At 53.3% G+C, this 57671-nt stretch carries 48 protein-coding genes and 1 pseudogene (1 of these 49 running past the window's edge); 34 read left to right on the top strand and 15 right to left on the bottom strand.

The genetic code is table 11. The features are described 5' to 3' along the window. Together PHE17_RS14265 and PHE17_RS14260 are read left to right on the top strand one after the other, a co-directional pair. On the top strand, positions 1–1110 hold the 3' portion of the coding sequence (locus tag PHE17_RS14265; protein ID WP_301016559.1) for a TIGR03862 family flavoprotein. Its footprint begins 120 nt before the window's first position; only the last 1110 of its 1230 coding nucleotides appear in the window; its start codon lies off the left edge, out of view; its stop codon occupies positions 1108–1110. Positions 1111–1266: 156 nt separating this feature from the next. Continuing rightward, the gene (locus PHE17_RS14260; RefSeq protein ID WP_301016558.1) at positions 1267–1635 is read left to right on the top strand and encodes a hypothetical protein; all 369 of its coding nucleotides are present in this window, start codon (positions 1267–1269) and stop codon (positions 1633–1635) included. 39 nt (positions 1636–1674) lie between these two features. Here PHE17_RS14260 and PHE17_RS14255 read toward each other — a convergent pair whose 3' ends face one another. Together PHE17_RS14255 and PHE17_RS14250 are read right to left on the bottom strand one after the other, a co-directional pair. Next, positions 1675–4002: a hypothetical protein gene (locus PHE17_RS14255; protein ID WP_301016557.1), complete on the bottom strand. Its 2328-nt coding sequence runs from the start codon at positions 4000–4002 to the stop codon at positions 1675–1677. Positions 4003–4044: 42 nt separating this feature from the next. Continuing rightward, positions 4045–6402, bottom strand: a complete 2358-nt coding sequence (locus tag PHE17_RS14250; protein ID WP_301016556.1) for a DNA internalization-related competence protein ComEC/Rec2 — start codon at positions 6400–6402, stop codon at positions 4045–4047. A gap of 53 nt (positions 6403–6455) precedes the next feature. On the opposite strand from PHE17_RS14250, the gene PHE17_RS14245 reads away from it, so the two are divergent. Genes PHE17_RS14245 through PHE17_RS14235 form a run of 3 tightly spaced genes read left to right on the top strand, consistent with a single transcriptional unit; the run spans position 6456 to position 8842 of the window. Next, positions 6456–6983, top strand: a complete 528-nt coding sequence (locus tag PHE17_RS14245; protein WP_301016555.1) for a DUF2062 domain-containing protein — start codon at positions 6456–6458, stop codon at positions 6981–6983. Positions 6984–6997: 14 nt separating this feature from the next. After that, positions 6998–7234, top strand: coding sequence for a hypothetical protein (locus tag PHE17_RS14240; RefSeq protein WP_301016554.1), 237 nt, complete (start codon positions 6998–7000; stop codon positions 7232–7234). Between the two features lie 45 nt (positions 7235–7279). Continuing rightward, positions 7280–8842, top strand: a complete 1563-nt coding sequence (locus tag PHE17_RS14235; protein ID WP_301016553.1) for a hypothetical protein — start codon at positions 7280–7282, stop codon at positions 8840–8842. 37 nt (positions 8843–8879) lie between these two features. Here the strand turns inward: PHE17_RS14235 and PHE17_RS14230 are convergent, their stop codons facing one another. The 4 genes from PHE17_RS14230 to PHE17_RS14215 all read right to left on the bottom strand — a co-directional run bounded on the left by PHE17_RS14230 (position 8880) and on the right by PHE17_RS14215 (position 15059). Beyond that, positions 8880–9134 carry a UPF0175 family protein gene (locus PHE17_RS14230; protein WP_301016552.1) on the bottom strand — a complete coding sequence of 85 codons (255 nt, stop codon included), beginning with the start codon at positions 9132–9134 and terminating at the stop codon, positions 8880–8882. 83 nt (positions 9135–9217) lie between these two features. Beyond that, a complete protein-coding gene (locus tag PHE17_RS14225; protein ID WP_301016551.1) occupies positions 9218–12574 on the bottom strand; it encodes a transglutaminase family protein in 3357 nt (1118 codons plus the stop codon). After that, the gene (locus PHE17_RS14220; RefSeq protein WP_301016550.1) at positions 12571–13533 is read right to left on the bottom strand and encodes an alpha-E domain-containing protein; all 963 of its coding nucleotides are present in this window, start codon (positions 13531–13533) and stop codon (positions 12571–12573) included. The genes PHE17_RS14225 and PHE17_RS14220 overlap by 4 nt, the downstream gene beginning before the upstream one ends. After that, entirely contained in the window at positions 13533–15059 is a 1527-nt protein-coding gene (locus tag PHE17_RS14215; protein ID WP_301016549.1) for a circularly permuted type 2 ATP-grasp protein, read from the bottom strand. Before PHE17_RS14215 ends, PHE17_RS14220 begins: the two co-directional genes overlap by 1 nt. Before the next feature lie 266 nt (positions 15060–15325). Here PHE17_RS14215 and PHE17_RS14210 point away from each other — a divergent pair. Continuing rightward, positions 15326–16507: pseudogene (locus PHE17_RS14210) on the top strand (leucine-rich repeat domain-containing protein); the annotation flags it as partial. Between the two features lie 141 nt (positions 16508–16648). After that, the gene (locus tag PHE17_RS14205; RefSeq protein ID WP_301016602.1) at positions 16649–18565 is read left to right on the top strand and encodes a COR domain-containing protein; all 1917 of its coding nucleotides are present in this window, start codon (positions 16649–16651) and stop codon (positions 18563–18565) included. Between the two features lie 45 nt (positions 18566–18610). Here the strand turns inward: PHE17_RS14205 and PHE17_RS14200 are convergent, their stop codons facing one another. Next, positions 18611–19123 carry a peptidylprolyl isomerase gene (locus PHE17_RS14200; RefSeq protein ID WP_363320122.1) on the bottom strand — a complete coding sequence of 171 codons (513 nt, stop codon included), beginning with the start codon at positions 19121–19123 and terminating at the stop codon, positions 18611–18613. Between the two features lie 221 nt (positions 19124–19344). Next, positions 19345–19950, bottom strand: a complete 606-nt coding sequence (locus tag PHE17_RS14195; RefSeq protein ID WP_301016547.1) for a helix-hairpin-helix domain-containing protein — start codon at positions 19948–19950, stop codon at positions 19345–19347. Positions 19951–20067: 117 nt separating this feature from the next. Here PHE17_RS14195 and PHE17_RS14190 point away from each other — a divergent pair, with 117 nt between their 5' ends. The 20 genes from PHE17_RS14190 (at position 20068) to PHE17_RS14095 (ending at position 42407) form a co-directional block, all read left to right on the top strand. After that, positions 20068–20730 carry a TrkA family potassium uptake protein gene (locus tag PHE17_RS14190; RefSeq protein WP_301016546.1) on the top strand — a complete coding sequence of 221 codons (663 nt, stop codon included), beginning with the start codon at positions 20068–20070 and terminating at the stop codon, positions 20728–20730. Between the two features lie 15 nt (positions 20731–20745). Further along, the gene (locus PHE17_RS14185) at positions 20746–22092 is read left to right on the top strand and encodes a potassium transporter TrkG (protein ID WP_301016545.1); all 1347 of its coding nucleotides are present in this window, start codon (positions 20746–20748) and stop codon (positions 22090–22092) included. A gap of 386 nt (positions 22093–22478) precedes the next feature. Then, positions 22479–22625 (top strand): lmo0937 family membrane protein, encoded by a 147-nt coding sequence (locus tag PHE17_RS14180; RefSeq protein WP_301016544.1) that lies wholly within the window; start codon positions 22479–22481, stop codon positions 22623–22625. 25 nt (positions 22626–22650) lie between these two features. After that, positions 22651–22827 carry a PLDc N-terminal domain-containing protein gene (locus PHE17_RS14175; protein ID WP_301016543.1) on the top strand — a complete coding sequence of 59 codons (177 nt, stop codon included), beginning with the start codon at positions 22651–22653 and terminating at the stop codon, positions 22825–22827. Between the two features lie 32 nt (positions 22828–22859). Further along, on the top strand, positions 22860–23177 hold the full coding sequence (locus tag PHE17_RS14170; protein WP_301016542.1) for a hypothetical protein: 318 nt from the start codon (positions 22860–22862) through the stop codon (positions 23175–23177). A gap of 3 nt (positions 23178–23180) precedes the next feature. After that, positions 23181–23462 carry a hypothetical protein gene (locus PHE17_RS14165; protein WP_301016541.1) on the top strand — a complete coding sequence of 94 codons (282 nt, stop codon included), beginning with the start codon at positions 23181–23183 and terminating at the stop codon, positions 23460–23462. Next, on the top strand, positions 23429–23647 hold the full coding sequence (locus PHE17_RS14160) for a hypothetical protein (RefSeq protein ID WP_301016540.1): 219 nt from the start codon (positions 23429–23431) through the stop codon (positions 23645–23647). Before PHE17_RS14165 ends, PHE17_RS14160 begins: the two co-directional genes overlap by 34 nt. Before the next feature lie 50 nt (positions 23648–23697). Then, entirely contained in the window at positions 23698–32262 is an 8565-nt protein-coding gene (locus tag PHE17_RS14155; RefSeq protein WP_301016539.1) for a glucoamylase family protein, read from the top strand. 199 nt (positions 32263–32461) lie between these two features. Then, entirely contained in the window at positions 32462–32752 is a 291-nt protein-coding gene (locus PHE17_RS14150) for a hypothetical protein (protein ID WP_301016538.1), read from the top strand. A 74-nt stretch (positions 32753–32826) separates the two neighbouring features. After that, a complete protein-coding gene (locus PHE17_RS14145) occupies positions 32827–33072 on the top strand; it encodes a CsbD family protein (protein WP_301016537.1) in 246 nt (81 codons plus the stop codon). A gap of 52 nt (positions 33073–33124) precedes the next feature. Further along, the gene (locus PHE17_RS14140) at positions 33125–33646 is read left to right on the top strand and encodes a hypothetical protein (RefSeq protein ID WP_301016536.1); all 522 of its coding nucleotides are present in this window, start codon (positions 33125–33127) and stop codon (positions 33644–33646) included. Between the two features lie 36 nt (positions 33647–33682). Further along, positions 33683–33919, top strand: a complete 237-nt coding sequence (locus PHE17_RS14135) for a hypothetical protein (protein WP_301016535.1) — start codon at positions 33683–33685, stop codon at positions 33917–33919. Between the two features lie 313 nt (positions 33920–34232). Then, on the top strand, positions 34233–34445 hold the full coding sequence (locus PHE17_RS14130; protein WP_301016534.1) for a glycine zipper 2TM domain-containing protein: 213 nt from the start codon (positions 34233–34235) through the stop codon (positions 34443–34445). 64 nt (positions 34446–34509) lie between these two features. After that, positions 34510–35358 (top strand): transglutaminase family protein, encoded by an 849-nt coding sequence (locus PHE17_RS14125; RefSeq protein ID WP_301016533.1) that lies wholly within the window; start codon positions 34510–34512, stop codon positions 35356–35358. After that, positions 35355–36152, top strand: coding sequence for a transglutaminase family protein (locus PHE17_RS14120; RefSeq protein WP_301016532.1), 798 nt, complete (start codon positions 35355–35357; stop codon positions 36150–36152). The genes PHE17_RS14125 and PHE17_RS14120 overlap by 4 nt, the downstream gene beginning before the upstream one ends. Further along, positions 36143–37369: an efflux RND transporter periplasmic adaptor subunit gene (locus tag PHE17_RS14115; RefSeq protein WP_301016531.1), complete on the top strand. Its 1227-nt coding sequence runs from the start codon at positions 36143–36145 to the stop codon at positions 37367–37369. Before PHE17_RS14120 ends, PHE17_RS14115 begins: the two co-directional genes overlap by 10 nt. Further along, positions 37366–38595, top strand: a complete 1230-nt coding sequence (locus PHE17_RS14110; protein ID WP_301016530.1) for an ABC transporter permease — start codon at positions 37366–37368, stop codon at positions 38593–38595. Before PHE17_RS14115 ends, PHE17_RS14110 begins: the two co-directional genes overlap by 4 nt. Continuing rightward, positions 38588–39307: an ABC transporter ATP-binding protein gene (locus PHE17_RS14105; protein ID WP_301016529.1), complete on the top strand. Its 720-nt coding sequence runs from the start codon at positions 38588–38590 to the stop codon at positions 39305–39307. Before PHE17_RS14110 ends, PHE17_RS14105 begins: the two co-directional genes overlap by 8 nt. After that, positions 39304–41850 (top strand): cation-translocating P-type ATPase, encoded by a 2547-nt coding sequence (locus tag PHE17_RS14100; protein WP_301016528.1) that lies wholly within the window; start codon positions 39304–39306, stop codon positions 41848–41850. Before PHE17_RS14105 ends, PHE17_RS14100 begins: the two co-directional genes overlap by 4 nt. Before the next feature lie 41 nt (positions 41851–41891). Continuing rightward, entirely contained in the window at positions 41892–42407 is a 516-nt protein-coding gene (locus PHE17_RS14095) for a lipocalin family protein (protein ID WP_301016527.1), read from the top strand. Between the two features lie 47 nt (positions 42408–42454). On the opposite strand, the gene PHE17_RS14090 is transcribed toward PHE17_RS14095, so the two are convergent. Genes PHE17_RS14090 through PHE17_RS14065 form a run of 6 tightly spaced genes read right to left on the bottom strand, consistent with a single transcriptional unit; the run spans position 42455 to position 45562 of the window. Next, positions 42455–42742, bottom strand: coding sequence for an encapsulin-associated ferritin-like protein (locus PHE17_RS14090; protein ID WP_301016526.1), 288 nt, complete (start codon positions 42740–42742; stop codon positions 42455–42457). A gap of 14 nt (positions 42743–42756) precedes the next feature. After that, entirely contained in the window at positions 42757–43248 is a 492-nt protein-coding gene (locus PHE17_RS14085) for a hypothetical protein (protein WP_301016525.1), read from the bottom strand. A gap of 26 nt (positions 43249–43274) precedes the next feature. After that, on the bottom strand, positions 43275–43592 hold the full coding sequence (locus PHE17_RS14080) for a chaperone modulator CbpM (protein WP_301016524.1): 318 nt from the start codon (positions 43590–43592) through the stop codon (positions 43275–43277). 3 nt (positions 43593–43595) lie between these two features. Continuing rightward, complete coding sequence (locus tag PHE17_RS14075; RefSeq protein WP_363320120.1) at positions 43596–44492, bottom strand: DnaJ C-terminal domain-containing protein; 897 nt, start codon at positions 44490–44492, stop codon at positions 43596–43598. A gap of 18 nt (positions 44493–44510) precedes the next feature. Beyond that, on the bottom strand, positions 44511–44951 hold the full coding sequence (locus PHE17_RS14070; RefSeq protein WP_301016523.1) for a host attachment protein: 441 nt from the start codon (positions 44949–44951) through the stop codon (positions 44511–44513). Positions 44952–44992: 41 nt separating this feature from the next. Beyond that, the gene (locus PHE17_RS14065; RefSeq protein WP_301016522.1) at positions 44993–45562 is read right to left on the bottom strand and encodes a hypothetical protein; all 570 of its coding nucleotides are present in this window, start codon (positions 45560–45562) and stop codon (positions 44993–44995) included. 181 nt (positions 45563–45743) lie between these two features. Between PHE17_RS14065 and PHE17_RS14060 the strand changes: the two genes are divergently transcribed. Continuing rightward, positions 45744–45992, top strand: a complete 249-nt coding sequence (locus PHE17_RS14060) for a general stress protein (protein WP_301016521.1) — start codon at positions 45744–45746, stop codon at positions 45990–45992. A gap of 4 nt (positions 45993–45996) precedes the next feature. Here the strand turns inward: PHE17_RS14060 and PHE17_RS14055 are convergent, their stop codons facing one another. Then, entirely contained in the window at positions 45997–48147 is a 2151-nt protein-coding gene (locus tag PHE17_RS14055) for a patatin-like phospholipase family protein (protein ID WP_301016520.1), read from the bottom strand. 569 nt (positions 48148–48716) lie between these two features. Here PHE17_RS14055 and tal point away from each other — a divergent pair. The 6 genes from tal (at position 48717) to PHE17_RS14025 (ending at position 57525) form a co-directional block, all read left to right on the top strand. Then, on the top strand, positions 48717–49808 hold the full coding sequence (gene tal, locus PHE17_RS14050; RefSeq protein WP_301016519.1) for a transaldolase: 1092 nt from the start codon (positions 48717–48719) through the stop codon (positions 49806–49808). A gap of 14 nt (positions 49809–49822) precedes the next feature. Next, positions 49823–52198 (top strand): phosphoketolase family protein, encoded by a 2376-nt coding sequence (locus PHE17_RS14045; RefSeq protein WP_301016518.1) that lies wholly within the window; start codon positions 49823–49825, stop codon positions 52196–52198. Positions 52199–52365: 167 nt separating this feature from the next. Then, the gene (locus PHE17_RS14040) at positions 52366–53556 is read left to right on the top strand and encodes a DUF4118 domain-containing protein (protein WP_301016517.1); all 1191 of its coding nucleotides are present in this window, start codon (positions 52366–52368) and stop codon (positions 53554–53556) included. After that, on the top strand, positions 53540–54232 hold the full coding sequence (locus PHE17_RS14035) for a response regulator (RefSeq protein ID WP_301016516.1): 693 nt from the start codon (positions 53540–53542) through the stop codon (positions 54230–54232). The genes PHE17_RS14040 and PHE17_RS14035 overlap by 17 nt, the downstream gene beginning before the upstream one ends. Positions 54233–54246: 14 nt before the next feature. Continuing rightward, entirely contained in the window at positions 54247–56121 is a 1875-nt protein-coding gene (locus PHE17_RS14030) for a KUP/HAK/KT family potassium transporter (RefSeq protein WP_301016515.1), read from the top strand. Between the two features lie 447 nt (positions 56122–56568). Then, the gene (locus PHE17_RS14025) at positions 56569–57525 is read left to right on the top strand and encodes a GTPase (protein ID WP_301016514.1); all 957 of its coding nucleotides are present in this window, start codon (positions 56569–56571) and stop codon (positions 57523–57525) included. Positions 57526–57671 lie beyond the last annotated feature (146 nt).

Below are 57671 nucleotides of genomic sequence, written 5' to 3'. Positions count from 1 at the left end.
CGTAAGTTCCTGCTGGCGGGTATCGGCGGGCTAAACATCACCCACGCCGAACCATTTCCCGACTTTTGCCGCCGCTACGCCGAACGCCAAGCACAGTTACAACCTTTGTTGGAAACCTTCGGCGCGGATGAATTACGCCAATGGTGCGCTGCATTGGGGGTCGAAACTTTCGTCGGCACATCCGGGCGCGTATTCCCCACCGAAATGAAAGCCGCACCGCTGTTACGCGCATGGCTAGTACGCCTGAAACGCGGCGGTTTGCGCATCCACCCCCGCCACCGCTGGCAAGGTTGGGATGCACAGGGGAAACTGCTGTTCCAAACATCGCAGGGGGAAAGCGCTGTTCCCTACGCCGCGCTGATCCTCGCGCTGGGCGGTGGTAGCTGGAAAAAACTCGGCAGTGACGGCGCGTGGGTTCCCTTACTGGAAGCACGAAATATCCGCATCGCGCCCTTACAGCCTGCCAATTGCGGTTTCCTGTGTGAGTGGAGCCAACATTTACGCAGCCGCTTTGCTGGGTCGCCACTGAAATCGGTGGCATTGCGTTTCACCGACCTGCACGGACAAACCGAAAGCCGCCGGGGGGAACTGATCCTGACCGAACGCGGGGTGGAAGGCAGCTTGGTTTACGCCTTTTCCGCCCGCCTGCGCGATACGCTCAATGCGCAGCAATCCGCCACCTTTCACCTCGACTTGTTGCCCAACCACACGCCGGAAGCCATTACGCAAGCCTTACAAACACGCCCCAAACACAAAACCTTGGGAGCATTCCTCAAGAACCGTTTCAAACTGGATGGGGCAAAAACGGCACTGCTGTTTGAAACGCTGGACGAAACCCAACGCCACGATCCGGTATTACTGGCAAACACCCTGAAAGCCATCCCGGTCACGCTCACGGCTACCACCCCCATCGACGAAGCCATCAGCACCGCAGGCGGCGTGCCGTTTGAAACACTGGATGAAAACCTGATGTTACGGGATTTTCCGGGGGTATTTTGTGCGGGTGAAATGCTGGATTGGGAAGCGCCCACAGGCGGCTACCTGCTGACAGGGTGTTTTGCCAGCGGGCGGCAGGCAGGGCAAGGTGCGGTACGCTGGTTGGAAAACTAAGGTTTAGGCACGACATCCCAGATATGCCTTATGTCATCACCCTGCTTTATGGATGCGGCAAATCCGCTACAATAAGCCCGTCATCACGCGGGGAATCCCGTGACCGACACACACTTTAATGCATTCCATGCCGTTCCTATTGCGAGGGAAAATTCAATGCTGTTACGGAACATTCTGAACTTATTGGCAGCCTGCCTGCTCATGGTGTTGGCGGGTTGCGGCCCTGAATACACCTACACCCCGCCGACCTCGGCAATGGGGCAAAGCTGCGTCATGCAATGCCAGCGCACCCAGACCGACTGCTCCAATACCGAGCGGGCAAAGGCCGACATCAAACAGTCCAGATGCGAGAAAGACGCCGAACACGAACACTATTTCTGCCTGCTGTACGCAAAAACCGACGCTGACCGCGCCAAATGCGAGAAGCCCGGTTGTTATGAGTATGCAGATACCGCCCATTGCGATACTGACTTCCGCGCCTGTTTCCAGCAATGCGGTGGTATCATCGGCATTCTTAAGCAGTAACAGTCCATCACCGTCGGCACGCCAAGTGCCGACATCTCTCTACAGGATAGCCAACAAGCGCAGTCCTAGAACAAACGCGAACGCTGCGATCAGCCCCGTTACCGCACCCTTGATGAAAATGCTCTGCGCCCCCGCTGCGTACTTGACCACGCTCTTATCGAGCTTATCAACCTGACGGTCGCGCTGGGTAATGATGAAATCACGTTGGCGCAAGGCTTCATCGCGCTGCTGCAACTGCTGGACATGCTCTTTCAAGATATTGTCGAGGTGCTGGACATGCAGGGTTAGCTCTTGGATGCGCTCGTCGCGGCGACGGATGTGCGCTTCCTTGGCAACGATGGTTTGGTCGCGGTCATGCACAGAGACATCGCGTTTATTGATTTGCGCGTCACGTTCTTCAAGCTGTTTGTCGCGGCTGCGCAGTTGCAGGTCGCGGTCACTTAAACTGGTATCGCGTTGCTGCACCGTCGCGTCGCGGGTTTTGATCTGCTGGTCGCGTTCCTGTAAGGCTTCTTCCTTTTTCTGGATATGCAGGTCACGCTGCTCAAGCTGGGCATCGCGTTCGGCAACGCTGGCATCGCGTTCCGCCACGGTTTCATCGCGCACACCCAACTGCTCATCCCGATCCTGCACGGTTTGGTCGCGCAATTGCAATTGTACGTCGCGCTCGGCAACGCTTTGGTCACGCAGGTGGACTTCCAGTTGCAAGTCACGCACTTGGCTGTCGCGGGAAGCAATTTCTTGGTCGCGCTGTTGCAGGCTTTTGTCGCGTTCGTGGATTTGCCCCGTAAGCCCTTCAACATGGGTATCGCGCAAGTGCAAGCTATGGTCACGTTCTTGCAAGCTGGCATCGCGGGCGGTGATTTGCAGGTCACGGTCGCGGATGGTTTCGTCACGCCCTTCAATGACAGCGTTGCGCTCAGTGATCAGCGAATCGCGGTCATGGATAGTTTCGTCGCGTTCCTGCATCTGCGTGTTAAGCTGGGAAATGTGGCTGTCACGCTCTTTGAGGCTATGGTCACGTTCGCCGACGGTCACATCGCGGCTTTGAATCTGGGAATCACGCAATTGCAACTGCTTGTCGCGTTCGCGCAATTGCAGGTCTTGCCCACTGATGCGGGTGTCGCGTTCGCGCAGGGAAACGTCACGCTCCTTGATGCGGCGGTCACGCTCAGAAAGCTGGGCATCGCGCTCTTCGATACTGCGGTCACGGCTACCAAGGCGGGTGTCACGGTCACGCAGGTCTTCGTCAGCCTTATTGATACGTTCATCACGCAAAGCCAACTGGCGGTCGCGCTCCGTCATTTGGCCATCCCGTTCCTGCACGTGGTTTTCTAACTCACGGATAGTTTGCAGGAAATCCAAACCCTGTTGGTCACGGCTGCGGATCGCTTCTTCACGGGCGCGTAATTCCGCATCCCGGTCGGCAATGGTTTGGTCACGGTCGCCCAGTTGGCGGTCGCGTTCGCTCAGGGTCTGGTCACGTTTTTCAAGCTGCTGCTGCTGGATACCGACGCGCTGGTCACGCTCCTGCAACAGGTTTTCCTTTTCTGCCAGTAAACGTTCGCGCATCTGGATTTGACGGTCACGGTCGTCAAGCTGCGTATCGCGGTTTTGTAACTGCTTGCTGGCAAGGTCAATGTGTTCGTCACGGGCGGCAAGTTGGCGGTCACGGTCGCTGATTTGGGAATCACGTTCGCTTAACTGCTTGTCACGCTCTTTGAGCATCCGCTCTTGTTCGAGGGTTTGGCGGGTGCGTTCCTGCAATAAGGCTTCGCGTTCCAGCAACTGTTGGTCTTTTTTGCTAATGCTGTCGTCGCGGCTTTGCAGCAGCTTATCCTTACTCTGGATAGCTTGGTCAATGCGCAACATAGAACGGTCTTTGTCTTCAAGGCTGCGGTCACGGGTCTGGATTTGCAGTTCTTTTTCCTGCAAGAGCTTTTCGTAATTGACCAGATTTTGTTCGAGAATTTTAAGGCGGGCTTCGCGTTCTGCCAAGGCTGCATCACGCTGATGGATGCTTTTATCCTTATTGCTCAGGTGCTCGTCACGGATGCGCAAGACAGCATCTTTTTCTGCCGTTGCCTGACTGATTTGCAACAAGATTTGTTCTTTTTCTGTGAGCAAACGCGCCAGTTCCGCCATGCGCCTGTCGCGCTCGTCAATGCGGGCGTCACGTACACGGATATGACCGTCTTTTTCCAGTAACAGGCCGGAAACATCCTGTAAGCGCCGGTCACGTTCCTGCAAACGCCGGTCAAGCTCGTCCAACCCAGCCTTCAACGCTTGTTTATCATTGAAAGTCAGATAAACGTTTGAATCCAGCTTCTTAAAAATTTCGATATCCTTTTCTTCCAAGTTCATCATGGCTCCTACTGGCCAGCTACTTCGGGCTTACCGATATTTGAATTAATGGGGCTGACTGGATTCTGGCACAAATAATCCCGTTCCGCTACGTAACCTTCGCATGTAATCTTGCCAAACGTGCTTTTGTTCCCGCCGCCATTCACGAATACGCAGATTATCGGTAAACGCAGGAAAATCAAGGCACAATTCACCGCCATCGACTGTATCAAGCAATTTAATATCACGCGCTGTGTAACGTTCCACCACCGACGGATTGGGGTGATGGAAACGGTTGCGGTAGCCGCTGGTGATAATCGCCAACTGGGGCGCGACTGCATTGATGAAGTCCGGGCTGGAGGATGTTTTGCTGCCATGATGCGGAACTTGCAGCACCTCAGACGCCAAACCGCCCGCTTCCACCAGCCACTCCTCCGCCGGACGCTCAATATCCGCCGTGAACAACATGCTGTGGTGGGCATTCGCTACCCGCAGCACGCAAGCACGGTTATTATCACTGGCTTCGTGTAAACCTTCCGCCGGACTCAGGATGGTAAACGTCACACCATCCCACTCCCAATGCTGCCCGCGTCCGCACAAATTTTCCGCTACACCCGGCAAGGTTTGCAGGTGACTAACCCACAGGTCATCGGCGGGCATTTCCGCCCATAAGGCTTGCGCCCCGCCGCTGTGGTCGTTATCAGCGTGGGAGACAATCAGCCGGTCAAGGTGCGAAATCCCCTGCCCACGCAGCCACGGCAGCAACACTAATTCGCCCGTATCAAACGTTTCCGAACTTTTCGGCCCGGTATCAAACACCAAGGTATGCTGCGCGGTCTGCACCACGCTTGCCAAACCTTGCCCAACATCCAGCACATCCACCCGGAACGCACCCGCTTCCGGCCTATCCGGGCTGTACAGCAACATCGGCAATAGCAGCAAGACACCCAACCAACGCCCCGGCAAACCACGCGGCAGACATAACAGCACAAACCCCAATAGCGCCAGCGCTAGCCACGGCAACGGAACCAATGGCAGATAAACGGCAGACAGCGGCAAATCAGCCAACCAAGCCAATGCCTGCCCCAACCAATCCAACAACCACGCCGCCGCTGACCATACCAAGGCCGCACCCGTTGACCACCAGCCGCACAACAGCATCCCCAGCAACACCAAAGGCGTGACTACAAACGTTACCACGGGAATTGCTAGCATATTCGCCAGCGGGGAACTCAAAGACACCATGCCAAAAAAGCCTGCGGCCAGCGGAATTGTCCCCAACGACATCAACAACTGCACCCACACCACCGCCGCTTTCCCCGCCTTACGTTGCCGCCCGCCCAACAGCACCAGCAACATCACCGACAGGAATGACAACCAAAACCCCACCGACAATGACGCCAGCGGGTCTAACAGCAATACCAGCAGCAAGGCCAAACACAGCGTCACGCTGAACGGGATTTGCCGCCGCCATACCAGCCCCAACACCATCACCAGCAACATCGCCAACGTCCGTTGGGTCGGGATGTTGAAACCCGCCAGCAAGGAATACCCCGTTGCCAAGCCGCCACCCAACAACCCCGCTGCCACCCGCAACGGCAACCGCAAATACAGGTTGGGGAATAAGCGCCACACCAGCCAGACTGGCAGCAATCCTAGCCCTGCCATCATGGTGATGTGCAAACCGGAAATCGCCAGCAAGTGGATCGTGCCGGTTTTGCGGAATATTTCCCATTGGTCTTGCGTCACCGCTGCCGTATCCGCAACCGCCAACCCTTGCACCACACCCAACATCGACGCATCCGGCAAGGCCGTGGCAATCGCATCACGCACTTGCTGGCGCACATTATCCACCGACCACCAAGGCGCTTCCGCCAGCCGTTGGTTATCGGCAGACTTGCGCACATAGCCCGTACCGCCAATACGTTGCGCGAACAACCATTGCTCGTAATCGAAGCCATTAGGATTAGAAAAACCGTTGGGGCGCTTGCCCCGCACGAGCAATTGCCAGCGTTCACCCGCCCGCATTTCCGGCGCATCATCCTCATACCAGCCCAAGCGCAAACGCCCCGTGTAGGCGGAGGAATCAGCGTCCAGCAAGAAATGCAAACCATCTTCCCGACGTTCTGGCAGGTCGGCAATGACGCCTTCCAGCAAAATATCCTCACCTTCCTGCGCTTGTGGCAACCACGAGGAATGGACATTGCTTGCCACCGACAGCGCGTACAAACTACCCGCCAGCACCCCCGTCAACGCCAATACAGGCCATTTCCGCCAGCCCCGCCGGACAATAACCACCCATGCGCTTGCCAGCACAATAACTGCGCAAACTGCTAATAAAAACAGCACATTGGGTTCGGGCAGGCGCGGCAAAACCAACAGCAGCAACGTGCCGAGAAAAAAACTCACTGAAAAGGTGCGCATAAGGGAGAAACCATGGATAATGCGGTGCTTCTTATTCTGTTGTGTTGTGCTTCATGCCGAGAAAATTTTTTCGCAAGTTGTCGCCGTCCCCTGAAACAATCAAGCAACACAAGCATTTGCAGTTCTTGGGCAATACCTTACACCTTGCTTGCTTATGGCAACTGAACCGCAGGACTATCCCATCCGCCGTTGCCATTGGGCTATTCGTCATGTGGCTGCCCGTACCCTTCCACGTTTTATTGGTTGCCTTATTGGTGGTGCTGTTCCGCACCAACCTGCCCATTGCCTTGGTCACAGTGTTTATCAACAATCCGTTGACGATGGGGCCGATGTATTACGCGGACTACAAACTCGGTGTACTGCTGCTGCAATCCCCCGCCAAACACTTCAAATTTGAAGCCAGCTTGCATTGGCTTACCCACGGCTTTTTGCCACTTTGGAAACCATTAATGACCGGGGCGTTTAGCTTAGCGTTTGTTTCTGCCATTATTGGTTTCTACGGCCTGCATCTGGTATGGCGGTTATACATCCTGCAACACCTAAAAGAACGGCGCAAGCGGGACAAGACGAACGTCAGTTAAATAAGGAGCAACCCATGATCACACTCAAAAACAAAGACACCGGCGCAACCATCGGCACATTGACCGACGCGCAACTGCAATTCCTCATCGACCAACTCGAAGAAGAAAGCCGCGAAGACACCGATTACTGGCTCAACCGCGCCCAGATCGAAATCTTCAAGGAACAAGGCGCTGACCCAGCGCTTGTTGCTATGTTGGAACAAGCTTTGGGCGATTCCGACGATATGGAAGTGATGTGGGAACAGGGTTAAATGGTATAAAATCCGCCTTATGTACCCCTTGGGCGGATTATCCCGATGACCACTCCCGAACAGCCTGACACCAGCAAACCTGCCCGTAGCTGGGTCTGGCACTCCACCGATGAATCCATCGCGGCGGGGCAAATTTCATTGCTCTCCGTGCTGGAAACATTCTGCGCCCTCGGCTTATACGGCTGGCTCGCTTTCCACTTCGAGCACCAATGGTGGCTGCTCATCAGCGCGGTTGCCGCACCGATTATGTTATTACACTCATCTGAATCCAGAGAATTGAGCATAAATTGGCTGACCAATTATTTACAATCTTTTTGTAGAAGATGGGAGGATACATCCACACTGGAAAAAACAATAACCTCATTAACAGTATTATTAATGTCATTATTGTTCTCTTTCTTTTTATCTCAAACCATATTGCCAAAAGATAATGACATTCAACTATTCTTAATATCAATCTTTTCTGGAATGCTTGTTTTTTCTGGAATATTCATACTTACCACTACAATATTTGGCCTTGGAGAAATAACCAATCGAATCATTGGATTATACACAATGATTGGCTCAGTTATTGCAAATATACAAGCAAGTGATCTTATTGGGGGTATCGGGACAATTATCGGCATATTTATATCAGGATTTATTGTTGCGTTTGCATTATCAAGTGCTTTTGTTACAAATTATGTAATTATGGGCGACATTAACAAACCCATAGACTTAAAAATCAGCAGACCAACATACTTAATAACCGGCATACAAATAGGCATTGGTATTTTCTTCAGAGCCTTGTTAATTAGACTATTGGCAGTACTTCAATGCATTACAGCAGGATTAAAACAACTCCCTTATAATTGGATAAAACTTATCTCAACAATAGATGCATTTCACATGCCCGAATTAATACCTGGCTCGATGGAAATAAATCCGAGCCTATCAGTGCTTGGCATGACAAATGAAATCAACAAGGAAAACACGGGAATAAGATGGTTTAACATGGCATTTATCCCTATATTTTATTTACCTGCGTTTATTTGGCGGTGGAGTTTGAAGGCGACGTTGTGGCTGTGGTTTCCGCTGGCGTTGCTGTTGCGCCCTCCGTTTGAAGGCAAGAGTTTGGAGGAGGTACGGGATATTGCCGCTATTCGGGTTGTGGCAAGCAAGTGGCTGGGTTTTATGGCACTGTTGGGTATTTTATTGTTGGCAGCCAGTTATATTCCCGGCGTGCAGGCGTGGGTCGATACTCTAGGCGACAGCATCAGCAAGCCGTTTACGAAGCTGGCAGAACTTCACCTTCCCCCGCCGGGTTTGCGCCAATGGGCATTATGGCTTTGCTGCGGATTGGCTGGTTTGGAATGGCTATCGCTGGTGTTATTGCAGGCTCGACATAAAAAGCTGCTGGAAGAAGAAGACAGCATTTACGGCAGTGCTATTCCTGAAACACGTCTACAAACATTTCTACAGCGTGCCCGCAAAGTGCAGTGGTTGCATACCGCACTAGTCGTGAGTTTTATTCTGCTTGGTTATTCGTATGTTTTATATCTGGCAAATGAATGGTATCCGACAGAATTGGCTCGGTTTATTCCGGCGTGGCTGATTAGCTGGTTATAAGAAAATAGCTAGTGGAAAGGCATTAATGACGACACATTTAGTAGAGGTCATGCAATTCCTCGCGCACCTCATCTGCCGTTAGTTGAAACGGGGAAACTTTCGCCAACGACAGCGCTGTAATGAAGTCAGCGCGGCTGATCCCGGCAATTTCTGCCGCTTTTTCCTGCGAGACACGCCGCAACTCATACCACTTAATAGCTGCTGCAAGGCGCATTTCCTGCACAAACCCTGCCGGGTCAAGGTGTAAAACGGGTAATACGGAGTCGGGTATTTGAATAGTGATCGCAGTCATAGAGCGCGTTCTCTAGTAATGTAGGTATATCTGACTATAGGCGCAAGCAGGGCAGGCATCAAGCCCACCCCGCTTCGGATTTCTTACCCCCGCCGTAAATCCAGCGTATACGGATAATCCGCATTCACGGTTTCCACTGGCGGACTCATTGGCTGAGGCTTCGCGCCATGTTCATAGAATGCGCGGGTGGCTTCCGACAGGAACTTCGGTTCCAGCACGCCCGGCGTGTGTTCCTCACGGAAGCGCGAGAAGCGCCGCCCTTCGGCTTCATACGCATTCACTGGGAACACTTCGGAGTTGCGCCCGCCCGGATGCGACACATGGTAAGTGCAACCACCGACCGAACGCCCGTTCCACGTATCAATGATGTCGAACACCAACGGCGCATGAATCCCAATGGTCGGATGCAACGCGGAAGGCGGTTGCCAAGCGCGGAAACGCACCCCAGCGACATACTCGCCCTGCACGCCGGTTGCTTTCATCGGCACACGCCGCCCATTGCACACCACCACGTAGCGCGAATCGGTCAGGCCGTTGATTTTCACCTGTACCCGTTCGAGTGAGGAATCCACAAACCGTGCCGTACCTTGGCTGCTCAGCTCTTCGCCCAACACGTTCCACGGTTCTAGCGCGGCACGCAATTCCAGCCCGATGCCGCAATATTGCACCCGCCCATACACCGGGAAACGGAACTCGTGGAACGGCGCGAGCCATTCCAACTGGAACGGATACCCGGCTGCCTGCAAGTCGGCGCACACATCCTTCATGTCTTCCCACACGTAATGCGGCAACATGAAACGGTCGTGCAAGGCCGTGCCCCAACGCACCAGCCGATGCGCATACGGCGTATTCCAGAAACGCGCCATCAAGGTACGGATCAGCAGCATCTGCACCAACGACATCCGCGCATGAGGCGGCATTTCAAAGCCACGGAATTCCAGCAAACCTTGGCGACCACTGAAAGAATCCGGCGAATACAGCTTGTCGATACAGAATTCAGCACGGTGCGTATTGCCGGTCACGTCGATCAGCAAGTTGCGTAACAGACGGTCAACCAACCATGGCTGATTGTTGTGGCCTTGCGGCATTTGTTGGAAGGCGATTTCCAGTTCGTACAGGCTTTCATCGCGTGCCTCATCCACCCGTGGCGCTTGGCTGGTCGGGCCAATGAACATCCCGGAGAACAGGTAGGACAAGCCCGGATGATGCTGCCAGAACGTCAACAAACTGCGCAATACATCCGGCTGGCGCAAAAACGGGCTATCGCTTGGCGTAGCCGCACCCAGCGTGACGTGATTACCGCCACCTGTGCCGGTATGCCGCCCATCCAGCATGAACTTTTCCGCACCTAAGCGTGAAAGCCGTGCCTCTTCGTACAACATTTCCGTGTTCTTGACCAACTCATCCCACGTTTTCGCCGGATGAATATTCACCTCGATAACACCCGGATCAGGCGTGACCTTGAACGATTTCAAACGCGGATCAGACGGCGGCTCGTAGCCTTCCAGCATGATTGGCATTTTCAATTCGGCAGCGGTCTTTTCCAGCATTGTCACCAAATCGAGGTAATGCTCAAGGTAATTTAGCGGCGGCAGGAACACATACAAACGCCCTTCACGCGCCTCAATACACATCGCGGTGCGCGGCACTTCACGCCATTCTGGGGTGTTCGGTTTCGCATCCGCGTGCTGGAGCTGCGGTTCAGGTGGCGCAATCAGTTCGCGGTAACGCCATTCAACTTCGCCGTGGAAATCCGGCAGCGGTGGACGGTCTTCAAACGGGCACGGTTGCGATTCGATTTCGCGCTCGTCTTCCGCCGTCCACTGCAAACCATCCAGCGGCAAACGGAAGCCCAGCGGTGAATTGCCGGGGATCAAATACATTTCTTCGCGGCGGAATGACCATTTCACACTCGCCCAGCTTTGCGCGGCATCATCCCAACGCAGCGGTAACACGTAGCCGGTCGGCGTATCCAAACCGCGTTGCAGCGCCAGCACCAAATCGTTGCGGTGCTTACTATCACGCAGGTTCAGGGTCAACCAATCGACGTTGGCAGGTTGGCTGGCTTCTTTCCACAAGTAATACAAACGGTCTTCGTAACCGGCGACCAGATAGTTGTCATCCAGCCCCAAATGACCGCACAGGGTGGCAGCAAAGCGCTTGGCGTCTTCGTGACCGTAACCGTAATCTTTTTGGTCATCGGCAATCAGGCTTTGGTCTTTCCACACCGGCAAGCCATCAGGACGCCAGAAACAACCCAATGCCCAGCGTGGGAACGGTTCGCCCGGATACCACTTGCCCTGCCCGAATTGCAGCGCACTGCCCGGCGCAAACACTTTCTGCATCCGCCGCAACAAGACGCCAGCACGTTCGCGCTTGTGTTTACCCAAGGCGGCAGTGTTCCATTCCGCCCCATCCATGTCGTCGATGGAAACGAAGGTTGGTTCGCCGCCCATCGTCAGGCGCACGTCGCCGCTTACCAGATCGGCTTCGACTTGATTACCCAAGGCCAGCACATCCGCCCATTGCTCGTCGGAATACGGCTTGGTGACACGCGGGTCTTCGAGGATGCGGCGCACGGTATTGCTGTAATCAAACTCCACTTCGCACTTGTCGGTGAAACCGTCAATTGGTGCGGCACTGCCCGGTGATGGCGTACATGCCAACGGGATATGCCCTTCGCCTGCAAACAGACCAGACGTTGGGTCAAGCCCTACCCAGCCAGCGCCCGGCAGGTAAACTTCTGTCCAAGCGTGCAAGTCGGTGAAATCAGCTTCGGGGCCACTGGGGCCATCCAGCGCTTTCTGGTCAGCGGTCAATTGCACCAAATAACCCGACACGAAACGCGCTGCCAAGCCTAAATGCCGCAGGATTTGCACCAGCAACCACGCGGTATCGCGGCAAGAACCGCGCTTGATTGTCAGCGTTTCCTCACAGGTCTGGACACCCGGTTCCATGCGGATGTTGTAGCCGATGTCTTGCTGCAAGCGGCTATTGATGGCAACGAGGAACAGCACAGTATTCGGCTGCTTGAGGTCAACGCCTTTCAACCATTCTTTCAGCAATTCGCCGTCTTCGGTGACTTCCAGATACGGGATCAGCTCTTTTTGCAACGCCTTGTCGTACTTGAACGGGTACTTCATGGCGTAATCTTCCACGAAGAAATCGAACGGGTCGATTGTCACCATATCGGCGACCACATCGACTTCCACGCTGAATTCCGTGGTTTTTTCGGGGAACACCAAGCGTGCCAGCCAGTTGCCGAACGGGTCTTGCTGCCAGTTGATGTAATGCTTTTCCGGCTTGATCTTGAGGGAATAGGCCAAAATCGGGGTACGCGAATGTGCCGCAGGGCGCAGGCGCACCACATGCGGCGACAGACTTACCGGACGGTCAAATTTGTAGCCAGTAAAATGGTTTAAAGCGACGTGAATACTCATGAAAGCCCTTGTGTTTGTTGTTGTCCGCTGCGATCCGGGTAGAACCACGTGGTAGCGATGGCAGTGTGCAATTCGCCCAATTCGCCCTGCAAATGATCCATCAGGGTATGTACCCGCTCCGCCGGGAGCGCACTGAGGTCTTGCGTGGACAAATGCTCATGCACCCGTTGCGCCACCTCGATGGGGAGTTGCGGTTCGGGTAAGTAACGCATCCGCCGCGCCATTGCCCCCAGTGAATAACCGACCGAGCCGGGGAACACCTCATCCGTCAGCAGGAACAGCATGACCCGTTGGCCTTCGACCCGCGAATGGACGTGCTGCAAATACATTTGCCGCGCACTCAAGGCTTGCAGCAGGTTTGTCCACAAAATGCCGTCGTACTTACGCAGCATTTCGCTACGCTCTTCCGACAGCAGCAAGGAAGTCATTTCGAGGATACGGCTGCTCATGTCAGCGCGTTCCAAATGCTTACCGATTTGCATGAAATCGAAGCTGTGGTCGCGGCTCATGTGGCTATCCAACGCACCCCGGATACATTGGCAATGCTTCATGACTTCGCGTAGGAAAAGTTGGCGTTTGTGGCGGTCAGCAATCCCCGGCAGGCTTTCGTTCATCAGCAAATAGATTTGGTTGGCCTGTTCCCAAATTTCTTCGGGCAATACGTCCAAGGAAGTGCGCACGTTTTCACGGGCATTCGCCAAGGAAGTCGCCAGCGACGATGGGTTTTTAGGGTCGGCGATCAGGAACTGCATGATGTTCGCTTCTGTCGCCCAATCGTAATGCTGGCGGAACAGCGATTCAGCATTGAACAGGCGGACGAGGGTAAACCAGTTGATTTCCATGCGCCCCGGCAAATCCATCAGCAGCGCGGTATGCACGTTGATCAGGCGGGCAGTTTTTTCGGCACGCTCTAAGTAACGCGCCATCCAGTAAACACGTTCAGCAACACGGGATAACATCAGGCTTCCTCCCCTTCTTCCGACATTTCTGGGGCAGCATCACCCACAATCCACGTGTCTTTGCTGCCACCTCCTTGTGATGAATTCACCACCAATGAACCCTCCACCAACGCAACGCGGGTGAGGCCACCGGGGGTGACGAAAATATCCTTGCCACTGAGGATGAACGGGCGCAAATCCACATGGCGCGGGGCAATCTTGATGGTATTGCGCGGGTCGCTGGCGCGGCGGCGGTCGTTCACATCCACCTGTGTTTCGCAAGAAGTCGGCGTCACCGACAAGCTCAAGGTCGGCTGGGCAATGTAGTTATTGGGGTTTTCGAGGATCAAGGCGCGGAATTCCTCGACCTTTTCAGGCGTGGAATGCGGCCCGACCAACATGCCGTAACCGCCGGACTCATTGGCGGGTTTCACCACCAATTCTGCCAAGTGCTCCAACACGTAAGCGCGGTCTTCTTCACGGCGGCACACGTAGGTCGGCACATTCGGCAGGGTCGGCTCTTCGCCGAGGTAGTAACGGATCATGTCCGGCACGTAGGCGTAGATTACCTTGTCATCCGCCACGCCACATCCCGGTGCATTGGCGATGGCAACCTTGCCCTCTTTCCATGCACGCATAATGCCGGGAACACCGAGCATCGAGTCTTCGCGGAACACTTCCGGGTCAATGAAATCGTCATCAATGCGGCGGTAGATCACATCCACGCGCTCCAAGCCCTTGATGGTTTTCATGTAAACGTAACCGTCTTTGCACACTGTCAGGTCTGCACCTTCGAGCAGCACCAGCCCCGCTTGTTGGGCAAGGAAAGCGTGTTCAAAGTAAGCGGAGTTATAAACGCCGGGGGTCATCAACGCGATGGTTGGGTCTTCCAGATCGGGGCGTAGGGACGCCAGCATTTCGTACAAATGCGCCGGATAATCACTGACTGGGCGGATAGGCAGGGTATTAAAAATTTCCGGCAACACGCGCTTGGTGATGTTGCGGTTTTCCAGCATGTACGCCACACCAGAGGGCACGCGCAGGTTATCTTCCAGCACATAGAGCACGCCATCGCTGTGACGCACCAAATCGGAGCCGCAAATATTCGCCCAAACGCCGTGCGGCGGGGTCATGCCAATGCACGCTTCACGATAACCTTTTGATTGCATAACCACATCGGCAGGCATGACGCCATCCTTGAGGATTTGCCCACCGTTGTAAATGTCCTGTATGAACATATTCAGGGCGCGGATGCGTTGCTTCAGCCCCATTTCGGTGCAATCCCACTCTTTGGCGGGGATGATGCGTGGGATAATGTCGAACGGCCAGGCACGGTCAATGTTGCCTGCGTCGCTATAAACGGTGAAAGTTATACCCATTTCACGGATAACCGCTTCGGATTCCTGCACACACTGGCGGAAACGGTCGGGGGTCAGGTGGCGTAGGTACTCGACCAGCTTGTAGCTGGCCTCACGCGGCTGATGCACCGCAGCAATCAGTTCGTCGTAAAACGAACCCGGATCGTATTGATTCCATTCTTGTTTCATATCACTTGTTCCGAGCGAAAGTCGATGTTGTAAACAGCGGCCTTAAAAAAGCCTGCAAACCTTATTGTTGTTATCCATCTAGCAAGATTCATGCCCAGCAATGGGGAACGCTGATGCCCCACAACGGGCAGGGGAAATTATCGCATAGCTTTTCCCGCACCGCCGCAAAAATCCGAAGAAATTCCTGCCAAAGCACGCTGGACACGATTTGAACGCCCGCGCCGTTTCCGGTTACTATCACCCATCGCCCCTGACACCCGATTGCCATGCCCATGACCCCAGAAGACATCGCCCAAGAACGCATCGCCGAATGCCGCCGCACCCGCTCAACCTCACTCGACTTGAGCAAGCTCGGCCTGACGGAAATCCCGACAGAAGTGTTTGAACTGACGTGGCTAGAAAAGCTGGATGTGTCGGGGGATCGAAAAAACTACGAATGGGGAAGTATTGAAAAAATTCCACTAACTATCATGAGGTTAACGAATTTAATCGAATTCACTTGCACCCTAAATCACATTAATGACCTTTCTCCTCTCAGCGAATTAGCACAGTTGCAATCACTTTTCTGTGGCGGCAATCAAATCAGCGACCTATCGCCTCTCAGCAGATTACACCAGCTACAATCGCTTAATTGTGGAGGAAATCAAACCAATGACCTTTCTCCTCTCAGTAGATTGCCACAGTTGCATTCTCTTGACTGCGGAGGTAATCAAATTAGCGACCTATCGTCTATCAGTATGCTGCACCAGTTGCAATCATTATCTTGCGGAAATAACCAGATCGACGACATCTCACCTATCAGCGAGTTACATCACCTGCAATCGCTTGATTGCGGAGACAACCAGATCAACGATTTATCGCCTCTAAGCAGATTATATCAGTTGCAATCGCTTGATTGCGGAGATAATCAAATCAACGACCTATCGCCCCTCAGCAGATTACATCAGTTACAATTACTTTACTGTGGGGACAACCAGATCAACGATTTATCACCTCTCAGCAGATTACATCAGTTGCGGATATTTAGCTGCAACGATAATCACATCAGCAGTCTCTTACCTATCGGTGAATTACCGCAATTGCTATCATTTAACTGCAACCACAATCAGATCGGCGACCTCTCACCTCTCAGCAGATTACACCAGTTACAATCGCTTTCCTGTAGCTCTAATCAAATCAGCGACCTATCGCCACTCAGTGAGTTACACCAATTGCAATTACTTTACTGTGGAAATAACCGAGTCAGTAACCTCTCACCCCTCGGCGGATTACATAAATTGCAATCGCTTACATGCTGGAATAACCAGATAAGTAGTCTATCGCCCCTCAGCGAATTGCATCAATTACAATCGCTTTACTGCGGTGGCAACCAAATCCAAGACCTTTCACCCATCAGTGGATTATCCCAATTACAATCACTTACATGCTGGAATAACCAGATAAGCAACCTCTCTCCGATATACGATTGCGTGATATCAAGGCTTAACCAATTTCAAGCGTACAACAATCCAGTTTGTGGTATTCCTACGGGTATCTTAGGAAACGAATATGATGATTGTCTCGAAAGCCTCAGAAACTATTGGTTAGACTTGGCGAAAGGCTCAGCAAGACAGCAACAACTCAAGGTTCAGCTTGTCGGTAATGGTAGGGTTGGCAAAACTACGCTGGCGTATGCACTAGAACACAAACGCATTCCTAGCGAACCGTTCAAATCCACCCACGGAATTGTCATCAAGGAAATCCAGCAAGCACTGGATGACGAAGATGAGCCTGTTACTTTGCAGCTTTGGGATTTTGGCGGGCAAGAAATTTATCATGCCACTCACCGCTTATTCTTATCCAACGATTGTTTGTATCTGTTGTTGTGGGCGGAAGAAACCGAGGAACACCCGGATGAAACCCGCCACCCTGTCAGTTATTGGCTGGAGTCTATTCACGATCTGGGTAAAACCAGCCCTGTGATTTTGGTTAAAAATCAGATTGACCGCTCTGACCGTCTGCCGGAACGGCCTGCCGAGTTGAACGAGGCGTTACCCGGTGTTGATCAAATCCGTTACGCCGTCAAAGTATCCGCCATGCAATATCGGGGCATGAATGGTTTGCGCGGCGCAATTCAGGACGTGTTGGCAGAACTCAAGTACCGCGTTTGTGTGGAATTACCGTCTTCATGGCTACAGGTACAACATGCATTGATACAACTGCATGAGCAAAAAACCCTGCCCTTTGCCCACTTCAAACAGCTTTGCATCAAAGCTGGCGTGGGTCACGCCGAATGGTTCGCAGGCTATCTGCACAGTACTGGCGCATTGTTCTACCACAAAGACGCCTTTCAGGATCAGATCATCCTCGACCAAAACTGGGCAATTAATGCCGTTTACCGGGTGTTTGACCCCAACAAACCGCACCGCCGCCGTATCGAACGCATGGGCGGGCGTTTCAGCGGGGAAGACACCAGTCTGTTCTGGACGGATGAAGAAACCAAAGAGCACGAGGTGTATGTCGGTTTCATGCGCAACTGTGGTATCTGCTACGAAGCCAAGCAGCAGCAAAACCAACGGGACAACAAACCGTTTGCCGAGCGTGAATTCATCATCCCTGCCCTGCTGCCGCTAACCTGCAAATCCAAAACCGCATGGGACAGCAACCCGCACCCAGATGACTGGCAATTGGACATTGAATACCCCTTCCTGCACCGCAGCATCATTGAGCGCATCATCCTGCGCATCGGTGAAACTTACGAAGGCGAACCGTGGCGCACTGGCATTTTCTGCCACACCGACGAAGGCCAACTGCTGCTGGAATGCGAATACACCAACAAGCAGCAATCGACCCAAGGACGTTTGCACTTCCAATTACGCGGCAACCAGCTTGAGCGTTTGGTGTATGCGCTGCGTAAACTGGTCAGCGAAACCAGCCCACACCGCCGTTATGAGGAATACCTCAGCAAAGGCACAGCAGAACGGGTTCGCCTTGAGGAATTCAAGGAAGAAAAGGACTCGGCTTCCCGATTGGATAACACCAAACCAAGCGATAAACCCATCAAGTTGTTTATCTCCTATTCCCACGCCGACGAAGCCCACAAAATCCGGCTGGAAAAACACCTAAAAGCCATCAACCGCACCTTGCCACTGACTGCATGGAGCGACCGCTTCCTGTTTTCCGGCGAATTGGTGGACGAACAAATCTTCCAGCAATTGGATACCGCCGATATTGTCCTGCTGCTGGTCAGCCCGGACTTCATCAATTCCGATTACTGTTTCACCAAGGAAATGGTTCGGGCATTACTGCGCTACAAGGACGCAGGCAATGTGGTGATCCCAGTGATCATCCGCCACACCGCAAGCTGGCGAAATCACGACATCGGGCAAATCACTGCCCTGCCCAAAGACGGCAAACCGCTAGCGAAATGGGATGACGAAGATGAATTCTGGGGCAGTGTGGAAGAAGGAATTCGGGAGCAGGTCGAGAAGCTGATGAAGAAGGCAAGATGGGAGAATTTTGGCTAACGCCCGACCCACACTGTAGGCCGGACGCTTGCAAAGGCTTGCGTCTTATTTAACGACAGAAACCTTAGTCATGATGATCGGCTCAGCCGGAACATCGCCGTGTGGGCCGAAGTTGCCAGTTTTCACTTTCACAATCGCGTCAACCACGTCCATGCCTTCGGTGACTTTACCGAATACCGCATAGCCCCAGCCTTGTGGCGTTTTGGAGCGGAAGTTCAGGAAGTCATTGTTGTTGACGTTGATGAAAAACTGGGAAGACGCGGAATGCGGGTCGCTAGTACGTGCCATTGCCAGTGTGCCACGGTCGTTTTTCAGGCCGTTATCCGCTTCGTTTTGGACTGACGCACGCTTGTTCGCCTTTTCCTGCATGGTTGCTGTCATGCCGCCGCCCTGAACCATGAAGCCCGGAATCACGCGGTGGAAAATCGTGCCGTCATAGAAGCCATCGTTAACGTAGGCCAGAATGTTTTCCACGGTTTTAGGTGCTGCCGCTGCATCCAGCTCAACAGTGATATTGCCTTTGGTGGTTTCGATCAGGACTTTAGGGTTTGCGGACATGTTACCTCCAGTAGTTGCTTGCGTGTCTGCCTTGTCGTTGGCATAAGAGCTGCCACAGCCGACCATTGCAAACGTAAGTGCCAAAATAAAAGCGAAAAGACGTTTCATCGTAGTGTTTACCCCGATTTTCTGCTGTTTGTGTGTGAAAGCCGCGAATCATAGCGCAACTGGCGAAACTGCACCAGAAACCAGCGGCATCAATTCAAACAGCAGGGGTAGGCTTACTCGGCGTCAATCGCTTTGGCTTGCTTGGCAGCTTTTTTCGCCGCTTTCTCGGCTTTTTCAGCTTGCTTAGCTTCTTTGCGGGCAGCTTTTTCAGCAGCTTTGGTTTCTTTCTCGACCTGTTTCTCAGCCTTTTTCAGGGCTTTCTTCATGGCCTTTTTGTCTTTCTTCTTGGCTTTCTTGGCAGCCTTTTTCTGTTTCTTGCTCAGTTTGCCGGATGCAGGCTCAGCCTCAGGCGCATCGTCTTCAACGAAGATGATTTCTTCGATGATCAGGGTTTCAGACATCGCCTCCACGTCGTCTTCGTCTGCTTCGGTAACGGGGACTGCTTCAACTTCGGCAGGGGCTTCGGCGGCGGGTGCTGTTTCAACAGCAGGTTCAGCAACTTCAGCGGCGGGTGCTGCTTCGGACGCGGCAGCAGGTGGCAACAATTCTTGGGCGCTGGCGATGATTAAGGGCGCGGTATTTTCACCGATACCGGGGATTGCTGCCAATTCTGCGGCACTCATCGCGGCGAGTTGCTCAAGGGTGGTGATGCCGTGTTCGGCTAAACGGTTGGCGGTAGCTTGACCGACGTACTTTACATTGGAAATGGCTTGTTCCATTCTTGGTTCTCCTGTTGGTTTTTATTTACATTCAGTTGTATGTAACACAATCGTAACATTAAACAGCCCGCAATATTGTGACAGAATTGCTTATATATCAGACAAAGGAGCGTAGGGGTGGCACACCAGCATAAAAGTTTCGCCATTATTGGCCTTGGCACATTCGGCAGCGCGGTGGCAGCGGAATTGGTGCGTTTCGGCAACCACGTCCTCGGTATTGACCTTGACGAGAAGCGCGTCAGCCGTTTAGCTAATAGCTTGTCGGAAGCCGTGATTGCCGACGGGCGCGATGAATTAGCACTGCGCGAAGCCGGTATCGGGCACTACGACGTGGTGGTGATTGCGATGGGCGAAGACCTTGAAGCGAGCATCCTATGCACCATGAACGCACGCATGTTGGGGGCAAAATCGGTGTGGGTAAAAGCCAGTAGCCGTACCCACCATCGCATCCTGAGCAAGTTGGGTGCTGACCGCATCGTGCACCCCGAAGAGGAAATTGGGCAACACATCGCGCAGATGCTGCACAACCCGCTGGTGCGAGATTACGTCAGCCTCGGTAACGGTTTCCACATCGTCAATATGACCGTGCCGCCACATTTGGATGGCGAAACGGTGGCATCCCTCAAGCTGGAAGCCAAGTACGAATTGCGCTGCTTGGGGCTGATGCGCGGCAGCGAATTCATTGCCTGCGAAAGCGGCACGGCGCAATTGCACCCGGATGACAAGCTGTTGTTGCTGGGGCGGCGCACGTCCTTACGCAAATTCAGTGACAGCGTTTAACCAGCGGAGTATCCCATGTTTGCTTGGCTCCGTTCGCTTGCGTTCCAACGCACGGTCAGTTTGCCGCCCCCTGCACTGCTGGCTTTGTCTTATGCCATCCTGATTGCTGTCGGGATGTTACTGCTGAAATTGCCGGTTTCCACCCACAACGGCATTGCATGGGGCGATGCGCTGTTTACTGCCGTTTCTGCGGTGACTGTTACCGGGCTGGCTGTGGTGGATACGGGCAGTTATTTCACTGGCACGGGGCAGGCTTTCATCTTGCTGATGATCCAGTTGGGCGGCTTGGGGATCATGGTATTCGCGGTATTGGTGCTGTCGGCAATGGGCTTGCGGATAGGCATGTCGCATCACGTTTTCCTGCGCGAAGATTTGAACCAAACCTCGGTGAGTGAATTGGTGCGCCTGCTGCAAGTGATTTTGCGGGTGGTGGTGGTGTGCGAATTGGGCGGTACTGCGTTGCTGGCGTTTGTGACCGTGCCGGAATTCGGTTGGCAACAGGGCTTGTGGCAGGCGTTGTTCCACAGCATTTCCGCGTTTAACAATGCCGGGTTCGGGCTGTTCCCGGACAGTGCGGTACGTTGGGCAAGCAATCCGCTGGTGAATTTTACTATCCCGATGCTGGTGATCGTTGGGGGCTTGGGGTATAGCGTGATTGCGGATATTTTCCAGTTGCGCCAGTGGCGGCTGTTTTCGCTGCATACCAAGCTGATGCTGGTCGGGACTGGCGTTTTGTTGGTGTGGTCGACGGTCATTTTCGCCGCACTGGAATGGGATAACGCGAAAACCTTGGGCGCGATGGGCAGCGCCTTCGATAAATGGCAGGCAAGCTGGTTCCAAGCCGTGATTGCGCGGACTGCCGGGTTTAACAGCATTGATTTGGCGGGGATGCACGACAGCACGGTGCTGAGCTTCGTGTCGTGGATGCTGGTCGGTGGTGGCAGCACCTCAACAGCGGGCGGAATCAAGGTCACGACCTTTATCGTGCTGCTGCTGGCGACCGTGGCGTTTTTCCGGCGGCAAAAGCAACTGCATGTGTTTGGGCGCAGCATCGGCATGGATCAAGTGCTGAAAGTCACCGCGATTACGGTGCTGACCCTTCTGACGCTGATGACGGGAATGTTTTTCCTGACGATTTCTAACGATGGCAAGTTCCTTGACCTGCTGTTTGAAGCAACTTCGGCCTTGTGTACCGTGGGGGTGTCGCGGGGGCTGACTGCGCAATTCGATGGGTTGGGGCGCACGGTGTTGATGCTGCTGATGTTCATCGGGCGGGTCGGGCCATTAACCCTAGGGTTTTTCTTGGCAACACAGGCAGCACCACGGCTACGGTATCCCGCTGGTCAGGTATATTTGGGGTAAACAAAGCCTTGTAAGCACCTGTAATATGGCTATTCCCTAAAAAAACCGGATTTTTTAGGACTTAATGCGCGGTTCTTATCCTATTTATTGCAGGGCTTTCGCGACGATTTACCTTGCTATAAAAGTAAATGTAGCGCCTAATGGAAATAGACCTTCCTTAGGCGTGGCTAAAAAGCCAATATTTCAATTGATACATAAACCCTATCAAGCACAAGGAAGTGATAAAATGCCGTTTCTTTCTACGAAAAATGTCATCTTTTACTGTCTGAAACACTGATTCCATAAAGCTTCAGATTGTCGAGCGTTGGCGCGTAAATAGTTCCACATTAAACGACATTGCGTCTTAATTTAACCTTTGCCAAATACATGGCAAAAGGAGATGTTGTATGCTCGAACTAATCGCCATCGTCCTCATTGTCCTTTGGTTACTGGGGTTTGTTACCTCATATACTATGGGTGGACTCATTCATATCCTCTTGGTCATTGCGATCATCGTTATTTTGTTACGTGTTATTCAAGGCCGAAGCTTGTAAAACATAACAACCAAGGAGTTGTATCATGGGTATTGAAGTTGGCGGCCTCTTAGGTCTTGTCATCCTCGTTCTTGATGTCTGGGGTATTATCAAAGTTATCCAAAGCGGCGCGGGGACAGGTACGAAAGTCCTGTGGGTCGTACTCATTCTAATTTTACCTGTTATTGGCCTGTTACTATGGATGTTAGCTGGTCCCAAATAACTGAATAATAATATTTAACAAGGAGAGCAATCATGCCACACACCAAAATTGCAGAAGCCGAAACGGCGACGGAATCGGGGTTCCGGGAAGAATTTGACACCCTGCGCACCCAAGTAAACGACCTGTTACAGTCCCTCAAAAGCAAAGCCGAAGCCACTTCCGACAACCTCGAAAGCACTGTCGGACGCTATCAAGACCAAGCCGGACAAAAACTTCATGACGTATATGAAGCAGGTAGCGCTGGCCTTAATGACGTAAGTGATCATATCCGTAAAAACCCAGTTGCCAGCATCTTAATTGCTTTTGGCGTGGGTTACGGCCTGTTTAAGGTTCTAGGCCAAGGCAAGTAAGCCGTGAAAGCGCTGACTGAAGTGATTATTGGCCTGTTCGATCTGGCAGAAGCCGAAGGGCGTATGCTGCAAAGCAAAGTGTTGCAAACAGCAAGCCTCATTTTAATACTGATGGTCGCAACACTCCTTGTCATGGTGGCAGCCGGATTCTTTCTGACCGCCCTTTATCAAACCTTATGCCTTTATTTGCCAGAAGTTGACGCTTTGTTAATAGTGGGGATGATTTGCCTGCTATTAGCAGGAGTAATGATATGGCGACTGAGATATACAAACCGCAAACCATAGCAGAAGCCAAACAGCAATTGCGCAAGGCATCTGCCAACACTGAATATTTCGGATTTATTAAAAAACACCCGTTCGAATCAGTTGGGGCTTCCCTGCTGGTCGGCAGCATCTTGGGGAAATTTAATAAAGGCCAGCTATCGCCAAGCTTGTTGGGGGTAGCGATACAGTTATTGAAGCATGTTTAAAAGATAATCATGAAAACCGCATTTGATCCAACCCCAGCAAGGGATACCCCATGAAAGCAAACCGCAAAACCCTGTTAGGCAATATCCGCAAATGGGGGGCGCAATCCTTCCGGGTCAATGCTTATCGGGATCAGGTCAAAGAAACGCAACCGTTACGGGCGGAACTGTTCAGTGCCGAACAGATGGAGCGGCATGGGCGGACATTGGCGGAATCCCACCACCTGACCCAAGTATCAGCGCTAGATCAACTGCTGGACAGGTTGTCAGATAACGAAGACGTACTGATGGAATGTTCCCGCATGTTGACCGCCTCTGTCAGTACCAACCGGCAACTTACCCCCGCAGGCGAATGGCTGCTGGATAATTTCTACCTGATTGACGAACAAATCCGCACTGCCAGACGCCACTTCCCCAAAGGTTACAGCCGCGAACTGCCACGCTTATTGGGCGGAGGTTCTGCCGGATTGCCGCGTGTTTATGACATTGCGCTGGAAAACATTGCCCACGGTGACGGGCGAGTAGACCCGGAAAACCTCAGCCGTTTCGTGGGCGCTTACCAAAGCATTACGCCACTCAAGCTGGGCGAATTATGGGCAATCCCCATCATGTTGCGCTTGGCGCTGATCGAAAACCTGCGCCGCATTGCCGCCCGCATTACCGCCGACAAAATTGACCAAGACCTCGCCGACGCTTGGGCAAACCGCATGGTTGAAACCGCCGAAAAAGACCCGAAAAGCCTGATTCTGGTGATTGCTGACATGGCACGTTCCAACCCGCCCATGACCACCCCGTTTGTGGCGGAACTGGTGCGCCGTTTGCAGTGGCAAAGCGCGGTATTGGCCTTGCCGCTGACGTGGATCGAACAATTGCTTGCCGAATCGCACGTGACCATTGAGCAATTGGTGCAGGTGGAAAGCCAGCAACAGGCGGCTGATCAAGTGTCCATTGGCAACAGCATTGGTAGCCTGCGTTTTCTTGGCTCAATGGATTGGCAGGAATTCGTCGAAACCATGAGCGTGGTCGAACAGACCCTGCGCAAGGACTTGGATGGCGCTTATGCCGAAATGGATTTTGCCACCCGTGACCGCTACCGGCATGTGGTGGAAAAAGTTGCCAAACATACCCGCCAGTCTGAAGCCGAAGTGGCAAGGCTGGCGGTGCAACTGGCGCATACCAGCGCGGCGGACAAAGGCAGCGATGACCGCACCGCGCATGTTGGCTTTTACCTGATTGACCGGGGCTTGCCGCAACTCGAACGCACCGTTGGGGCGCAATTACCGCTGGGCGAAAAGCTGCAAAGGGTTATATGCCGCGCCCCCTTGTTCACCTTTTTGGGCGCAATCGCGTTGTTGACGGTAATTTTCACCGGCAGCTTGTTGCTGAAAGCCCATACTGGCGGGATGCAGGACGGGAACCTTGCGTTGCTGGGCATCCTGTTGGCACTGGGGACGAGCTATTTGTCAGTGGCACTGGTGAATTGGCTGGCAACCTTGCTGACCATGCCACACCCCTTGCCGCGCATGGACTTTTCCGAGGGCATCCCGGTGCAATCACGCACCTTGGTGGTCGTGCCGACCATGCTAAGCAGCGCCCACAGCATTGAGGGCATGATTGAGGCGCTGGAAGTCCGTTTCCTCGCCAACCGCGACGCACATTTACATTTCGGCCTGCTGACTGACTTTCTGGATGCACCGACCGAAACGCTCAGTGAGGATGACGCGCTGCTACGGCAGGCACAAGCAGGCATCGAACACCTGAATGAAAAATATCCGGGCGCGGAACGTGACACCTTCTTCCTGTTCCACCGCCCCCGCCGCTGGAATCCGGTAGCGCAACTGTGGATGGGTTACGAACGCAAGCGCGGCAAGCTGGCAGATTTGAATGCGCTGTTACGCGGTGGTTCGCAGGCGGCGTTTGCGCTGATTGTGGGCAATACCACGATGCTATCCGGGGTAAAATACATCATCACCTTGGACACGGATACCCAGTTACCGCGTGATTCCGCCCGCCAATTTGTTGGGACGATGGCGCACCCGCTGAACCGTGCGGTCTACGATGCAGCCAAACAGCGCGTGGACGAAGGTTACGGCATCTTACAGCCGCGCGTCAGTGTGAGCCTGTCAGGTTCCGCGCTCTCACGCTACGCCCGTTTGTATGGCGGGGAATCGGGCATTGACCCTTACACCCGCGCCGTTTCCGACGTTTACCAAGATGTGTTCCATGAAGGCTCGTTCATTGGCAAAGGTATTTACGACGTGGATGCCTTCGAGCATTCACTCGGCGGTCGCCTGCCCGAAAACCACATTCTCAGCCATGACTTGTTGGAAGGCTGTTATGCGCGGGCGGGGCTGCTCAGCGATGTGCAGTTATATGAGGAATACCCGCTGCGTTACAGCGCCGATGTCAACCGTCGGCATCGTTGGATTCGCGGTGACTGGCAACTGCTGCAATGGCTGTTACCCACGGTTCCGGGCTTGGATGGCAACCGCCATAAAAACCCGCTATCGGGGCTGTCACGCTGGAAAATTTTCGACAATCTGCGGCGTAGCCTCACCGCTGCGGCCTTAACGGCGCTGTTGTTGCTGGGCTGGACGGCATTGCCAGCCGCAGGATTTTGGACGGGTGCGGTCATTGCGGTCTTGCTGATCCCCTCCTTGAGTGCTTCACTGCTGAGTTTGGTGCGTAAACCTGCGGAATTGCTGTTACGCCAACACCTTGCGGCTGAAATACGCGCGGCAGAAGGGCATTTTACCCAAGCTTTACTGGCACTGGTTTGCCTGCCTTACGAAGCCTATTTCAGCTTGGATGCGGTAATCCGTACCTTGTGGCGGATGCGCTTTGCCCCCCAGCGGCTGTTGGAATGGAACCCCTCAAGTGAGGTTAACCGCCGCAGCCACAACCTGCCCACCGCTTACCGCACGATGTGGGTTGCCCCGGTGCTGGCAATGCTGGCTGGGAGTTATTTGGCGCTGGCGCGGCCTGATGTATTGGTGGCGGCAGCGCCTATCCTGCTGTTGTGGTGGCTTTCACCCGCGATTTCTTGGTGGATCAGTGAACCGCTGACCCGCCGTGAAGCACACCTGACGGCAGAGCAAACCGTATTCTTAAGGAAAACTGCCCGCCGCACGTGGGCGTATTTCGAGACCTTGGTGGTGGCGGATGACCATTGGTTGCCGCCGGATAATTACCAAGTGTATCGGGATGTCGGGGTGGCGCACCGTACTTCGCCGACCAATATCGGCATGGCCTTGCTGGCGAATTTGGCAGCTTACGACTTTGGTTACATTTCGGTAGGCACGCTGATTGGACGTACTGCCAATACGCTGGGCACGATGGCGGTTTTGGAGCGTTATCAAGGGCATTTTTACAACTGGTACGATACCCAAACCTTGCAGCCATTGCTGCCCCGCTACGTGTCAACGGTGGATAGCGGCAACCTTGGTGGGCATTTGCTGACCTTGCGTCCGGGCTTGCTGGCTTTGCCTGACCAGCCGATTTTGGCGGTACGTTGGGCGGAAGGGTTGCTGGATACGCTGGGGGTGTTGGTGGAAAGCACGCTGGGCATTGTTCCACCGCACTTGATCCCTTTGCAAAAAGCGCTGGAAGCTGCCGCTACTGACCGCCCGACAACATTGGCGGCAGCAAAACGTTGCCTTGAGCTGGGGGAATCGCTTGCGGGGCAAGCTCCTACAGGGGATTGGGGGCTTGCTTTGGCGCAACAGTGTCGGGCGCATTTGGATGAATTGTTGTTCCTTGCACCGAATCTCCCCGATACATCGGGAATTCCGACCTTGCGGGAACTGTTGCTGATGCCTGAAACCAGCCAACGGGCGCAGGAACGCATTGATGCTATCGGGAAAGTGGCGCAACAGGCCAGCGAACTTTCCTGTATGCAATATGACTTCCTGTTCGACAAGCCACGGCGCTTGCTAGCAATCGGTTATAACGTGACGGAACGCCACCGCGATGCGAGTTACTACGACTTGCTGGCTTCGGAAGCGCGGCTGTGCAGTTTCGTGACGATTGCACAGGAACAAGTGCCGCAAGAAAGCTGGTTTGCCTTAGGGCGCTTGCTGATCACCACCGACGGCGAACCGACGCTGCTGTCGTGGAGCGGCTCGATGTTTGAATACCTGATGCCGCTGCTGGTGATGCCAACCTATGAAAACACCCTGATCGACCAGACCTACCAAGCCGTGGTGCAACGCCAGATCGAGTACGGCAAGCAACGCGGCGTACCGTGGGGCATTTCCGAATCCGGCTATAACACCGTCGATGTACACCTCAACTACCAATACCGCGCCTTTGGCGTACCCGGTTTGGGGCTAAAACGCGGGCTAGCGGAAGACTTGGTAATTGCCCCCTATGCCTCAGCACTGGCGCTGATGGTCGCGCCGGAAGCGGCCTGCCAAAACCTGCAACGCCTTGCCGCTGATGGGGTGGTGGGCAAATTTGGTTTCTATGAAGCGGTCGATTACACCCCTTCCCGCCAACGGCGCGGGGAAGCGCGGGTGGTGATCCAATCTTTCATGGCGCACCATCAGGGCATGAGCCTGCTTTCACTCGCTTACCTGCTGCTCGACCGCCCGATGCAACAACGCTTTGCTGCCAACCCGCTGTTCCAAGCCACACTCTTGCTGCTTCAGGAACGCATCCCCAAAGCCACCGCGTTCTATACGCAAGCGGCGGAAGTCGCCGATGTACTGCTGGCTTCCAGCGAGTTACAAATTCCAGTGCGGGTGCTCAACAACCCGAATAGCGCGATCCCGGAAGTGCAGTTGCTGTCGAACGGGCGTTACAACGTGATGGTGACAAACGCGGGCAGCGGTTACAGCCGTTGCAAGGATTTTGCCGTCACGCGCTGGCAGGAAGACAGCACTTGCGACCATTGGGGCACGTTCTGCTACATCCGCGACGTGGCAAGCGGGGAATTCTGGTCTACCGCGCACCAACCCACGCTCCAACCTTCTACGCATTACGAAGCGATCTTCTCGGAAGGCCGTGCGGAATTCCGCCGCAGCGACCACGGTTTCGACACCCATATCGACATCGTGGTATCGCCGGAAGATGACATCGAATTGCGCCGGGTACGCATCACCAACCGCGCCCGCACCCACCGCACCATCGAAGTCACCAGTTACACCGAAGTGGTGTTGGCTTCGGCAGCGTCGGATGCGCTCCATCCGGCCTTCAGCAACCTGTTTGTGCAAACTGAAATCATTGACCAGCGGCAAGCGATCTTGTGTACGCGCCGCCCGCGTGCCATCCATGAGCAAACCCCGTGGATGTTCCATTTGATGGCGGTGCATGAAGGCGAATCCAGCGCGGTGTCGTATGAAACAGACCGGGCGCAATTCATCGGGCGCGGCAATACCCTTGCCTCCCCGCAAGCGATGCGCGGTTCCGGCGAGCTTTCCGGCAGCGAAGGCGCGGTGCTTGACCCCATCGTGGCTATCCGCCATCGGATTACGCTGGCTCCAGAAGCCTCCGTCACGCTCGACATGGTATTCGGGATTGCCGAAACCCGCGCTGCCAGCTTGGAATTGGTGGAAAAATACCACGACCGGCGGCTGGCTGACCGCGTATTCGATCTGGCGTGGACACATAGCCAAGTGGTGTTACGCCAGCTCAATGCCAGCGAAGCGGAAGCGCAACTCTATGGGCGGCTTGCCAATTCGGTTATCTATTCCCATGCGGCACTGCGGGCAGATGCCAACACACTGATCAGCAACCATCGCGGGCAATCGGGGCTGTGGGCGCACGCCATTTCCGGCGATTTACCGATTGTGCTGTTGCAAATCAAGGACGTGGACAATATCGAACTGGTGCGCCAATTGGTCAAAGCCCACGCTTACTGGCGCTTGAAAGGGCTGGTGGTCGACTTAGTAATCTGGAACGAAGACCGTGAAGGCTACCGCCAAGTGCTGCAAGAACAAATCATGGGGCTGATTGCATGGGGCGTGGAAGCGCATGTCATTGACCGTCCCGGTGGCATTTTTGTACGCCATGCCGACCAAATCTCCAGCGAAGACCGAATTTTGATCCAATCGGTGGCACGCGCCATCATCAGCGACAGCCGTGGCACGCTGGCAGACCAAATCAACCGGCGCAGCATCATGGACGCACGGGTTCCGTACTTCAAACCAGTGCGGAATCTTCCAGCAGAAGTGCCTAGTGTTAGCAGCTTGCTACCACGTCCCGATTTGATCCTGTTCAATGGCTTGGGCGGATTCACCGCTGATGGGCGCGAGTACGTGATTACCCCGCCCGTGGGGCATAAAACCCCTGCGCCGTGGGCGAATGTACTGGCAAATTCACACTTCGGCACGGTCATTTCCGAAAGCGGGCAAGCTTACACATGGCGTGAAAACGCCCACGAATTCCGTCTGACCCCTTGGCACAACGACCCGGTGAGCGATTTAAGTGGCGAAGCCTTGTACTTGCGCGATGAGGAAAGCGGGCATTTCTGGTCGCCGACTCCCCTGCCCCGTGCAGGCACTGGCGCGTACATCAGCCGTCACGGTTTCGGTTACAGCGTGTTTGAACACAACGAAAACGGCATCCACAGCGAACTCATGGTGTTTGTCGCTTTGGATGCAGCGGTGAAATTTTCCATCCTGAAAGTCCATAACGCCTCTAACCGCGAACGGCACTTGTCTGCTACCGGCTATGTGGAATGGGTATTGGGTGATTTACGCCCCAAATCCACCCCGCATGTGATTACCGAATGCGCGGTAGGTTGCGGGGCATTGCTGGCGCGTAACCCTTACAACACCGAATTCGCCGAACGGGTTGGCTTTTTCGATGTGGATGCCACTATCCGCACGGTAACGGGCGACCGTAGCGAATTCATCGGGCGGAACAGGTCGTTGCAAAACCCCGCAGCCATGCAACGCGCTTACCTGTCCGGCAAAGTGGGGGCAGCGCTTGACCCGTGTGCCGCCATCCAAGTGCCGTTTAGCTTGGCGACTGGGCAAACGCGGGAACTGGTATTTAGCTTGGGTGCGGGGCGCGACGCTAACGATGCCGCCGTGCTGATCCAACGTTTCCGGGGGCTGGCAGCAGCACGCGATGCCCTCACAGCAGTGCAACAATATTGGGTGCGCACACTCGATACCGTGCAGATGGAAACACCCGACCAAAGCATCAATGTGCTGGGCAATGGCTGGCTGGTGTACCAAACGCTTGCCTGCCGGATGTGGGCGCGGAGTGGTTACTACCAATCGGGTGGGGCATTCGGTTTCCGTGACCAGTTGCAGGATGCAATGGCCTTGGTGCATACCGAACCGCACAAAGTCCGTGAACATTTGCTGTTGTGCGCAAACCACCAGTTTGCCGAGGGCGATGTGCAGCACTGGTGGCATCCGCCATCCGACCGGGGGGTGCGCACCCATTGTTCCGATGATTACCTGTGGTTGCCGCTAGCGGTTTGCCGTTACATCACTGCTACTAACGACTTCAGCGTATTGGACGAACAAGCCGCATTTTTGACAGGCCGTGCGGTGAATGCGGACGAAGATTCCTATTACGACCTGCCCGGACGTGCGGGTGAAACTGCGCCCCTTTACCAACATTGCGTGCAGGCAATCTTGCACGGCTTACGTTTTGGCGAACACGGCTTGCCACTGATGGGTTCCGGTGACTGGAACGACGGCATGAATCTGGTCGGCATGGGCGGTAAGGGTGAAAGCATCTGGCTGGGCTTTTTCCTGTGCGAAGTGCTGGGGCAGTTTACCGAACTGGCACGGCTACGCAATGACATCCCCTTCGCCGAACGCTGCCAAGAGGAACGTTACCAATTGCGCCAAAATATCGAGCGCCACGGCTGGGATGGGGAATGGTATCGCCGCGCTTATTTCGATGACGGCACACCGTTGGGTTCCGCCAGCAACCCGGAATGCCGAATAGATTCCATTGCGCAAAGTTGGTCAGTGCTGTCTGGAGTCGGTGCGCCGGAACGTGCCCTACAAGCGATGCAATCCCTGAACCAACATTTGGTGCGCCGCGATGACGCGCTGGTGCAATTGTTAGACCCACCGTTCAATATTTCCGCGCTTGACCCCGGTTATATCCGTGGTTATGTGCCGGGAGTACGCGAAAACGGCGGGCAATATACCCATGCGGCAGTGTGGGCAGCGATGGCGTTTGCGCGGCTGGGTGATAGCGCCCGCGCTTGGGAACTGATGACTCTGATCAATCCGGTCAACCACGGGCAATCCCCTGCTGGCATTGCCACCTACAAAGTCGAGCCTTACGTGGTGGCGGCAGACGTGTACGGTGTTGCACCGCATACCGGGCGCGGCGGCTGGACGTGGTATACAGGCTCGGCGGGCTGGTTGTACCGGCTGCTTACCGAATCGTTACTGGGGCTGCGGCGCGAAGGCGACAGCTTGTATTTTGAGCCGTGTTTACCCGCAGGCTGGGCAAGCTTTAAGCTGCGTTACCGTTACCAAGAGACGTTTTACCACATCGTTATTTCACAACTTAGCCATGATGAAAATGTAGTAATGCTTACATTGGATGGAATTGAACAGACTAATGGGCGTATTCCGTTGCTAAATGACCGAGAGGATCATCATGTTAAAATAAAAATCACGCCGGATTATCTGGCATAACAAAGGTTTTAAGCAATTATGAACAATTATTCATAATTATCTTTGTTTTTTCACGGGATTTCCGGTGATTTACCTTGCTATATAAGCGAATGTAGCGCCTAATGAATATATAGATTTCTCCTCAATTAAAGTCTGTTAAATACCACAAAAAGAGAAGAAAGCAACAAATTAACTTAACCACCGATGGAGGAAAATCATCATGGATACGAAAGAAACCTACAAAAACAAAGTTGAAGCCGAACTGGAATTAGCACAAGCCAAACTAGCTGAATTCCAAGCCCGCTCCAAAAGTGCTATGGCCGATGCGCATATTGCTTACAACGAGCAGGCCAGCGAACTTGAAAAGATGTTTGACAATACAAAAGTCAAATTGAAAGAACTTAGTGAAGCCAGTGATGGCGCTTGGGAACAGCTTAAAGACGGCGTGGAGAATGCATGGAATACCCTAAGCACCGCCGTTCGCGATACCACCAACAAATTTAAAGATTGACCAAGCTTTTTTAAGGCAGCCATTACATTCCCCCCGTTTTCGGTTGCCTTATTTTTTTTCAAAGGATTACTGTCATGGACACGAATTATATTTCAGCCAATTGGCATCAGCTAAAAGGCACACTGCGTGAACAGTTTGGCAAACTTACGGATGATGACTTACTGGAAATCGGCGGCAGAGTCGAGCTTCTGGTAGGCAAACTGCAAGAACGTTACGACCTTAGCCTTGAAGAAGCTGAGAATGCCGTAACAGGTCTGAAACTTGATGCCGACGGCATGAAGCTAGAAACAAGTATCACCAGCGAAGCCGCCCTACCCTAATCACGGGTCAAACAATAAACATTCAAATACTTGTTTCATAAAGGAGTTTTTTATGAAAGCCTTACCTATTTTATCACTATTATTAATCGCGACAGCCTTAGTCGCCTGTGATAAGTCGCCTCCCAAAACGGCTGCGGATGCCGAAGCAACCCGCGCTGCCCAACAAGCGGAAGATTCCGCCTCAAAAGCTGCCACGATGCAAAGTGACCGTGCTGCTGAACAAGCAGGACAGGCCAAGGATTCTGCCGGGCAAGCTGTCGGTGCTGCGGGTGATGCCATTTCCAGTGGTGCTGCGGCGGCAGGTAGTGCAGCTTCATCGGCTGCCAACTCTGCGGCTGCGGGTCTCGCCAACGTCAAGGAAGATGTTAAAGACGCCGCCCATAATGCCAAGGAAGCCACCGTAGATGCGGCACAGGCCACCAAAGAAAAAGCGGTTGAAGCTGCCGATGCGGTAAAAGACCAAGCCAACAAAGCGAAATCGGCGACAGCCGGTGCTGTAGCCAATACTGCTGAAAGCATTGCTGCCAAAGCAGAGCGGGAAAAGCAAGAAGCTGATGCTGCGTTAAAGAAATAAGCCTCCTTGAAAATCCTGCCCTAAGGAACCGACGTTATGTACACGAAAGAAACTTACAGACAGAAATTAGAGGCTAAGTTAGAAAAAGCCCAGCTTGAACTGATAGAACTCAATGCCCGCTCAAGAAGTGCCGAAGCGGCAGCATACACCGCCAGACGCGCAGAGCATGGCGAAATTGAGCAACTGTTTGGTTCAACAAAAGCCAAGATCAAAGAAATCGGCGATGCTTGGGACAAATTAAAGGCAGGTTGGGGAAAAGAAGGAGAAACCTAAACACTGCCATTCGAGACACACTACTCATAAAAAGATTACGCGAGCAATCTATTTTAACAAGCGATATGCCTGCAAAAGCGGTTAATTTCTCCCTCAACTAATGATCCGCTTTGCCTTTTCATAATAAAAACAAAACACTTTACCACCCTATTTATTTTACCGCCTGCTTTTATTATTAATATAAATAAACTCGACATTACTGTCATTCAAGCGTACCATGAAATTGCAGGGGAAATTAAAATTTAGATCATTCGGGCACATAATTAACCTTAATGATTTAGTTCCTTACTCTTATAACCATGAGGTATTTCAAATGAAAACTATACACAAATTCACCACCAGCGTAATCACCATCACTTTATTGCTGAGTATCGCATCCTGTGCAGGGATGACTCCACGCGAAAAAAATACCGCCATTGGCGCAGGCGTCGGTGCAGTTGCTGGTAACGTCATTTCAGGCGGGACAACTGCCGGTACGGTCGGTGGTGCAGCAGTCGGTGGGATTATCGGTCATAACGTCCGTTAAACACTGATTTTTAGATGATGGCAAGGAAGCTAGCCGAGAAACATCCCCCGAAGAGGGAGAAAACGTGCAACGTTATAAAATCCTACATCGCACTTACTATAACTTCCCCGCCGCAGTGCGCCTTGAACCGCATGTTCTGCGTCTGCGCCCGAGGGAAGGTTATGAGCTGCGCATCGAATCATCCACCTTGGACATTACACCTCCCGCCGCGCTGCGTTGGCATCGTGACGTGGAGGACAATTCCGTGGCGATAGCGACTTTCGATTCCCCTACCACCCAGCTTTTGATTGAAAGCAATATCATCATCCAACAATACAACCAAGCACCGCTTGATTTTCTGGTCGCTGACTACGCGGCACACTATCCGTTTGCCTACAAGCCAGAGGACAAGGCGGTACTGTCGCCCTATATGACTGCTGGGCATCCGCTGAGTAATTTGCTGGACAAATGGGTAGCCAATATTTGGCAACCGGGCGAACGCATCCAAACCTACAGCTTGTTGCAACGCCTTGCAGAACGCATCCAGCAAACCTTGGTGTATCAATTGCGCGAAGAACCGGGGGTGCAATCCGCTACCGACACGCTCACACGTGGTACAGGCTCATGCCGTGACTCGGCATATTTGTTCATGGAAGCGGCGCGGCGTTTGGGGTTTGCTGCACGTTTTGTCAGCGGCTATCTGCATACCCAACCCTCGCCCACCGATTTTGGTGCAACCCATGCGTGGGCGGAAGTGTTCTTGCCCGGTGCTGGCTGGAAAGGTTTCGACCCTACCATTGGCGCTATCGTGGGCACGGATCACATTGCCGTAGCCGTCGCTCGCCAGCCCGAATCCGTCCCGCCCGTTGCGGGCGCATACGTGGGGCCACCGGGCGCGACGCTGGATGTGGGCGTGTGGGTGACAGAAACATGAGTTACATGCGCTTATACATAAGCTGTGACCTCGCGTTTGATATTCCCACCGCAACGCCGTTTGTGCTGATGCTCAGACCCCGTAGTGGGGCGCAGCAATGGATCACGCGCGAAGAATACCGCCTCGTACCCAGCGTTCCGGTGTTTGAATTCACCGATGCCTACGGCAATTTGTGCCAACGGCTGGTTGCGCCTCCGGGAATTTTCACGGTGTACACCTCTGCCGAAGTGATGACTGCCGATCATGTCGACCAAACACCGGGCGCAGCGTTTGTCGAAGTGCAAAAACTCCCCGATGCGGAACTCAGTTACCTGTTACCCAGCCGTTACTGCGAATCCGACCGTTTTGGGCAGATGGCAAGCGAAATTACTGCTAAACAATCGGCGGGTTACGACCAAGTTGCTGCTATCGTCGCGTGGTTGCGCAATCACATCCGGTTTGCACCGGGTAGCAGCAACACACCCGTGTCAGCGGTCGAAGTCAATCTCAAGCAATCGGGGGTCTGCCGCGATCTGGCTCACCTTGGCATTGCCTTGTGCCGCAGTTTGAGCATTCCCGCACGCATGGTGGTGGGTTATCTCTACCAACTCGACCCGATGGATTTGCACGCTTGGTTTGAAGCCTATGTCGGTGGGCGTTGGTATACCTTCGATGCGACCCAAGCAGAAATGAACGGCGGCTATGTGGTCATTGGCTACGGGCGTGATGCGGCGGATGTCGCGGTTTACAACCAGTTCGGCCCGGCGGTGTACCCGATTTCCCAAACGGTGTGCGTAAAACACCTATGTCCTTGATGCTCCCGCCCCTACCAAAATGGCTAAAAGTCGGCCTTATTGTGCTGCTGATAGTAGGCATTACCGGCTATTTCGCACGAAATCTGCTCTTCGGCACGCCCGTTGAAGCCCATGCCGTCATCAAAGGCGAATTACGCCAAACCGTCGTTGCCAGCGGGCGCATCACTTGGCCTCAGCGCGTTTCCGTAGCGGCTGAAGTCACCGGGCGTGTCAGTCACATTCCGGTAAAAGAAGGCCAGCAAGTCAAACGCGGCGATTTGTTAATCCAGCTTGCAGACAGCACCGACCGCGCCAGCCTCGCGCAAGCCACTACCGCCGTAGCACTTGCCGAAGCCAAACTGCGCCAGCAACGCGAAGTCGGGTTGCCCACCGCGCAAGAAACGCTGCGCCAAGCACAAGCCGATGTCGAACAAACCGGTCAGCAACTCACCCGCATCCGTTCGCTCAACAACCAAAAATACATCAGCAAAACCGAACTGGACACCGCCCAGCGTAATCTGGATGTTGCCAACAGCAAACTAGAAGCCGCCCAATTACAAGTGCAAAGCAACCAGCCCAAAGGCAGCGATGCACTACTTGCCAGCACCGCCCTGAACCAAGCCCGTGCCAGCTTGCAATTGGCTCAGGTCAAACTGGCGCAAACCGCCATCCTCGCCCCCGCCGATGGCACGCTGATCAGCCGCAGCATTGAACCGGGCGATATTGCCACCGCTGGCAAAGCCCTCATGGTATTGGCAGCACAAGGCGAAACCCAGATCGAAGTGCAAATCGACGAAAAAAACCTCGGCAAACTCGCTGTTGGACAAGTCGCGCTGAGTTCCGCCGATGCCTTCCCGCAACAGCGTTTTAATGCCGAAGTCGCCTACATCAACCCCGGCGTGGATGCCACACGCGGCGCGGTAGAGGTTAAATTGCGCGTCAAAGAGCCGCCAGCGTATTTGCGCCAGGACATGACCGTTTCAGTCGACATCGAAACCGCCAAAAAGCCGGATGCGCTGGTGATACCCACTGGCGCATTGCACGAACCCAGCAGCGCTGCGCCGTGGGTGCTGGTGGTGCGCAATAACCGCACGGTGAAACAGACCGTCACGCTCGGTTTGCGCGGCGATGAAAACGTGGAGGTGTTAAGCGGTCTTGCCGCCGGTGAAGCAGTGATTCCGGCGAATCTCGCCCTGATCAAAGCCGATCAGCGCGTGCGGGTGACATTGCCACCATGAATTCAGCCATGCCATTTGAATGGATTTTAGCGATTCGCTTCATGCGCCAAGCACGGATGCAAACCTTGCTGATCATGGCGGGCGTGGCGTTAGGTGTGTCAGTGATTGTGTTTATTTCCGCCCTGATCAGCGGCCTGCAAACCAATTTATTCAAACGCACTTTGGATTTTCAAGCGCAAATCATCATTCTGCCGCCCAAAGAAATATCTCGCCCACTGCATCAGGCCGGAGACGGGGCGATGCTTGCCACGTTGGTACAACCACGGGCGCAACGCTTGCAGTCAGTCGATCAATGGCAAACCGTCCTCGCCCAAGTCGCCAAAATGGATGGGGTTAGCGTCGCTGCCCCAGTAGTATCAGGTGCGGGGTTTATCGTGCGCGGCGAAGCTAACAAAGCCGTCGGCTTAACGGGCATTGAGCCAGAAACCTACCTCAAACTCATCGCTCTCAACAGCAAAATCATCGCAGGCACAGCCAATATCACCGGCACGGATATGCTGGTCGGCTTGGATTTGGCGAAAGATTTAGGCGTGTGGACGGGCGATAAACTCAATTTGCAAACCGCGTCAGGTGGCACGGCAACCTTGAGCATTCGCGGCATTTTCGATTACGGCAATAGCGGGATGAATTCGCGCTCGGTGTACATCGCGTTACGCACCGCGCAAAGCCTGCTCGATTTGGCGGGCGGTGTCACCAGCGTCGAAGTCAATCTGGATGCGCCGTTTACTGCCGAAACTGTGGCGCAAACCATTCAGGCGCAAACGGGCTTGAAAGTGGATAGTTGGATTGCCACCAATGCGCAATTCTTTAGCGCGTTGGAAGCACAATCCATGTCCAACACCGTGATTCGCTTTTTCGTCGGGTTGACTGCTGCCTTGGGCATCGCCAGCGTATTGGTGGTGTCGGTGGTGCAAAAATCCAAAGCGATTGGCATCTTGCGGGCAACAGGTACATCGCGCCAACAAATCCTGCGGCTGTTTTTGCTGCAAGGGGCGTTGACGGGCTTGATCGGTTCGCTGCTGGGCGCATTCGTCGGTTGGTTGTTTTTAATCGCGTGGCGCAATATCGCCATTAATGCGGACGGCACACAACTTTTCCCGATTACGTTTGACCCGATGCTGTTTGTGTACGCAGCCGTGGGCGCAACGCTGGTGGGGATACTTGCCGCCTTGTTCCCTGCCCTGCAAGCGGCGCGGCTTGACCCAGCGGTGGCGATTCGTGGCTGACTTTAACGCGATTACCCTGCAACTCAAAGGCATCCGCAAAGCCTACAATATCGGTTTGCCTGCGGAAACCGAAGTGCTGCACGGGCTGGATTTAACTATTGAACGCGGCGAATTTGTCGCGCTCATTGGCCCCTCTGGGTCGGGCAAAAGCACGCTGTTGAACCTGATTGGCTTGCTCGACAAACCGACGGCGGGTGAATTGTTGATTACGGGGCAACCGACGACACAATTGCAGGATCGGGAACTGACCTTGTTACGTGCCAAAGCGATTGGCTTTGTGTTCCAGTTCCACAACCTGTTGCCCGAATTTACCGCGCTGGAAAACGTGATGTTGCCGTTGCTGGCGGCACGGGGTCGACCCGATGAGGCGATGCGTTTACGTGCTGCCGAATTGATTGAACAAGTGGGGCTGACCGACGTGGGCAAGCACCTGAGCAATGATTTATCGGGTGGGCAACAACAGCGCGTTGCCATTGCCCGCGCGTTGGTGATGCAACCCGCGCTGGTGCTGGCGGACGAGCCGACGGGCAACCTTGATACCAAAGCCGCCGACAACGTATTTGATTTGCTGCGTCGTGTGAATGAAGCTAGCGATACCAGTTTTTTAATCGTCACCCACGACCCGCGCTTGGCACAACGTTGCGACCGCATTATTGAACTGGTTGACGGGCGCATTGATTCTGATAAAGCCAACCGAGTGTCTCCCCCATGATGAAAACTAACCACACTGGCCTTACCCAAGCCGAAGCCACCCGCCGTTTGGCAGCCGACGGCGAAAACATGCTCCCCGGCAGCGTCCCCAAATCCCTGTTTGCCATCGCCTTAAGCGTGTTTACCGAACCCATGTTCCTGATGCTGTTGGGTGCTGGCGGTATTTACCTCGCGTTGGGGGATCGTGCCGAAGCTTCGTTCCTGCTCGGTTTCGTATTCGTCGTGATCGGCATTACCTTGGCGCAAGAACGTAAGACGCAACGTGCGCTGGAATCCTTGCGTGACCTTTCCGCGCCACGAGCTTTGGTGGTACGTGACGGGCAGGAAATACGCATTCCGGGGCGCGAAGTGGTACGCGGCGATGTGCTGGTATTGCACGAAGGCGACCGCATTCCCGCCGATGCCTTGCTGCTAGATGGGCAATTAAGCGTGGATGAATCCTTGCTCACGGGCGAAGCCGTACCCGTCAACAAGTCGCCTACGGCTGGCTCAACCTTTGCCCCACCAGAAGGCGAAAGCAGCGCGTCCCTGTATGCCAGCACCGTCGTCACCAAAGGCGTAGGCGTGGCTGAAGTGTGCATGATCGGCGTGAATACGGCGGTTGGACGCATCGGGCAAGCGTTGTCCTCCGCACAGGAAGCACCGTCTGGCTTGCAACAAGCTTCCCGCAAGCTAATCCTCACCCTGACTGTCGTTGGTTTGGCACTTGCTACGCTGCAAGTATTGCTGGGCTGGCTGTGGGACGGGCGGGCATTCTTGGATAGCTTGTTGTCCGGCATTGCGCTGGCGATGGCGATTTTGCCGGAAGAAATCCCCGTCATCCTGACCGTGTTTCTAGCGTTGGGTGCATGGCGCATTTCCCGGCAAAGGGTATTGACGCGGCGTGTCACGGCGGTCGAAGCGTTAGGCGCAATTACCGTACTGGCGGTGGATAAAACCGGCACACTCACCCAAAATCGCATGAAGATGGAAGAACTGGTGGCGGCGGGTACAACCTTCACCAATGAAGGCGCAAACACCCTGCCGGAAACCTTTCACGAACTCGCTGAATTCACCCTGTTAGCCACGCCGCTCGACCCTTTCGACCCGATGGAAAAAGCCATTCAGATCTTCGCGCAGCAATGGTTGAAGGACACGGAGCATTGGCATTCACAAGCACCGGAATTTCAGTACGACCTGTCAGCCGAAATACTGGCGATGACGCAGGTATTTTCCAGCAATGACCCCAGCACGCATTTGCTGGCGTGCAAAGGTGCGCCCGAAGCGGTGGCTGATTTGTGCCATTTACCCGCTGCTGAACGCGACATTATCCACCAGCAAGTGTTAAGCATGGCAGAACGCGGTTTGCGGGTGTTGGGCGTCGCTAAAGGTCAGTGGCAAGGCAAGGAGTTGCCGCCAAGCCAGCACGATTTCAACTTTACGTTTCTGGGATTGGTGGGTTTCGTTGACCCGCCACGAGCGGAAGTACCCGCTGCGATTGCCGAATGCCGTGCCGCTGGGGTGCGCATTATTATGATGACGGGCGACCATCCCGCGACGGCGCGGGCAATTGCGCAACAAGTCAACTTGAGTACCCGCACGGCGGTGATGACGGGTGCGGAAGTCGCCGCACTCAGCGATGCCGAATTGCACGAACAGTTGCAGCAAGTGGATATGTTCACCCGCTTACAACCCGAACAAAAACTGCGGCTGGTGCAGATACTGCAACAAAACGGTGAAGTGGTCGCCATGACCGGCGATGGTGTCAACGATGCGCCCGCCCTCAAAGCCGCCAATATTGGCATTGCAATGGGCGAACGCGGCACGGATGTTGCCCGCGAAGCCGCCGCCCTAGTGCTGCTGGATGACAGTTTTGCCAGCATTGTTGCGGCGATTCGGCAGGGGCGGCGCATTTACGACAATATCACCAAGGCAACCGCGTTCACCTTCGCGGTACACATGCCGATTATTGTGTTGGCACTGATTCCGGCGTTATTGCATTGGCCGATATTATTGCTGCCGGTGCATATCGTGTTGCTGGAATTGCTGATCGACCCCGCCTGTTCGATTGTGTTCGAGGCTGAACCGGAAGCCAATGACATTATGACGCGCCCGCCGCGCAAACTAAGCGATTCGCCGTTTGCGTTTAGCACGCTGCTTTACCCTCTGCTTCAAGGCATTGCGGTGGCGGAAGTGTTGCTGTTGGGGTATTGGGCGATGGATGGGCAAGGCTTTCAGGCGGATGAAATACGCGGGGCAATGTTCATGGGCCTGGTGCTGGGTTTGTGCTTGCTCATTCTTGCCAATCGCAATGCGGCACGGTCGCTGCTGCATGGTTTGACGGCAAGCAATCCGTGGATTTGGCGCATGTTTGGCGCGGTAGGATTACTACTCGTGGTGGTATTTACCGTACCTGTGCTGCGCGACATTATGGGATTTAGTATCATGGGTATTCCCCAACTGGTGGCAGGCATGGCTTTGGTGCTGGGGGTTGGGGTGAGTCTGGAAGTCTTGCGCTGGGTCAGTGGTCACATCAGCAAGGGGGCGGGATTTTCCACAAAATGAAAGACTGCTGTACCCGCACAATAATTTAAAAGGATTTGAACATGAAAAAATTATTTATCGTGATGCTGGCATGGTTGTTGGCAGGTTGTGTCGGCGTCCCCGACGGCATTACCCCGGTAACGAGTTTTAAGGCCGATCGTTATCTGGGCAAGTGGTACGAAGTTGCTCGGCTTGATCATTCCTTCGAGCGCGGTCTGGAGCAGGTGACGGCAGAATATGACCCACGTGAGGATGGTGATATTCGTGTCATCAACCGGGGTTACAATACCAACAAGCAGAAATGGGAAGAGGCTGAAGGCCGTGCCAAATTCGTGGGAGCAAAGGATGTGGGGCAGCTCAAGGTATCGTTCTTTGGCCCCTTCTACGGTGGTTACAACATTGTGGAACTCGACCCGAATTACCAATACGTGATGATCGTCGGTAATGACCGCGATTACCTGTGGATTCTGTCACGCACTCCGCAACTGGATGCGGACGTGCAACAGCGCCTCGTGGAAAAGGCCAAGAGCCTTGGGTTTGCGACCGACAAGCTGATTTACGTGAAGCAGAGTAAGTAGTGTAATGGCCTAATGGTTTTAGACAATCAGACGAGTCCTTCGGTCACTTATTTATCGGCGATAGGTTTTTCAGTGAACAAATAATCCTTGAGTTCTTTGGAAAACCTTGCGTCTTTACGCCGAATCCATTCCAGCAACATTGAGGCGTGTTCCTTTTCCTCGTCACGGTTGTGTTCCAGAATGGCTTTGAGTTCTTGATCCTTACAGACATCCGCCCGCTGGTTATACCAATCCACGGCTTCCAGCTCTTCCATGAGCGAAACGATGGCGCGGTGCATATCGCGGGTTTCAGCCGTGAGTTCTTCTACGAGTTCATGATAACCGACACTAGACATTTTCTTCTCCTTTACTAAATTTTTTCCATTGAGAGTTGTATAGCTTTCTTTTTATCTTCTTTTTCGATGGTGACACTGAGTTTTTGATAGATACCCAGCCCCACAATCAGAAAAACTGAGACGATAATGAGCGATGCGGGATAAGGCAGCAGCTTTATGTCTTTTGTTCCGGCTTTGAACACATAAACCAAGCCCTCAATGCTCACCGCAATCGAGATAATGACCATTATTTTGGTGATCGTCTTTCTGGCCTCTTCAGGCTCACGCAGTTCCTTGTTCATAAAGACTTCTTCTTCGATCATGTATTTGGCGACATCAAGAATGGCGGCGGCGATGATGATAGTCCCCACGGCTTGCAGCATTGCCGGAATAAACTCACCCCTTACCGGAACGTTGGAAACCACCTCATACACTGACCAGCCCATAATCATGAGCGCCATACCGATGAGGGATAAGGCGGCGAACAGGTAAATAACCGTCGAACCTGCGGTCACTATTTTTTGCATCACACCATCCTCGCTGATTTCATTTTTTAATGACCATGCTGGGGACTCTTACGCAATGCTTTGATTTCATCCAACAACTCCACCGCCAAAGCAGCGCCCGCCAGATTGACACCTAAATCGCGTTGAAGCCGAATCACGGTACGCACCCGCACCACGCTATTGCCTGCAAACTGCCAACTCGTGGTGGTTTGCTGGTAGTTGACGGGTTCGATAATGCCCTCGTCAACCATTTCCAAAAGCTGTTCGGCAGGCAGAAAACAGGAACGGCACAGTTCTTCCAGCGAAAACAGCACGTCTTCTTCCAGAATACCCACGACGGTTTCCTCTCGTTTCACGGTTTCCATCACTCACACTCCCATTCCGGCACGCGGATTAAAGGTTTGTTCCAGCGCCAATTCAGCGTACAGGGCTTTGGCTTTATCGCTGAAGGTATCCGGCATCACCACTTTCAAGGTGACGTAAAAATCGCCCGGTGTCTGCGCCGGAATACCGCGTCCTTTCAAGCGCAACTTGCGCCCACTGGATGAGCCTGCCGGAATTTTCATATCCACCGGCCCATCCGGGGTTGGGATTTTGACACTGCCGCCCAGCGCGGCTTCCCACGGGGCAATCGGCAATTCCAGATAAACATCAAGTTCTTCAACGCGGTACAGTGGATGCGGATTGAAAGCTATTTCCAAGTACAAATCACCCGCGCTGCCGCCACCGATGCCGGGGTTGCCCTGCCCTTGCAGACGGATATGCTGGCCTTGCTTGACCCCTTTGGGGATTTTGATATTCAAGGTGCGTTCTTGTTGGAAGGAACGCAAATTCAAGCTGCGCGTCGCACCCCGATAGGCATCTTCCAAATCAATCGACACCTTGGCGTGGCTGTCTTCACCATTTTCCTGATACACACGGCCTGCACCACCAGCACCACCCCGACCACGTTGCCCGAACAAGTTGGCAAAGAAATCATCAAAATCAGCGGACTGACCCGTTCCAGCAGCACCGTTTGGCGGTGGGCGGAAATCACGTTGGGCTTTCAAGTCTTCGCCCAACTGGTCATAAGCTGCGCGTTTTTCCGGGTCTTTCAACACTTCGTAGGCTTCACCCACTTCCTTGAAATGTTCTTCGGCGTTGTCTTCCTTGCTAATGTCAGGGTGATATTTACGCGCCAATTTACGGTAGACGCGCTTGATGTCATCCTGCGTGGCTTCTTTGGTCAGACCCAGAACTTTGTAGTAGTCCTTGTATTCCATCATGTTCCCCCCTGCATTTCGTCACATAAAATCAGGCAGATGTGCGCGGATTTCTTCCGCCGAATGTTGGGTAAGGTCTTTATCCACAGCTCCGGCAATCAGTTGCGTCAAACCGTGGCTAAAATGCCCACGCAACAAACCAAGGAAATGCGGCGAAGCCATAAGGTATAACTTGTCATAACGGTTGGCATTGCGCATTTCCTCCAGATGGCTGCTCACCTCACGGGCGAAAGCATCAACCTGCTGCTCTTTTAGGTCTGTCGGCAGCTCCACCGCATGACGGGCATGACCCTGCGAATCAAAAACCCGCGAGGGTGAATCTGTCCCCAAATCACGCCCATGTAACCGTGAACCGGGATGAACCTTATCTTCCAACTCAATCAGTGAGGCGTTGGCATTTAATGGCTCTGCACTAAAAAAACGCGCCCGTGCCGCATTAGCGACAACAACTAAAACTGCCATGATATTAACTCCTGTATTACTAAAATATTGCTAACCTTCCACTATCCGTAAGAACGTATTTTCCATACCACAAAAACCAGCATTAGCCCGACCAATACTGCCGCAGCCAGCATGATTATCCACAGGAACTGCCCGACGTAAGCCGCCATCAATAAGGTCAGTAGCAACAGCGCACTCACCACATACAGTTTCCACGAGACCAACATCCCATCAACAAAGGTGGCGAAGGTCAGCATCAGTAGGACTAGCAAACCCGTGGTATCGACATTGATACGCCCCGCTCCCAACAGCCGGTAAATTACCGCCACGGAAACTAACGCCGCACCCCACAAAATAGCTTGCTGGTACAACAACTTACCGCTTTCCATTAACCCCAGTTTTTTGGCACGCCAGATTCCCCAGACAGTTGTCACCACTGCCAATGAAATCAGCATATAGCTCCAGTAGCTGTAGGCGCTATCGACCCGATAGTTGGTAATGCCAACGCCTAGCATGGCAAAAAATGTGATCCCAACAAATAATGCGGCATCAACTTTCAGTACTTGTTTGAAGGTTCCGCCCGACGCTGCCGCTGGTGGGGTGGCTTGTGGTTCGTTAATGGAAGCATCCATAACTTTCTCTCCTTTTGAGGCTTATCCCGTCTCAATAATTTTAAATTACGGAAACAGGTTTATTTCATATCTATAGTGACAGAAGCTTGCAACACAAGCAAATATAGCGCCTAATAAAACTGAACATATTTTTCATTATGAAAACAATGCCGTGTTTTACCTAAAATCATGGAGAATTATCATGACAAACAAACACAATTCAGCCGTTGGGATTTTTAGCAGCCACCATGACGCTGAAAGCGCCGTCAAGGAACTGCAAAAAGCGGGTTACGATATGCAAAAACTGTCGGTTATTGGCAAGGACTATCACACCGAAGAAAATGTTATCGTCAATGGGACTGAGCAAGAAATCGAAAGGGCTAAGGGCATTTTGGTGGAAAGCAAAGCTGACGAAGCCAATGTACACACAGATGCGAGCGCCGTTGCTTAAAACCTCAGAAATCCCGCCCCAAGGTGAAATACGTCTGATGATCAGCCCCTTGCGTCTTGCGCACCCCGACAAACGCAGGGCCAATGGGGGTTTCACCACCCACAAAAACCGTGCCCGAAGTCCGCATACCGCCCAAATCAACCGTATCACGCTGCTGCCACGCCTGACTGACACCCACTGAAGCCCCCACATGCACTTTGGCTATTTCTGGGATTTCAGCGACTTGGCGCATATAGGTCAAGGAACCTTCTGCCGTTTCATTGCCAATCAACGGGGCATTATCAGAAAACACCAAGCGCCCCGTTTGCAGGGTATGGGTTTCCAAGGCATTGCCACTATCCAATACCGCTGCCCCATTATTAGCCGTTGCCACTGCCCGCCCACTGGCGATAAAGCGGTGCTTGTCATGCACGCTCCAAACGCGGTCGCCTTCCAATTCAATGCGGTTAAAATTCTTGTCACTTCCCATCGCTGTAACGCCACGGGTATAGGCGGCAGTCAACTGACCTCCCTTGGTTGGGAAGTTGATCGAGTCCAGCGTATCAGCCTGATACTGGAGTTTGATCCCGGCTTCCGTCAATGCTGTATCCGCCACACCCAACGTGCCAGCTTTGGGCTGTGGCTTGGTCTTTTGATAAAACGCCCCTACCCTGATTTCGCCAGAATTGCCGACCGGATGCCCAATATCCACCTGCGCCCGCGCTTCCCGCGCCCTTATTTTGGCAAGCTGCTGGGCATTGTCCAAACTATTAGCATCACGCTCTTGATACCATGCACGCGGGGCAACAAACGTACCGCCAATGCCTAGCGGATGGTAGATTTCCGCCTCGGCTAACAAACGTCGCCCGATCACCGCTTGGGCACGCAATTCAGTACCCGAATCCGTCAAGCCTTTCTGGACATATTTCACCCCGGCCTGATAGCGGGTATCGCCATTAAAATCATCGCCCAGCGAGAAGCCAACGCTCACCCGATGCTCACCTTCGGTCGCCTTTTTCGCGATTACCTTCAGGCCATAATCCCCGGACGGAAGCTGGGTCAGCGTATAGTCTACCAAGCTGAAATACCCCAAGGTGTAGATACGGTTCAGACCATCCTGCAAACGCTGGTTATCCAGAATATCGCCCGGCTTGATATTGAGCGCCTTCCGCAAAATGCTTTCGCGCAGTGAAGAGCTATTTTCAATTTGCACACTGGCAACTTTGACCGCTTCATCTATCGGGTGGGCTGGTTGCGCGAACTGGTTGGCGTCGCTGCTCAAACTGCCTGCCAGACGTTGCAAGGCTGCCAATTGGGTACGCGCACCTTTTTCACCGAGTGCCACTGTTTCATCCACCCGCGAGAAATCAAGCCTGCCAACTTCACCAACGGGCGGCTGGATCAGGATGTCTTGCGGAGTCAGGCTTGCCAATTGTGCTTCGCTGGTTTTACGCACCAGCAAATCCATCGACTGCAAGCTGATGTCCAAAGCGGTATCCAATTTACGGGAATAGTCGGGGGGGATGCTCGATACGATGAGGACGTCTGCCCCCATCTGGCGGGCAATATCGACGGGCAGATTATTCGACACCATGCCATCCACCAGCAAACGGTTATCGAGGGTGACGGGTGCAAACAAGCCCGGAATCGACATGCTGGCACGCACCGCACTCGCCAAATTCCCCTGTTTCAACACCACTGCGTCACCAGTACGGATGTCGGTGGCAACTGCGCGGAACGGAATCGGCAAACGGTCAAAGTTGCTGATTTGCGCTACCGGAGCCAGCAAGCGCCGCAATTCAAAAATCAGGTGTTGACCATCAATCAGGCCACTGGGTAGCTTGATGCCCTGTTTGGACACCCCGGATTCAAACACCGTGAAAAAGTCTGCACTTTGCTGTTTTTGCTGATAAGACTTTAACTGATGCGAGGTGTCATCACTGAACAGTTTGCCCCAATCCAATGCTTTAGAAACCCGCTCAATCTCGGCAACGCTCATGCCAGAGGCATACAAGCTACCAACTACCGCACCCATGCTGTTACCCGCAATCACATCAACGGGAATGTGGTTAGCTTCCAGCACTTTCAAAACACCCACATGGGCGATCCCGGCAGCACCGCCGCCCCCCAGCACCAGACCAATTTTTGGGCGGGCGAGTGCTTCGCTCGCGGACAATAAACACAGCAGCACCAAAAAAATAGCACTGCCAAAACGATAAGTTCTAACCACTATTGACCACGAATAAGTGTGTGTTTGACGGGTGCTGAGCTGAGAACACGCCCCTTCTCGTCGTAGGCATACACCATCGACCCTCGGCGCACATGGACAGCACGAGCTGTGTACCCCACCAACCCATCACTGGGAAAACGTCCCGCTGACGAAACTGACATGGTTTGCTTGAGGTTTTCATCATAAATATAAACTAACGTCCCATGCTGCACTGCATTTCCTATACTCATTTCAAAATCCTCCACTGTGGCACACTATTATCTTTTTGATATTTTTTACGAAAGCTATTAGTTAATATATAGCATTATCCGATAAATTCCTAAGCAATTATTTTGTATTTAAAAAGTTGCCTCTATAGCAACATACTGTTGCCATAAAAACACAACCATACACCCACAATAATAGGCATGAAACCCAATAGCCAGCCAAAACTTGCCATACCATTAAATAGAGCGCCTAATGGAAATAGACGCTGCATTGCTAATGCATTACTGCGGAATTAAGGAAACAAGACCATGAAAAATAATCCCCTGCAACAACTGGTAAATTTCGGTCAATCCATCTGGCTGGATTACATCCGGCGCGACCTGATAACCAGCGGTGAACTGCGGCGTTTGATTGAGAACGATGACTTGCGCGGCATCACCTCCAACCCCGCCATTTTCGAGAAAGCCATTACCGACAGCCACGCTTACGACAACGCCATTCATGAACTGGCACTTCAGAGCAACAGTGCAGAAGCCATCTACGAAACCCTTAGCCAGCAAGACGTGCAAAGCGCCGCCGACGCATTCCGCCCGGTTTACGACAGCACCAACGGCAAAGATGGCTATGTCAGCCTAGAGGTCAACCCGCACCTTGCGCACGATACCGACGGCACGTCGCAAGAAGCACGGCGTTTGTGGGCAGCCCTGAACCGCCCGAATGTGTTCATCAAAGTCCCCGCCACTGCCGCCGGATTGCCCGCCATCCAACAACTCATCAGCGAAGGCATTAACGTCAACGTCACCCTGTTGTTTGGTTTGCCGCGCTATCGGCAGGTCGCAGAAGCTTACATCGCTGGTATTGAAGCCCGCCTCGCGCAAGGCAAGCCCGTGCAGCAAGTCGCCTCCGTCGCCAGTTTCTTTGTCAGCCGCATTGATACGCTGCTAGACCCGCTACTGGAAACCCCCGCAGCACAAGCGTTAGGCGGACAAGTGGCGATTGCCAGCGCCAAAGTCGCCTACCAAATCTACCAAGACCTCTTCAACAGCGAACGCTTTGAAGCCTTGGAAGCGCAAGGTGCAAACGTCCAGCGGCTGCTGTGGGCAAGTACCAGCGCCAAAAATCCTGCGTTCAGCGATGTGAAATACATCGAAGCACTGATCGGCGCGGATACGGTCAACACCCTGCCAATGGAAACCTTGAATGCCTACCGCGACCACGGTGAACCACAAGCACAGCTCGAACAGGATGTTGCGGAAGCCCGCCAATTGCTGGAACAACTGCCCGCGCTGGGCATCAACCTCGACCAACTGACGCAACAGCTTGAAGACGAAGGTGTCGAAAAATTCAATAAGCCATTCGACAAGCTGCTCACAATATTGGCGCAACGTATCGCCGGGTAAGGAATCATTGAACCATGAGCACCACACTTTCCCCCGAACTGCTAGGTCGGATGGACGCCTACTGGCGTGCCGCTAACTACCTCTCCGTCGGACAGATTTACCTGTTCGACAACCCACTGTTAAAACGCCCACTGACACTGGCGGATGTAAAGCACACCCTGCTAGGGCATTGGGGCACGACACCCGGACAGAATTTCATTTACGTGCACCTGAACCGCATCATCAAGCAATACGACCTCAATATGCTCTACATCTCCGGCCCCGGACACGGCGGGCCTGCGGTGGTAAGCAACACCTACCTCGAAGGCACGTACAGCGAAATCTACCCCGACATCAGCCAAGACGAGGCGGGGTTGCAAAAGCTGTTCCTGCAATTTTCGTTTCCCGGCGGTATTCCCAGCCATGCCTCGCCGGAATGCCCCGGCTCGATCCACGAAGGCGGTGAACTGGGCTATTCGCTGAGTCATGCATTCGGCGCGGTATTCGACAATCCCGATCTGGTGGTAGCGTGCGTGGTCGGCGATGGCGAAGCTGAAACGGGGCCGCTGGCGACCTCGTGGCATTCCAACAAATTCCTTGATCCAGTCACGGATGGCGTAGTGTTGCCGATCCTGCACCTCAACGGCTACAAGATTGCCAACCCGACCGTGCTTGCCCGCATCAGCCGCGAGGAACTGGAACAGTTATTGCGCGGCTACGGCTGGACACCTTATTTCGTGGAAGGCCACGAACCAGCGTTAATGCACGCAGCAATGGCAGCAACGCTCGACACGGTGATAACGCAGATTAAAGACATCCAGCAAACGGCTCGCGTCCACGGCGATTTAACCCGTCCACGCTGGCCGATGATCGTGCTGGTATCCCCCAAAGGCTGGACAGGGCCGAAGGTGGTCGATGGCGTGCAAATTGAAGGCACATTCCGGGCGCATCAAGTGCCACTTTCCAACCCCGTAGCCCATCCCGAACACCTCCAATTGCTGGAAGATTGGCTCAAAAGCTATCGCCCCGATGAGCTTTTCGATAAACACGGACGTTTACTCGCGGAACTGGCGGAACTTGCCCCCACGGGTGAACGGCGCATGGGTGCAAACCCTCACGCCAACGGCGGTATCTTGCTGCGCGATTTGCGGATGCCGGATTTCCAAGATTACGAGGTGGACGTAACCACACCCGGTGTAAGCGGCATTGGCGATACGCACGTACTGGGGCGATTCTTACGCGATGTGGCAACGCTGAACGGTGAGCAACGCAATTTCCGCGTGTTCGCCCCTGACGAAACGCTGTCCAACGGCCTTGAAGCCCTGTTTGAAGTAACCCAACGCCAATGGGATGCTGCAACTGTAGCAGATGACGAATTTCTCGCCCCCAGTGGGCGGGTGCTGGATTCGATGCTCAGCGAACACCAATGCGAGGGCTGGCTGGAAGGCTATTTGCTGACCGGGCGGCACGGGCTGTTCAATTGCTACGAAGCCTTCATTCACATCATTGATTCGATGTTCAACCAGCACGCCAAGTGGCTGAAAGTCACCGCGCACCTGCCGTGGCGGCGCAAGATTGCCTCGCTGAATTACCTGCTGGCTTCGCACGTCTGGCGGCAAGACCACAACGGTTTCACCCATCAAGACCCCGGTTTCATCGACCATGTAGTAAACAAGAAAGCCGAAGTTGTGCGGGTGTATTTTCCACCGGATGCCAATTGCCTGCTGTCGGTGATGGATCATTGCCTACGCAGCCGCCATTACGTCAACGTGGTGATTGCGGGCAAACATCCCGCGCCGCAATGGCTGTCGATGGATGCCGCCGTCAAGCATTGCACCCAAGGTATTAGCATCTGGCAATGGGCGAGTAATGATCAAACGGACGAAACCGACGTGGTGATGGCGTGCTGTGGCGATGTGCCGACGCTGGAAACGCTGGCGGCGGTGTCGATCCTGCGCGAACACTTACCCGAGCTGAAAGTCCGCGTGGTGAATGTCGTCAACCTGATGAAACTGCAACCACCGAGCGAGCATCCGCACGGCTTAAGCGATGCCGATTTCGACACAATTTTCACCCAGGATAAGCCGGTGATTTTCGCATTTCACGCTTATCCGTGGTTAATTCACCGGCTGACTTACCGGCGCAACAACCATGAAAATTTCCATGTGCGCGGCTACAAGGAAGAAGGCACGATCAGCACGCCGTTTGACATGACGGTGGTGAACGACCTTGACCGTTTTCATTTGGTGATGGATGCGATTGACCGCTTGCCGCAAGCAGGCGACAAGGGTAGTTATCTGAAGCAGCAACTCAAAGATAAGTTGGTGGAACATCGGCAGTACATTAACCAGTACGGGCAAGATATGCCGGAGATTCGGGATTGGATGTGGAGCGTACCGCCCTGCCAGTAGTTCCCCCGCCACCACCGTGGTGATTAGAAATCACCTACCCCCAGATGTATTAGGAAAACAGTCAAAAGTTCCCCGCGACACAGGACAGTTGCGAAATTTCTACATCTTTTTTATTCCCGAAGTGCCAGAATCCGCCGCAATACCCCCATAGGTGGATTTAGTGTCATATGAAGGACGTTTTTCCCGCATTGTCGGGGTTTGCGTGGCTGCCCCCTAAAGCATTGTGGCAACGGCATTTGCTCGCGCTGGCAGCCGTTGCCGTCACCATTTTGCTGGCGATGCCGCTGCATAACCATCTCGACCTCGCCAATACTGCCATGCTGTTTTTGCTGACCGTGGTGCTGGTCGCGGTCAAACTGGGGCGGCGACCCGCTATCCTCACCGCGCTTTGCAGCGTGGCGGCGTTCAATTTCTTTTTTGTCCCACCGCACTATTCCTTTACAGTCAGCCATATCCAGTATTTGGTCACGTTTACGGTCATGCTGGTGGTGGCACTGATCATTACCCACCTGACTGCCGGTTTGCGTAAACAGGCGGAAGACGCCACCAGCCGTGAACAACAAACCATGAGCCTGTACCAACTGGAAAAAGTGGCACAGGAAACACGCTTGCAAATCGCGTCGGAACGCCTGCGCAGTTCAATCCTCTCTGCGCTTTCGCATGACATCCGCACCCCGCTGACTTCGTTGTACAGTCTGGCGGAATCCCTCTCCCTGCTGCGCCCGCCGCTTTCCCCACAGGCGCAAGAATTGGTGACAGCGATCCGCGACCAATCCCTGCACCTCAACAGCATGGTCAGTAATTTGCTGGAAATGGCACGCTTACAAGCGGGTGGGATGAAGTTCCGCAAAGAATGGCAGCCACTGGAAGAAGTCATCGGCGCAAGCACCAAACTGTTCCGGTTGGCCTTGCAGCATCACCGCGTGGTCGTCAGCCTGCCTGCCGATTTGCCCTTATTGGAATTCGATGCCACTTTGATGGAACGGGTATTCTGCAATTTGTTGGAAAATGCCGCCAAATATTCGCCCATCGGCTCCACCCTCCAAATCACTGCCAAACTGTTACCCACGCAGGTGGAAATCTGTGTGTGCAACCCCGGCGAAGGTTTCCCCGCCGACAAGCTCAACCAAGTGTTCGAGCTGTTTGAACGTGGCAATAGCGAATCCAATATCCCCGGTGTCGGGCTGGGCTTAAGTATTTGCCGCGCCATTATTGAAGCCCATGACGGCGACATTTCCGCCAGCAACCCCACCCACGGCGGCGGTTGCGTGTGTTTCCACCTGCCCTTGGGCATTCCGCCGATCATCGAAACCGAACCCTTCCCACAGCAGGTCATGGCGCATGAACACACAAATTAGCCATATTCTGGTGGTAGAAGACGAACAGCACATCCGCCACTTTATCCGCACCGCGCTGGAAAATGAGTCCTACCAAGTCACGGAAGCAGGCACTTACCACAGCGCCCTGCAAGCCATCCAAAACCAGCGGCTGGATATGATCATCCTTGACCTCGGTTTACCCGATGGTGATGGGCTGGAGCTGATCAAACACCTGCGCACATGGTCGAAATTGCCCGTTTTAGTGCTGTCTGCCCGCGTTAGCGACCAAGACAAAATCAAGGCGCTGGATGCCGGGGCAGATGATTACCTGAGCAAACCCTTTTCAACCGGCGAATTGCTGGCGCGGGTACGGGCGCTATTACGCCGCAGCCAATTCAACCCCAGCGTTGAAAGCCCGCTGATCCGTTTTGGCGAGGTTGAAGTCGACTTATTGCAGCGCAAGGTCAACCGCAAAGGGCAAGCCGTGCGCTTGACCCCGATTGAATTCCACCTGTTAAGCCTGCTGCTGCTGAATGCAGGGCGGGTCATGACCCACCGCCATTTGCTGCGTGAAGTCTGGGGCAGCACTTACGTTGAAAGTAACCATTACCTGCGGGTTTATGTCGGGCATTTACGCCAGAAACTCGAAGATGACCCTAGCCAACCGCGCCATTTTCTCACTGAAACTGGCATCGACTACCGTTTCCAACTGTAGGAAGGAATCCTGATATGACAACCCAACATGCCCCGAAAGAAAAACTAGGGGCGCTAACACTTGCCGCATTAGGCATTGTCTACGGCGATATAGGCACAAGCCCGCTGTACGCTTTTAAGGAAGCGTTTATCGGCGGTCATCTGCAACCGAACCAAGCCAATGTATTGGCAACCCTTTCCGCACTGTTCTGGGCGATTACCCTGATCGTGTCGCTCAAATACGTTTGGCTGGTACTGCGCTTTGATAACAAGGGTGAAGGCGGGGTATTGGCCTTGCAAGCCCTCGCGCACCGCCATACCCGCATCAATATCCCAACATGGTCGAAAGCGGTTGGCATCATCGGCGTATTCGCCGCCGCGCTGTTTTACGGCGATGCCATCATTACCCCTGCCATTTCCGTGCTGTCAGCGGTGGAAGGGATTAGTGTCGCTACCCCGCAATTTGAGCACCTGATTATCCCGATTACGCTGGGCATTTTGATCAGCTTGTTCATGATCCAACGTTTTGGCACGGCGAAAGTCGGCAAACTGTTTGGCCCGATCACGCTGGTGTGGTTCCTGACGCTGGGGACACTGGGCGTTATGAGCATCCTGCAAACCCCAGAAGTCTTGCAGGCCATCAACCCCGCGTATGCCGTGAAATTTGGCATAGAACACCCGGCGGCTGCCTTTGTCTTGCTGTCCGCCGTATTTCTGGCAATGACCGGGGGTGAAGCGCTGTATGCCGACATGGGGCATTTTGGCGCGAAACCGATCCGGGTGGCGTGGTATGGGCTGGTGTTCCCCTCTTTATTGCTCAATTACTTTGGGCAAGGTGCATTGGTCATTCGGGAAGCCAGTAGTGCGGAAAACCCGTTTTACCTGTTAGCACCGGAGGGCTTCCTTGTCCCGCTGGTGGTATTGGCGACGATGGCAACCGTGATTGCGTCACAAGCCACGATTTCCGGGGCGTATTCCATTACCTTGCAAGCGGTGCGCTTGGGTTATCTGCCACGGATGCGCGTGCAACACACCTCTGATACCGAACGTGGGCAAATTTACATTTCCAGCGTCAATTGGCTGATGCTGCTCGGCGTGCTGTTATTGGTGCTGGGCTTTAGCTCTTCCAGCGCGTTGGCGGCAGCTTACGGGATTGCGGTTTCCGGCACGATGATCATTACCAGTTTGCTGATTATGATTGTTGCGATTGCCCGCCCCAACCAACGCATCCGTAAAACCATCATTGCCTGTGTTGTGATCTGCGGGCTGTTTGAAATCTTCTTCTTTAGTTCCAACCTAAGCAAAATCGGGCATGGCGGCTGGATGCCAGTGACGCTAGGCATTATCATTTTCACCCTGCTGACCACGTGGAAACGCGGCAGCGAATTGGTGGCAAAACACCGCCGCAAACTCAATACCACCATCCACCAGTTTATCGCCAAACCCCTCCCCAACATTACCCGCGTACCCGGCACTGCCGTTTACCTGACTTCTGAACCCAAGCTCGCGCCCAGCCGCTTGTTTTACAACATCAAGCATTACAAAGTGGTACACGAGCAAATCATTTTCCTGCACGTGGATAATGCAGACGTGCCGTATATTGCCGAAGACGAACGCTTGAAAGTCGTGGGGCTGGCAGCGGGCATTTATACCGTATCAGTACGCTTTGGTTTCCGCGAAGAGCCTAACTTGGGCAAAGCCTTGCAAGGGACGGGGCGTTACCAATTGGAAATCCCGGCGGATACCACCTTCTTTGTCGCACGCACGGCTATCGTCAACTGCGAGGGGGTTTTACCTTATTGGCGGTGTGCGCTGTTTGGCTGGATGATGCGCCAGTCGGAAAGTGCGGCGACTTACTTCCATCTGCCCACCGAACAGGTTGTGGAGATTGGGACGCAGGTACGGTTGTAAACAGGATGCAGTGTAATCTGGCTGGGAAAATTCAGTTTCCATCAAGCTATTTTATAAATTACACTTGGTCAAATGACAGTCAGGGAAAGCCCGCTGCCGCTTTAGTGTGTACACGCTAGGGCGGTAGCGTTTGTTTTAAATCATGTCGGCAGGGCTTCGGACATCTCGAAACGCCCCTGACCCTGTGCTATGTTTGACCACAATCAGGGTGGCAGGCGGTGAAAAGGCAATGGAAAAGCAGCAGTTGGTGGGGAATAACCCGGCAGCATGGGCTAGCCTGGCGATGGGCAGGAAAAGCAATCCCCTTATAGATAAAGTGTGGGACTCCGTAGCACGCGGTTCCGTCCAACAAGACATTTATGCCCAGTGCTGCCGCACACGGCATAAAATGCTTTAACGTTAGTGATGTTAGATCGCTCCCCCTCAAAACCTTATAAGAGATATTAAATGAAAATTGAAGAAGTTCAGAAAAAATACATTGCAGAAATAGCAAAGAAAATGTTTGGCAGAAAGGATAATTTAAAATTCCTGTTAGTTGGCAGGACTGGAGTTGGCAAATCAAGCACAATAAATTCATTAATTGGTGAAGAAGTTGCGCCGACTGGAAAATATCGACCAACAACAATGGAAGTTTCTACATTTCAGCATAAACACGGCGATTTAATTTATGAAATTATTGATACACCTGGCTTATGTGACGATCTGCCTGAAGTTGGAAATGACGAGATATATATCAAGAAAATAAAAGAACATATCAATAGTGTAGATTCTATATGGTTTGTTTCAAGATTAGACGAAACACGGCTCAGTTCAGATGAAAAAAGAGGAATTCAAATAATTACAGAATCGCTAGGAAAAGATTGTTGGAAGCAAGCCATATTGATTTTTACTAGAGCAGATAAAGCCGACGACTTTGATACGGATTTAATTGAAAGAACAAATATAATTAGAGAAGAAATAGGAAAATATTTTACCGACGCACAAAAAATTCCATCTGTAGCAGTATCAAACGTCTCTAAAATTTTGCCAAATGGAAAAACATGGCTACCAGAACTTTTTACTCAAGTATATTTAAGATTCAGCGATGAAGGAGCATTACCTTTCCTCAAATCAATGGAAAGTGATATTAGCCAAACCAAAAAAAAAGACGAAGAGGATGCAACAAAAAATACAGAAGAAAAACAAGACAAGAAGCAAGAAGAAAAACCAAGAATCAATCTTAATGATGAGCAGAAAGAAATAATTCGACAATCTACTTTTCAGAGAGTTATAGAGGGAGCAAAAGCAGGGGCTGATATTGGTGCTGATATTGGAAGAAATTTTGGCAAAGTAGGCGAGACTGTTGGAACTGTTGCTGGAGCTATAATTGGAGGAGTTATTGGAGCTGTATTTTCGTGGTGGTAAATCACTAACAAATTATTCGAGGAGACTGTAAACTGAACTGTGTAACTGCTATATAACAGCGGACCCCCCGCAAGGAGCAGTCACATGGAAACCCTTGATCCCGTCCTGATGGATGAGCTTTTAACCGATTGCAAAACGCCCGCTGA

Origin of the sequence: Thiothrix sp. (assembly GCF_028714775.1) — a bacterium.
GTDB lineage: Bacteria > Pseudomonadota > Gammaproteobacteria > Thiotrichales > Thiotrichaceae > Thiothrix.
The sequence above is the reverse complement of the archived record's forward strand: the minus strand, read 5'-3'. Positions and strand labels throughout refer to the sequence as shown.

Bases quoted from the DNA above. Each gene is read 5' to 3' on its own strand.
- PHE17_RS14260 (WP_301016558.1), top strand. From the start codon at position 1,267: ATGCTGTTACGGAACATTCTGAACTTATTGGCAGCCTGCCTGCTCATG.
- PHE17_RS14255 (WP_301016557.1), bottom strand. From the start codon at position 4,002: ATGATGAACTTGGAAGAAAAGGATATCGAAATTTTTAAGAAGCTGGAT.
- PHE17_RS14250 (WP_301016556.1), bottom strand. From the start codon at position 6,402: ATGCGCACCTTTTCAGTGAGTTTTTTTCTCGGCACGTTGCTGCTGTTG.
- PHE17_RS14245 (WP_301016555.1), top strand. From the start codon at position 6,456: ATGCCGAGAAAATTTTTTCGCAAGTTGTCGCCGTCCCCTGAAACAATC.
- PHE17_RS14240 (WP_301016554.1), top strand. From the start codon at position 6,998: ATGATCACACTCAAAAACAAAGACACCGGCGCAACCATCGGCACATTG.
- PHE17_RS14235 (WP_301016553.1), top strand. From the start codon at position 7,280: ATGACCACTCCCGAACAGCCTGACACCAGCAAACCTGCCCGTAGCTGG.
- PHE17_RS14230 (WP_301016552.1), bottom strand. From the start codon at position 9,134: ATGACTGCGATCACTATTCAAATACCCGACTCCGTATTACCCGTTTTA.
- PHE17_RS14225 (WP_301016551.1), bottom strand. From the start codon at position 12,574: ATGAGTATTCACGTCGCTTTAAACCATTTTACTGGCTACAAATTTGAC.
- PHE17_RS14220 (WP_301016550.1), bottom strand. From the start codon at position 13,533: ATGTTATCCCGTGTTGCTGAACGTGTTTACTGGATGGCGCGTTACTTA.
- PHE17_RS14215 (WP_301016549.1), bottom strand. From the start codon at position 15,059: ATGAAACAAGAATGGAATCAATACGATCCGGGTTCGTTTTACGACGAA.
- PHE17_RS14200 (WP_363320122.1), bottom strand. From the start codon at position 19,123: ATGTCCGCAAACCCTAAAGTCCTGATCGAAACCACCAAAGGCAATATC.
- PHE17_RS14195 (WP_301016547.1), bottom strand. From the start codon at position 19,950: ATGGAACAAGCCATTTCCAATGTAAAGTACGTCGGTCAAGCTACCGCC.
- PHE17_RS14185 (WP_301016545.1), top strand. From the start codon at position 20,746: ATGTTTGCTTGGCTCCGTTCGCTTGCGTTCCAACGCACGGTCAGTTTG.
- PHE17_RS14180 (WP_301016544.1), top strand. From the start codon at position 22,479: ATGCTCGAACTAATCGCCATCGTCCTCATTGTCCTTTGGTTACTGGGG.
- PHE17_RS14175 (WP_301016543.1), top strand. From the start codon at position 22,651: ATGGGTATTGAAGTTGGCGGCCTCTTAGGTCTTGTCATCCTCGTTCTT.
- PHE17_RS14170 (WP_301016542.1), top strand. From the start codon at position 22,860: ATGCCACACACCAAAATTGCAGAAGCCGAAACGGCGACGGAATCGGGG.
- PHE17_RS14160 (WP_301016540.1), top strand. From the start codon at position 23,429: ATGGCGACTGAGATATACAAACCGCAAACCATAGCAGAAGCCAAACAG.
- PHE17_RS14155 (WP_301016539.1), top strand. From the start codon at position 23,698: ATGAAAGCAAACCGCAAAACCCTGTTAGGCAATATCCGCAAATGGGGG.
- PHE17_RS14150 (WP_301016538.1), top strand. From the start codon at position 32,462: ATGGATACGAAAGAAACCTACAAAAACAAAGTTGAAGCCGAACTGGAA.
- PHE17_RS14145 (WP_301016537.1), top strand. From the start codon at position 32,827: ATGGACACGAATTATATTTCAGCCAATTGGCATCAGCTAAAAGGCACA.
- PHE17_RS14140 (WP_301016536.1), top strand. From the start codon at position 33,125: ATGAAAGCCTTACCTATTTTATCACTATTATTAATCGCGACAGCCTTA.
- PHE17_RS14135 (WP_301016535.1), top strand. From the start codon at position 33,683: ATGTACACGAAAGAAACTTACAGACAGAAATTAGAGGCTAAGTTAGAA.
- PHE17_RS14130 (WP_301016534.1), top strand. From the start codon at position 34,233: ATGAAAACTATACACAAATTCACCACCAGCGTAATCACCATCACTTTA.
- PHE17_RS14120 (WP_301016532.1), top strand. From the start codon at position 35,355: ATGAGTTACATGCGCTTATACATAAGCTGTGACCTCGCGTTTGATATT.
- PHE17_RS14115 (WP_301016531.1), top strand. From the start codon at position 36,143: ATGTCCTTGATGCTCCCGCCCCTACCAAAATGGCTAAAAGTCGGCCTT.
- PHE17_RS14110 (WP_301016530.1), top strand. From the start codon at position 37,366: ATGAATTCAGCCATGCCATTTGAATGGATTTTAGCGATTCGCTTCATG.
- PHE17_RS14100 (WP_301016528.1), top strand. From the start codon at position 39,304: ATGATGAAAACTAACCACACTGGCCTTACCCAAGCCGAAGCCACCCGC.
- PHE17_RS14095 (WP_301016527.1), top strand. From the start codon at position 41,892: ATGAAAAAATTATTTATCGTGATGCTGGCATGGTTGTTGGCAGGTTGT.
- PHE17_RS14090 (WP_301016526.1), bottom strand. From the start codon at position 42,742: ATGTCTAGTGTCGGTTATCATGAACTCGTAGAAGAACTCACGGCTGAA.
- PHE17_RS14085 (WP_301016525.1), bottom strand. From the start codon at position 43,248: ATGCAAAAAATAGTGACCGCAGGTTCGACGGTTATTTACCTGTTCGCC.
- PHE17_RS14080 (WP_301016524.1), bottom strand. From the start codon at position 43,592: ATGGAAACCGTGAAACGAGAGGAAACCGTCGTGGGTATTCTGGAAGAA.
- PHE17_RS14075 (WP_363320120.1), bottom strand. From the start codon at position 44,492: ATGATGGAATACAAGGACTACTACAAAGTTCTGGGTCTGACCAAAGAA.
- PHE17_RS14070 (WP_301016523.1), bottom strand. From the start codon at position 44,951: ATGGCAGTTTTAGTTGTTGTCGCTAATGCGGCACGGGCGCGTTTTTTT.
- PHE17_RS14065 (WP_301016522.1), bottom strand. From the start codon at position 45,562: ATGGATGCTTCCATTAACGAACCACAAGCCACCCCACCAGCGGCAGCG.
- PHE17_RS14060 (WP_301016521.1), top strand. From the start codon at position 45,744: ATGACAAACAAACACAATTCAGCCGTTGGGATTTTTAGCAGCCACCAT.
- tal (WP_301016519.1), top strand. From the start codon at position 48,717: ATGAAAAATAATCCCCTGCAACAACTGGTAAATTTCGGTCAATCCATC.
- PHE17_RS14045 (WP_301016518.1), top strand. From the start codon at position 49,823: ATGAGCACCACACTTTCCCCCGAACTGCTAGGTCGGATGGACGCCTAC.
- PHE17_RS14040 (WP_301016517.1), top strand. From the start codon at position 52,366: ATGAAGGACGTTTTTCCCGCATTGTCGGGGTTTGCGTGGCTGCCCCCT.
- PHE17_RS14035 (WP_301016516.1), top strand. From the start codon at position 53,540: ATGAACACACAAATTAGCCATATTCTGGTGGTAGAAGACGAACAGCAC.
- PHE17_RS14030 (WP_301016515.1), top strand. From the start codon at position 54,247: ATGACAACCCAACATGCCCCGAAAGAAAAACTAGGGGCGCTAACACTT.
- PHE17_RS14025 (WP_301016514.1), top strand. From the start codon at position 56,569: ATGAAAATTGAAGAAGTTCAGAAAAAATACATTGCAGAAATAGCAAAG.